This is a genomic window from Mesorhizobium tamadayense, from assembly GCF_003863365.1.
Lineage (GTDB): Bacteria > Pseudomonadota > Alphaproteobacteria > Rhizobiales > Rhizobiaceae > Mesorhizobium > Mesorhizobium tamadayense.
In genome coordinates, this window is record NZ_RQXT01000009.1 from 1 (window position 1) to 56,304 (window position 56,304).

A 56,304-nucleotide genomic window follows, 5' to 3' on the forward strand; every position below is an offset into this window, starting at 1 on the left:
GGATTCCTAGCATGACCGTAACGCCGCAGGCTGATGGCTACGTGATCATATTGCGTCCGGGTGACCATCAGAAAGTCACCCACCCAGACCGATACTTCGTTCCCTACGACAGTGTCATCCCGTCCGGCGACGACAACTTCCACATCTGCCTGCATCCGACAGAGGAGCACGAAAACTGCTTCTTCGCGCCGTCGGAGGCGATGTAGTTGAAAACTTGCGGCATGATTGCCCCACCACGCTCGGCCCAACAGCCGATCAGGGCGCCGACCGGCATCGCCACGCCTATTTCACCGAGCCCGCCGTCATGCCCATGATCAGGTAACGTTCGAGCGCGATGCCGATGATCGCCAGCGGCGCTATGGCCGCTGTGGCAAGAGCCGCCATCGACCACCAGTTGATGCCTTGAGAGCCGGTCTGGCTCGCCACCATCACGGGGATGGTCTTGGCATCGGTCGAGGTGAGCAGGGCGGCGAAGAAATACTCGTTCCAGCACAGCACCATCGCCAGGATGAAGGCGGCGACCATGCCGGGGAGCGCTATCGGCATGACGATACGGAAGAAGGCGCCCCAGATCGACAGGCCGTCGACAAGCGCTGCCTCCTCGAGCTCGACGGGAATAGAATTGAACTGGTCGCGCATGATCCAGATGACGATCGGCAGCACCATCAGCGTGTAGAGCAGCACGAGCCCGATGCGCGTGTCGAGCAACGCCACTTCCCGGTAGAGCACCAGGAAGGGCAGCGCCAGCACCACCGGCGGCAGGATGAGCTGCGATAGGAAGAAGAAGGAGATGTCCTCGTTCTTGAACCAGGCGAAGTGATAGCGATAGCGGGTGAGACCGTAGGCGGCGAGGCTGCCGATGATGATTGCCAGGCTCGACGCGCCGACCGAGGTGATGACCGAGTTCATGAAGCGTTTCAGGAACTCGTCGCGCACGGTCGAAGTCTGGGAAATCGAATCCGGCGACAGGCCGAGCGAGCGCCAGCCTTTCCAGTCGGGCTGGAAGTCGACGAAGGGGATAAGATGGCCCTGTGTGACGTCGACCGCCGATTTGAATGAGGTGGTGATCGTCCAATAGATCGGGAACAGGCAGACGAAGGACCAGAACACCAGCGCGCCATAGATGAAGACGCGGCTGCCGACGAAGGCCGCCGGCGAGCGGATTTCGGAAACGGTGTAGTCGGTGGTCTGGACACTCATGATACCGCTCAATTGACGTTGCGCACGAAGCGGTTGGCGAATTTCAGCAGCCAGGTGACGAACACGACGATGATGATCAGGTAGATCATGGCAAGCATGGTGCCGTAGCCGACATTCGAGCGGTCGCGATATTCCCGATAGATGAAGCTCGACACGGAATCTGTGGCGCCGCCGGGGCCGCCGGACGTCACCGTGATGATGATGTCGGCAAGCTTGAGCTTGAAGATGATGCGCAGGATCACCGCCGTCACCGACACCGGCAGCATCAGCGGGAAGGTGACCTGCCAGAAGGTCTGCCATGTCGTCGCGCCGTCGACGCGCGCCGCCTCGATCACCTCGCGCGACATCGCCTGCAGGCCGGCGAGCAGCATGATCATCATGAACGGAATGAAGGTCCAGGCGTCGAGCACCATGATCGAGATGCGGGCGGTGATCGGGTCGGAGAAGAAGGCGGGGTTGCCCCAGCCAAGATGGCGCGCCAGCGTCGCCGCCGGCCCAAAGCGGTATTCCATCAGCGACTTGCCGACCATCCACGACACCGCCACCGGCGATAGCATCAAGGGCAACAGGAAGACGACGCGGAAGAATTTTCGGGCGCGGATCTGCGCGTTGAGCAGCAGCGCCAGCGCAAAAGCAATGACGTATTCGACCAGCACCGCCAGCACATAGAGCACCATGTTGAACAGCGCGTTGCGGTAGTAGGGGTCGCCCAGCATCTGCCAGAAATTGTCGAGCCCGTTGAATTTCCGGCCCGCGAACGAGCTGAGGTTCCAGTCGGTCAGCGCGATGTAGAAGCCGAACAGCGTCGGGAAGATCACCATGGCGATGGTGAAGAGCAGGGCCGGCAGCAGGAACAGCGCGCGCTGGCCATCCTCGCCGCGCGTCAGCACCTGCCAGGCGCCGAGCGCCACGCCCCAAAGTACATAGGCATAGACCACCGGACGCCAGGTATAGAAGCCGATCGTGTCGACCTCGGTCTTGTAGAGGATCTGCATCACGATTGTCGCCAGCAGCACGAGCGTCCCGGCAATCATCAAGGCCCAGCCGAGGCGCTTGCGGCCGGGTGGAATCAGATCGGCCGGTGTGGAATTTGCCGGCCACGCATTCGCGGTCGAAGTCTGGTCAGCCACGGCTCTTGATCCTTCAGTCCAAGTGACCGGTTTGCTCAAGTGACCGGTTGGGGCCGGTCAAGGATGCGGCCCGGCGACGAGCGTCGCCGGGCCGCGACTTCTCCTGAGGCAGCCTACATGCCGAGCGAGGCTTTGTAGAGCTTGATCTGGTTCTCGCGGCCGATCTGGTCGGTCAGCTTCTCCCACGCGGCGGCGATCGCATCGGCGCCTTCCTGCGCCTTCATCTTGCCGGCGAAGGTGTTGGCCAGAATGTCCTCGGCGGCGCTGTAATACTGGAAGATGCCAGGGATACGTGGCTCGATAGCCGCATTCGGATGGTTGTAGCTGTCGGCTTCCGACTTGAGATATGAGGTGGTGAACGCCTCGTCGTAACCCGCCGCCACCCATTCCGGAATGTTGAAATGGCTGTTGCGGTAGGGCTGGAAGCCGGACGGATACGCCGCGCACCAGAGCGACAGATCCTTGCCGCCGAGATGGGCGGCGGCGGACCATGCCGCCTTCTTCTTCTTCTCGTCGCTGTCGACGCGGGCCATGACATAGACGCCCCAGCCGAGATAGGCGCAATTCGGCGCGTAGTTCGGTCCGCTGGCGAGCTTTTCCCACTTGCCGGTCTTGGAGTTATAGACATCGTCCGAGCCCGGCAGGATCGAGAAGCCGGTGACGTCGCCAACGACCGAGGAGTCGTTGGTTTTTACGTTGGAACCGACGTCGCCCCACCAGGCCACCATCGAACCCGTGCCGCCGAGAAACTGGCTGAACGCAGTCTGATTTGGGTCGGCGTTGATTTGATCTTGCGGCTCGGAAGGCAGTGCGTCGATCACGTCCTGGATTGCCCGCACCCAGGCCGGGTTATTGACGCGCGGCTTCATCGTATCCGGATCGAACAGCCAGGCCTTGTCGTCGGGGTGCTTGGCGTAGGCGCTGGCGCGGCTGCCAAGGAAGTAGAAGCCGAAGCCGCCCCAGGGCTTGGGCGCGTCGAGATAGCCGAAGACGTCCTGGCCCTTCATCTGCTTGCCCTTGAGGAACTTGGTCACGGCCTGCACCTGCTGCCAGGTCTTCGGCACACCCCATTCCGTCAGGCCTGCCTTGTCACCGCTATCGGCTTTCCAGGCTGCTGCCAGATCAGAGTCGGCGAACACGTCGGTGCGGTAGTTGAAGTTGTGCGTGTCGCCGTCAACGGTCACGCGATACTGCTTGCCGTTCCACGTGCCGACCGGAGGCTTCAGATAGGCCACCAGGTCATCCATATCGATCTGCTTCTTGACCCAGTCCGGCATTTCGGAAGTGAGGCCCTTGCCGCAGACGTCGCCTTCGAAGGGCGCACCCATCTCGATGATGTCGAAGTCGACGGTGCCGGTGGCAATCGCCTGCTGCAGACGCGGATTGTAGTCGGCCTGGGCAAGATCGATCCAGTTGATCTTGGCGCCGGTATAGGCTTCCCACGGCTTCAGGAAGCCGCGGAACAGCACGTTGTGCAGGTTCTGGTTGTTGAGGCCCATGAAGGTAAGCTCGACGCCGGCGAATTCACCTTCCTTGACGTTGGCCTTGGTCGCTTCCAGGCAGAGCTCGCCGACCTTCTGGAAGTCGGCATCCGTCGGCTGGCCCTTGCCGACGCCCGGAATCTGCAGAATTTTCGAGCGCAGGTCGTCGGCCGCTGCCGCCGGCTTCGTCAGCGCGCCGAGCCCGGCGCCGGACGCGGCGGCGAGCGCCGCCATGCTGGCAGCACCCTTCAGCAAATCGCGGCGGGTCGCCCCGGCGCGTACCAGTTTTTCGTAAAGATCGACTCTCATCTCAAGGTTCCTCCCAGAACTTCAGTCGTGAATTGGAATTGCCAATCTCTCGGACGTCGAAACGTCTGCGGTTCTCCTATACCATAGGGGGACGTGGGACCCCACCCTGCGCCGCTTGGAGATCCGATTTTCGGCACTAATGTCGACGGTCGGATTGGCATTCGACACTATTCGCGTAATCGATTACCTTGTCAACAAGGACGGCTTTTTATCTATAAGATACCGACTTGCCCTTGCCGTTGGCAATGGCTAGCTTCACCGAAAAAGATAGGGGAGACGATGGCTCAAGTCGCGATTGCCAATGTGGCCAAGGCTTTCGGAACCGTCAAGGTTCTGCATGAGGTCAGCGTCGATATCGCTGATGGTCAGTTCGTCGTTCTGGTCGGTCCTTCGGGCTGCGGCAAGTCCACGCTCTTAAGGATGGTGGCGGGGCTGGAAACGGTCTCCGGCGGAACGATCTCGATCGGCGATCGAGTCGTCAACAACCTGCCGCCCGCAAAGCGCGACATCGCCATGGTGTTCCAGAACTACGCGCTTTATCCGCACAAGACGGTGGAGCAGAACATGGCCTTCGCGCTGAAGCTGCGAGGCACCGATCCTGCCGTGGTCGCCGAAAGGGTGAAGCGCGCGGCCGACATCCTCGACCTCGCCCCCTATCTCAAGCGCTATCCGCGCCAGCTCTCGGGCGGCCAGCGCCAGCGTGTGGCCATGGGCCGCGCCATCGTGCGCAATCCGCAGGTGTTCCTGTTCGACGAGCCGCTCTCCAACCTCGACGCCAAGCTGCGTGTGCAGATGCGCACGGAGATCAAGGAACTGCACCAGCGGCTGAAGACCACAACCATCTACGTCACCCACGACCAGATCGAGGCCATGACCATGGCCGACAAGATCGTGGTGATGCGCGACGGCCGCATCGAGCAGGTCGGCGCGCCGCTGCAACTGTTCGACCGGCCGGCCAACCTGTTCGTCGCCGGCTTCATCGGCTCGCCGGCGATGAACCTGCTCAAGGGCACGGTGAAGAAGGGTGAGAAGTCCGTGGTCGACATCGCAGGGTCGGCGTTTCCGCTTCCTAGCGGCAGCTCCGCGCAAGACGGACAGGCCCTCGTCTATGGCGTGCGGCCGGAGCATCTGGAAATCCACCCCGATGGCATCGCCTCCACGATTTCGGTGGTCGAGCCGACAGGCTCGGAGACGCTGGTGTTCGTGCGCTTCGGCGAGGGCGAGATGGTGGCGCTTTTCCGCGAACGTCATGATTTCAAGCCGGGCGATACGCTGAAGCTCAGGCCGCGGCTCGACCACGTCCATCTCTTCGACGCAGGGACCGGCAAGCGTCTCTGACCGCAAACAGACTTTCCAAGAGGAAACCATGCTCAAAGGGATCAATCCGCTGCTCAATGCCGATGTGCTCCAGGCGCTGCGGGCGATGGGGCACGGCGACGACCTGATCGTCGCCGACACCAATTTCCCATCCGACTCCGTTGCGAAGCAGACCGTGCACGGCAAGCTGCTGCGCATCGATGCGCCGGCGGCCGAGGTGGTAAAGGCGGTGCTGTCGCTCTATCCGCTGGACAGCTTCGTCAACGACGCCGCCGCGCGCATGGAGATCGTCGGCAAGCCGAACGAGATCCCGCCGGTGCAGAAGGAGGTGCAGAAGGAGATCGACGCGGCCGAGGGCAAGGCCTGGCCGATGATCTCGATCGAGCGCTACGCCTTCTACGAGCGCGCCAAGAAGGCATACTGTGTCATCCAGACGGGCGAGCGTCGCTTCTATGGCTGCTTCGCCTTCCGCAAGGGCGTCGTTCCGCCGGACGCGGAGTGAGAAGATGGCCGCCGGCAAGCCCTTCGTCATGAAGCCTGTTGTGATCCTGGGTGTGTTCGTCGCCGACACGGCCTATCGCGCCGACCGCCAGCCGCGCATGGGCGAGACGCTCCTTGGCAATTCGTTCAAGCTCGGACCGGGCGGCAAGGGCTCGAACCAGGCGGTGGCGGCCGGCAAGCTCGGCGCCGACATCACCTTTCTGACGAGGCTCGGCGTCGATGCCTTCGCCGACATGGCCAAGCACACCTGGGAGGCGGCGAGCGTGAAAAGCGCGGTCATCGACACGCCGGACAGCTATACGGGCGCGGCCTACATCTTCGTGGAGGAGGGCACCGGCAACAACGCCATCATCGTCAGCCCAGGTGCTGCGATGCTGATCTCGCCCGCCGATATCGAGGCCCATGCCGGCCTGATCCGCTCGGCCGGCGTCTTCGTCACCCAACTCGAGCAGCCGATCGACGCCGCGCTGAAAGCGCTGGAGATCGCGCGCGCGGCCGGGGTGACGACCATCCTCAATCCGGCGCCCGCAGCCACCCTGCCGGATAGCATCTACGCGCTCTGCGACTACGTCACGCCCAACGAGTCCGAGGCCGAGGGATTGACCGGCATCACCGTCGCTTCGGTCGACGATGCCCGCCGCGCTGCCGACAGACTGCTGGCGAAGGGGGTGGGCGCTGTCATAGTGACGCTCGGCGAGAAGGGCGCGCTGCTGCACAGCAAGGGCCGGTCCGACCATGTCGGCGCGGTCAATGCCGGCCCGGTGGTCGAGACCACGGGGGCGGGCGACGCCTTCAATGGCGGCCTGGCCGCAGCGCTTGCCAAGGGCGTCGAGCCGCTGGAGGCCGTGCGCTTCGCCTGCGCCGTTGCCGGCATTTCGGTGACCCGTCCGGGCACAGCACCTTCCATGCCGACGCTCCAGGAAGTCGAGGCGCTACTGGCGAGGGCCTGAAGTCGCCAGCCTCGCGCGCGCCCTCACCGGCGCTACCAGCCTCGCGTCCGACGGGCGCCTGCCCTCATATTTCGGTATCTTGCGACCATGGTGGCATATTAGCCACGGTTAATATTATTCGGCGCCGACGCCTTGCGCCGACGACATAGGTGTTCCGTAATGGGTCACCATGTCTGGCATCGCAATTGCACTGTCAGCAATGCCGGGGTGGACTTGTGCCTCGGTAGCCGGGGGGCAAATTTGGGGGGCCCCGCCGCTTCGCGAATGGAGCGGCGGGCTCCTTGATGTTAAGTTGAGGGCCGCCTGAAACGCCAAAGCCTTGGGTGCCGTGCCGATGTATTTTCCTCAATTTCTGGTGGGCATGTTCGCGACGTCGTTCATCACGGCAATCTGGGCCGAGCTGGAGACCGGCTCCGTCTGGAAGGCGCTCGGCTGGGCCGTCCTTGCAATGATCATTCTTCAGGTCGGATACGTCGGACTGGTGGTCCGGCTGATCTACAGAGGGGGATCGCAAGCCACTGAGGTAGACTTGGTATCGGCAAATGCCACACCACCGGTCCATCGCGCGCGTCCACGCTAATCGGTTCGAGCGCAGTCGGGGCACGCGTGCCTAACCTGCCAGGTGCATATCGTTGCCGCAAACCGCTGCGCAGTTTTGGGCGACATGCTTACTCGCAATCCCGCGCGCCCACGACCGGCCGAATTCAGCCATCAACCCGCCCTTCGGAACGCAAGCGATGCGAGCGCGTTCACTGTCTTGACCAAACACCCTGGTTCCGGAACGGTGAGATGAAAAAGCCCTATCAGAAGCCAACGCTTGTAAAGCGCGAGAAGCTCACCGCGCGAACCGCCCAGATCGTCGCCTCGGGCGTCGTATTGGGCGAATGAATGCCGCTCTATCTTCTTTTTTAACGCAATTCCTGACAGGAAAACCGTTTCACACTTTTCCTGGAATTGCCCTAAAGGATTTTGCTGGTCAGCTCCAGCATCGTCGCGGCACCTTGCTCGCTGCCGGGCATGTGCACGACGCGCAAGAGGCCATATTCGATCCTTCGACCGGCATCGACACGCTTTCACCCACCCGCGGCAGCTCCTGGAAAGCGAGCTCGTCCACATCCTTGGCGTCGTCAATCGAAACGCGGCATTTCACAGTCATCTGTCTCTCCCATCTTTTGCCCCTGTGCGGAACGAGGCAGTTTACTGAATGGTTCCGAGGGATCGGGCGAGCACAAGGTTTGGCTGTGGTGGTCGGCGAGACAGGCACAGGCCATCGATCCGACGCGACGCCGCTGATCCAACGCGGCGCCGCTAGAGAGCCGGGCCCAGCCGAATGGCGCTTCCGTCAGAAAAGCGCGACAGGCGAAAGCGGGTCAGATCGTGCCCGATCTTGTTTCCCTGGATCATATCAGCCACGACCCGACCGATTCCCGGCCCGATGCCGAAGCCGTGACCGCTCATGCCTGTCGCGACGACGAGGCCGCTGATCGCCTGGACGCGATCCACCACGGGGACGACGTCGGGCATTGCATCTATCATGCCTGACCAGCTTGCCTTTATGCGGACCGACCCGAGCTGTGGGAACAGGCGCTTGAAGTTGCGTTCGATCGAACGGAGACCGGAACGTTCGGGAGCAGGATTGAGCACCCGCATTCTTTCGAAAGGACTTTGGGAATCCGGCGTCCAGTGACGCGGCGTCGACCAGCTGTCCGGGTAGCCAGCGGGTGCGGCCGGCGAATAGCGTGACCCGAACGGATTGGCCATGAGCGCGGGAAGGTATTTCATCGCGTGCCGAAATGCGTCAGGGCCAAGGTAGAGCAAATGACTGCCTCCCGGGGCGAGCGTGTATCCGCCATCCTGCCTGCGCCTGAAAGCGATATGCTCTGCTGCCGCGGCACCTGCATGGATTTCAGGCATTGGCTCCGTTGCCGCGGCGGTCGACCTGACGCTGAGCTGGGGAATGGAGACGCCATGTCTTCTGAGGAAAAGGGAAGACCAAGCGCCGCCCGCGAGCAGAACGCTGGACGTCTCGATGTGACCCGCCTCGGTCCACACACCGCTGACCCTGCCGGCCGAGATTTCCAGGGTTCGCGCCGCGCAATTCTCTACGATCTTGACGCCTTTGCGCGCTGCAAGCCGAGCTAGCGCGGGCACCGCCACCCAGGGCTCCGCCCGCATGTCGGAAGGTGTCGTCATCGCGCCCTTGAAACTGCGTGACATGCCTTTGATGAGACCCGCGGTTTCCTGCGCGTCCAGAAGGCGGGTGTCGATCTCATGGACGGCGGCGACCTTCATGAATTCTTCGTAGCCGGCCATTTCGCGATCCGAGTTTGCCAGGTAAGTCACACCTGTCTGGTTCAGGCCGATGTCTTCGCCACATTCCTCAGCCAGTTGCCGCCAGTGACGGGACGCCTCGATCACGATCGGCAGCTCATCCGCATCGCGTCCCTGCTTGCGGATCCATCCCCAATTGCGTGACGACTGTTCGGCCGCGATGCGTCCCTTTTCGACCAGCGTCACCGAGATGTTTCCCCGCGTAAGAAAAAGCGCTGTCGTGACGCCGATAATGCCGCCGCCGACAATCACCACGTCCGCACTTTTCGGTGGAGGACCGGGATATTGGATCGGGTCTGCTTCGGAGAATGGGAAAGTGGGCAAGGGATGTATCCTGGAGAAAAGCGAAGACAGCTATGGCCTATCGTTAGCCATCTTTTCTTGAGGCAGTTCGAGGGGAAGGTGGAGCACAGGCTGGCTAGCGAGCGGCGCCGGGTATTCGCCCGCGACAGATATATTCAAAAAGTTGAAACCGAGCCTCTTCCGATCTAAAGACCGGGCCAAAAGACTCTGCATTGCCAATGAGTTGGAAATGGCGCGAGTGACGGGGCTCGAACCCGCGACCTCCGGCGTGACAGGCCGGCACTCTAACCGACTGAGCTACACCCGCGCACAGACGAGCACCTGTCAGGCGTGTTCGTCGTTGGGCGCTGGATAAGGGGTTCGTTTGCGGGTGTCAAGCGCGGCATGTGAGCATAACAGCAATCGGCAGAAGGTTTTTTGACAAGTGCGCCGGCATTGGGGAAATCCGCCTGACAACGGGTGCGCCGGCTGTTCATTGGGCCTTGCGAACAGAACCCTAACTGCTTAAAGGTCCGGCCCGGAGCGGGCGATTAGCTCAGTTGGTAGAGCGCTTCGTTTACACCGAAGATGTCGGCGGTTCGAGCCCGTCATCGCCCACCAGTTTTCCTGCGGAATCGACAGTCACGGCGGCGTCAGGCGGAAATCCTGGCCCTCGGGCAGGAGCTGGCCGCCGTCGACGACGATGGTCGTGCCGGTGATGTAGCTGGCGTCGTCGGAGGCCAGGAACAGGAAGGCGTTGGCGACGTCGCGTGGCGTGCCGAGGCGACCGAGCGGCACGGCGTCCTCCATGCTCTTGATGAAGGCGGCATCGCGGTGCAACTTCATGCCCTCGGTCAGGATGTTGCCGGGCTCGACGCCGTTGACGGTGATGCCGTAGCCCGAAAATTCCAGGGCCGCGGCGCGGATGAAACCGTTGATGCCGGCTTTGCTTGCCGAATAGTGGCCGTGGCCCGGGCTGCTCACCTGCGGGCCGGTGATAGAGGAGGTGAAGAGCATGCGGCCGCTGTGCTGCGCCTTCATCGGCGCCAGCGCTGCGCGCGCGGCGTTGAAGCTGCCGCGAAGATTGACCGCCATGACGCGGTCCCAGTCCTCCGGGCTGGTGTTCTCGATGAGCTGCCAGGGATAGATACCGGCGTTCTGGACGATGATGTCGAGGCGGCCATGACGCTGCAGCGCCAATGCTACGACAGCTTCTGCGTCGGCCATCTTCGAGATATCGGTGTGGATGAAGGCGGCACCCAGTTCGTCGGCGCTCGCCTTGCCGGATGCGGCTTCGCTGTCGGCCAGCACCAGTTTTGCGCCTTCCTCGGCGAAGCGTTGGGCTATGCCCCTGCCGATGCCGCGCGCGGCGCCGACGATCGCCGCCACCTTGCCTTCTAGGCGTCCGGTCATCCGAGCCGTCCTCTCATGCGAGTTTTTGGCGAATGGTTTGCTTGAAAGCGTCGAGCAGCACGGCGGCCAGTACCAAGAGGCCATGGATGACCTGGGTGAAGTTGGCCGGCAGACCCATCAGGTTGATGGCGGTGTTGATGGCCGACAGAAGCAGCACTCCGGCATAGACGCCGGGCAGCGTGCCGACGCCGCCCTTGAGGCTGACGCCGCCGATGACGACGGCGGCGAAGGCATTGAAGAGCAGGCCGACCCCGAGATTGGCGGTGGCGCCGGACGTGCGGATGGCAAGCAGCCAGCCGGCGAGGCCGGCGATGGCGCCGGCAAGCACGAAGGCGATGACCAGGTTGCGGTTGACGCGGATGCCGGCGCGGAAGGTCGCGGTCTCGTTGCCGCCGATCATCACCAGATGCCGGCCGAACGGCGTCTTGGCCAGGATCAGCGAGAAGACCACGAAGCAGCCGATGGCGATCCAGGCGGTGAGCGGCAAGCCGGCGAGCCGCTGGATGCCGAACCAGCGGATGGCCGGCGCCAGATCCTGCGCCGACCGTCCGCCCGAGACGACGAGCACCAGGCCGCGCACCCAGATGTAGGAGGCCAGCGTGATGATGAAGGCGCTCATCCTCACCTTCACGATCAGGACGCCGTTGATGACGCCGATGATGGCGCCGACACCGAGCGCGATGGCGAGCGATACCGGCACCATCAGCCAGTTCGGATGGAGCTGCAGGCCAAGGCCGATGCCGGACGAGCAGAACATGATGCCGACCGCCATGGCGCTGAGCGCCGCGACCGATTCGACCGAGAGGTCCATGTGGCCGGCAATGATGACCAGCGCCAGGCCGATCGACATGACGCCGAGCACGCTGGAAGCCTCGACGATGTTGGCGAAGATGCCGAGCTGGAAGAAGTTGGGAATGAAGGCGGAGAACACCGCCAGCACGAAGACCAGCATGAACCAGACGAGATTGTCGAGCACGAGCTCGAGGATGCGGCGGGTGCGTGGGCTCATTGGCTTGTCCGGTTGGAGCTGATCCCGTTGGGGCCGATGCGGTTGACGTCGGGATAGATGCGCGGCCGCCAGGGCAGGGCACGAGGCTCCGGGCCGTTGGCCCGGAGCCCTGTCCGCGAAGTTTATTCGACCGATTTCACCGTATCCGTCGGCGGCTTCTGGTTGCCCCAGAAGGCGGGATTGTCGACGTTCTCCTTGGTGATCGCCGCACCCGGGATCTTGATGTTCGGGCCCCAGGCTTCCTTGGTCACCACCGACTTCAGGCCGAGCACGTCATAGTCGCCGGGCTTGATCTCCTGCTTGTTGACGACCTTGTCCATGAACATGGCGACCGCGGCGGCCTGCGCGTAGAGCGGCTGCTCGACCTCGACGTTCAACCAGCCCTTGCGGATCAGGTCGAGGCCGACCGGCGCGCCGTTCGAGCTCATCAGCATAACGTCGCCCGGCTTCTTGCCGGCGGCCTCGAGCGAGGCGACGGCGGCGACCGAGAGGTGAGCGGCATGGCTGAAGATCAGGTCGATATCCGGGTTCGCAAGGATCTGGTCGTTGACGATGGTCCCGGCTGCATCCGCCGCCCATTGCATGGCCGGCAGCGAGATGATCTTGACGTCCGGAAACGCCTTCATCTTCTCCTCGAAGCCCTTTTGGATATCGAGCGTGTAGGGATCGCCGGGGTCGCCGAGCACCTGCAGGATCTTGCCCTTGACCGAGCCGTTCTTGGCTTTCAGCAGTTTTTCGGCCTGGTCGGCCGCGATGTGGCCGATCTCGACCGTGCCGGCGACCGAGGTGAAGTCGGAAGGCGTGGCGGTGATCTGGCGGTCGAACTCGACCACCGGGATGCCGGCCGCGCGGGCGGATTCAACGGATGGCTTCAACGCGTTGAAATCGACCGCGGCGAGGATGATCGCCTTCGGCTTCAGCGCGATCACGTCGTTCATCTGCGATTGCTGGGCGTCGGTCTTGTTGTCGGCGTTCAGCGTCTTCATCTCGTAGCCGACCTGCTTCAGGAACAGTTCCAGCGCGCTCACCGAGCCGGTCTGGAATTCGTCGAGCAGTGTCGGCACCAGGTAATAGACGGTACCCTTGGACTGGGCGAATGCCGGCGTGAGCGTGGCAACGGCCAGGGCCAGGATACCGAAGACAGAAAGTAGCATTCGCTTCATGTCGTTCGCTCCTCTTTTGCGCCGGACCCCTCATTTGTCGTTCAGCCCGCCGGTCCGGCACCGGCGAGTGTCTCCCCGGTGATCATGTTGATCACCGCGTCGGGACTTGTCTTGTTGCGCGCAACATCGCCCGCCACGACGCCCTGGCGGATCACAACGATCCGGTCGGCGACCTGGAAGGCCTGCTGCATGATGTGGGTGATGATGACGACGCCGATGCCCTGGCTCGCCACCTGGCGGATCATGTCGAGGCCGCGGCGCGTCTGCTCGACGCCGAGCGCGGCGAAGGGCTCGTCGAGCAGCACCAGCTTGCCGCCCCAATGGACGAAGCGGTTGAGCTCGATCGCCTGCCGCTGGCCGCCGGAAAGATGCTCGACCTTGGTGCGCAGCGAGGGAATGCGCGTGCCCGCATTGGCGAGCGCCCTCGCCACCACCGCTTCCATGGCGCGCTCGTCGAGCACCGGAACGCCCAGCACCTTGCGCGTGATCTCGCGGCCCATGAAGAAGTTGGCCACCACGTCGACATTGGTGCACAGCGAGAGGTCCTGGTAGACCGTCTCGATGCCGGCGGCCTTGGCCTCGGCGGGAGATTTGGCGAGGAATTCCTTGCCCTCGAACAGCATGCGGCCGGAGGTCGGCTCGAGCCCGCCGGCGATGATCTTGACCAGTGTCGATTTGCCGGCGCCGTTGTCGCCGAGCAGCGCCACCACCTCGCCGCGCGCGATCGAAAAGCTGATGCCCCTCAGCGCGTGGATGGCGCCGTAGTTCTTGGTGATGTTGTCCAGGACCAGCAGGGGTTCGCTCATGCCGCGATATCTCCGCCTTTCAGAAGGTCGCCCTCGCTCTGCCGCTTGGCGGTGAAGATCTGGCCGAAGCGCGGTGAAAGCACGCCGGAAACGGCAAGTGCGGCGGCCCCGCGCAGCACCGTGTGCTGGCCGCCCTGCGCCACCACGATGCGAGATGTCCGTCGGTCCCTGCGGGCCGAGACCGAATTGTGGAGCGGCTCTGCCGATGCCGACAGCCGCTCGAGCAGGGCCGGCGAGGCCAATCCGCCGAGGACGATCGTCTCGGGGTCGAAGAGGTTTTCGATGGTGGCGATGGCGTTACGGAAGATCGGCGCGACGTCGGCCACCCAGTCGGCATCGTCGCCGCTCCAGCGTCCTCGCGCTTCCAGCGAGATATAGCGTTCCAGGCAGCCGCGGTTGCCGCAGGGACAGGGTTCGCCGCCCGGGACGACCGGGATATGGCCGATCTCGCCGGCATTGCCCCAGGCGCCGCGCAATGCGCTTCCGTCATGCAGCATGGTGCCGCCAAGGCCGAAGCCGAAATAGAGATAGTAATATTCTGAATGCTTCGCGCCGAGGCCGTAGAGGCGCTCGCCCATCGCGGCGGCCGCCATGTCGTTTTCGAAGAAGGCCGGCAGGCCGGTGACGGCGGTCAACCTTTCGCGCAGCGGAACGTCCTGCCAGCCGGCCATGGTGGTCGGGCCGACAAAGCTCATCGGCTCGACACCGAACGGTCCCGGAAGCGCCATGCCGATGCCGATGACGCGGCCACCCGAGCGGCGGCCGGTCAGTTCGGCAACCATGGCGCCGATCGCATCGAAGGCATCATCGGGCGTCGCGCTGGGCGCCTCGCGATGCGCGCTCTCGATCACGTCCCCGCTGAGATTGATCAGCGCGGCGTCGATACCGAGCGGGGTGAGGTGGATGCCGACGGCGAAACCACCTTCCGGATTGATGCGCAGCGTTGCGGGCGGCAGGCCGCGGCCCTTCGGCTCCTCGCGAACCGAAAGAATAAAGCCTTGCTCCTCCAATTCGCGAACGATGGTCGACACCGTCTGGACGGTGAGCCCGACATGCCGGGCGATCTCGCCGCGGGCGATGGGGCCGAACCGGCGGATGGACTCAAGCACGATGCGCCGGTTGTACGGCCGCCCGAATTCCTGATTGGTCCCCCGCAACGCCATGGCTTTCGCTCCCAGCTGACGCAAGGTTCGCAGAGAAGATTTATTCAGTCAAATGGAATTCAAAAATATTTTCGAGCTTGACCGCAAGGGACGCGGCCTAACCGGCAGGCTAGATTGTCGGAAGTCTCGTGTCGGACGGCGCGGCGTTCGCTCCGGCGAACGCGCGCTACAGGAACTGCGCGACCTTCTTGCCGACCGCGAGGAAGCGCAGCGGGTCGACCGCCTCGCCGCTGTGGCGCACTTCGTAATGGAGATGCGGGCCGGTCGAGCGGCCGCTGCTGCCCGTCTTGCCGATGACGTCGCCGGCGGCGAGCTTCTGGCCGACGGTGACGTCAATCTCGCTCAGATGACCATAGCGGGTGGAGAAACCGTTGCCGTGGTCGACCTCGACCATGCGTCCGTAGCCGCCGTTCCAACCCGCCTTGGTGACGACGCCGGCGGCCGTGACCTTGGCCCGCATCCCGATCGGCGCCCTGAAATCCATTCCCGTATGCAAGGCGGCCGTGCCGAGGATCGGGTCGGTACGCACGCCGAACGGACTGGTGACCGGGCGGCCAGGGGCAGGATTGGTGAGCGGCAGCTTGCGCGCGTCCTTCTTGACTTGATCAAGCGCATCAAGAGCTTCGTCCAGCTCCTTGACCTTGCTGTCGAAGATCATCGAGGAATCGAGTGGCACCAGCGGCCCGCCGACATCGTTCTTGTCGAGCTCTGTGTCTACCGGCAGGCCGGCGGCTTCGAGCGCCTGCGAAATTGCATCGGCGCTCCGGTAGGCATTGTCCGCAAGCCTGGCGATGCGGGAAAGCTGCTGGCTCTCGATGGCCTTGAGCGATGCGTTGATCGACACGAACAGCTTGTCGGCGCGATCGGCGGCCGTTTCGTTGTCGAGCGGATCGGAGCGGGTCGACCACAGCGAGAACGGCCTGGTGTCGCCGGCACCCAGACTGGCGACCGAGTAGGTCGGGGCCTGCGAAAGGCTGCCGGTCGCATCGGCATGCTCGTCGGGTTTCGTCGCGGTATCGGCCGGCATATCGCCGACCTCGCTTTCGGCGCGTTCGAGGATCGGTCCGAGCCGCCCATGGCGCTGGCTGAGCTGGGTCTGCCTGGCCAGCAGCTCGCTGACCTTGGTTTCCATAAGCTGCTGGTCGAGAAGCTGGCGGCTGGTGATGCGGTCGACCTGGGCGCGAAGCGCGGAGATGCGGTCCTCATAGGCCTGCTGCATGCGCGCCTGCCTGGCCGTGGTCGCGCCGATCAGATCGTCGCGTAGCACCAGATAGGAGGTGGCGAGCAGGTAGCCGATGGCGATCGCCGCCAGGGCGGACCCGATGAACGCGGCAAGCCAGGGACGGATGGTGAAATGCCTGATCTCGTTGCCCCGGGCGATAATGACCGTGTGGGGCTCCTTGCGCCTGCCGAAGACCGCTGACTGACCGTTTGGATTCACGGGACCAAGCTTTCGTTACGACTCCAACGACAGCCGGGATTACACATTATTAGGGTTAACAAAGCTTTGCCGGCCGCAACGCTCCCGTGACCAATTCACGCATTGCGGGTGGCGGGTTGCGGCCGGGAGAGGCCGGTCGGCGACGCCTCGAAAGCTTGGGTCCCTAGCTTCAGAGAGCGCGCACCGCCGCCAGCACCTCTTCGGCATGGCCCTTGACGCGTACCTGGCGCCAGATGCGGGCGATGCGCCCATCTTTGCCGATCAAAAAGGTCGCGCGCTCGACGCCCATATATTTGCGGCCATACATCGTCTTCTCGACCCACAGATGGTAGGCCTCGATCACCTTGCGCTCCTCGTCGGCGACCAGATCGACGGTCAGATCGTACTTCGCCTTGAATTTGTCGTGTTTCTTGACGCTATCGGGAGACAGCCCGATGACCACGGCGCCCGCCTTCTCGAATTCCGGCTTCAGCTGCGAGAAGCCGATCGCCTCATTGGTGCAGCTTGTGGTGTCGTCCTGCGGATAGAAGTAGAGTACGACAAGCTTTCCCCGCAATGCAGCGAGGCCGAGAGAGCCTCCGCCGTCGCGCGGAAGATCGAATTGCGGCGCAACGTCGCCCACTGCGAGATCAGTCATATCGATGCCCTTGTTGGCGGTTACGCGCGGGAAAGCATCGATATAACGTGAAGCGGGGATTCGTCCACGACGAGTTCGTTACAACGGAATATTGCGTGGATCAGGAGCAACCGCAGCACGAGAAGATCAGGTTCAGGCGTGACGAGATCACCGACCTGGGGGCGTTTCCGTCCGCGTGCAGCGTGCCGCCGCTCGGCCGTGCCGCGGCTCGCCGCCGCTTCCGCATCATCGGGCGGGTGTTCGCCGGACTCTGCGCGCTGGTGCTTCTGGCGGTAGCAGGCGTCTATGCGCTCGGCACGTCGGGCATCGGCACGGAGCGGCTTCGCGCCGAAGCCGAGGCGGCCATCGAGAAGCTCGCCGGCGTCGATGTCGACGTCACGGTCGGGCCGGCGCGGCTGACGCTTGACGGATCGAGCTTCGTCGCCCTGCAGGTGAGCGATGTCCACTTGAAGACGGCCGACGGCAAGCCGATGGCCGAAGTTGGGCGTGTCCGTTTCGGCATGCGTCTGCTGCCGCTGCTGTCCGGCGAGGTCCGGCTGACCAGCGCCAGGTTCTCCGATGCCCACATCATGGTCGCCGCGATGCCGTCCGGCAACGGCGACTGGACGGCGGGATTGCGTAACGAGGACGGTCTCGTCGATCCCGAGAAAATGTCGGCGGCGGTGTTTGCCGGCGTCAACGACGCGCTGGACGCGGTCCGCGAGGATTCGATGCGCCAGGTCGATCTGCGCAACGTCGAGTTCGAGCTGCCGGACACCGGATTGGTCAAGCGCGTGACTGTCACCGAAGCCACGGTCGAGCAGGCAGGCGCCGGCAGCATGCAACTCTCCTATGATGCCGATGTCGATGGCAGACACGCCACTCTAACCGCGTCCGCGACCCGCGATGCCTCGGCGCGACGGATTGCCTCGCTGGATGCGAGTCTCCAGATAGACAGCACGGACGCGGGGTCAAACGCCGAAAGCCTAGCTCCCGGAGCCGCCCCGGCTGCCGGCGCCGGCAAGCTTGGTTCGATTGCGCTGAAGCTTTCGGGCGCCGAAGCGTCCGGCGAAACGCCGTCGCGGCTGACGGCCTCCCTGTCGCTCGGCGGCTCGGTGCTCGATCTCGGCTCGCGCGGGCTGCTGCCGGCCGATGTCGACGCCGATGCCACGCTGACGGCGGGATCGAACAAGATCTCGGTCGACAGGCTGCTGATCCGGACCGGCCGCTCGACCTTCGATTTCGCCGGCTCGATCGGGCCGAAACCGGCGGCCGCGGGCGAGGAGCCATCCTATCGCTATGATCTCACCAGCGACGGCTCGACGCTCGCCCCTTCGGAATCGCCGGAGCCGGCGCTTCAGTTCCTCGCCCGCATCGCCGGCGTCTACCAGACCAAGAGCCGCATGCTCGTCGCCGAGCAGATCGGCGTCCGCTCCGGCGGTTCGAGCGAGGTGCTGGGCACGGCCTCGCTCGCCTTCATCGATAACGGCCCCCCTGGCGTATCGCTTTCGCTCAATATCCACGACATGCCGGTCTCGCATGTGAAGCAATTGTGGCCCTGGTTCTCCGCCCGCAATGCGCGCCTTTGGGCGCTGGACCATTTGTTCGGCGGCCGTGTGGTCGACGCCAACGTGCAGTTCCAGGTCGTGCCGGGGCGGCTCGGCAACGGCGTGCCGCTTTCCGGCGACGAGGTCTTCGGCCGCTTCCAGGTCGAGGGCTCGCGCTTCGACACGGCTGGCCGCATCCCGCCGATCCGCGACGCCGTCGGCGTCGTCGCCTTCCATGGAAACGACGTCGACGTCACGCTCTCCTCGGGCAGCGTCTACATGCCGAGCGGCCGCACCGTGGCGGCAAGCGGGGGCACACTGACGGTGAAGCAGGCGAACCGTTCACCGGTCATCGGCGCGCTCGACATCGACGTCGCCGGCGAAGCGCCGGCAATCGCGGAGCTCGCCTCCTACGAGCCGATCAACGCCATGCGCCATGTCGGGCTTGCGCCGGAGGATCTGAGCGGCACCGTCACCGGCCATGTGCGGGCCGACATTCCGTTGACCTCCGGCGTCGACACCTCGACGCTCGACTGGCTGGTGGCGCTGGACTACCAGGACCTTTCGCTCGCCAAGCCGTTCGAGGACCAAACGGTGACCGAGGCCGACGGGTCGATTACCGTCAGCCCCGACCGTGCGGTGATCTCGGCCAAAGCGAAGCTGAACGGCATTCCGGCGGGGCTCGACCTGGTCGAGCCGCTCGAGGACAATGGGCCGCCGCGCAGCCGCAAGGTGGCGCTGGTGATCGACGACAAGACACGCGACGCAACGATGCCGGGCCTCTCGCCGCTGCTCGCCGGAACCATCAAGGTGGCGATCGACAAGAGCGGAGAGGGCAGCCAGAACGTATCGGCCGACCTGACCAACGCAAGGCTCGACATCCCGTGGGCCGGGTGGAGCAAGGGCGCCGGCATTCCTGCCAAGGTCACCTTCACGATGGCGAAGTCCGGCAGCACCACCACGCTGTCCGACTTCGATCTCGACGGGAAGAGCTTTTCGATCGACGGCGACGTGACGCTGGTCAACGGGGCGCTGTCCTCGGCCCGCTTCAGCAAGGTCGCGTTGAACAGGGGCGATGATGTCGCCGTCTCGGTGAAGCGGTCGGGCAAGACCTACGCGGTCGACGTCAGCGGCGACTCCCTCGATGCCCGCTCGCTGATCAAGCAGTTCACCTCCGATGTCGACACAGCCACAAAAAGCGCCGGCGTCGGCGCGATCTCGGTCAGCGCCGACGTGAAGTCGCTCACCGGCTTTCACGACGAGGCGCTGTCGAACCTGAAGCTGAATTACAGTGCTGCCGGCTCCAGGGTGAATGGCCTCGATGTCAGCGCGACGGCGAGCTCCGGTGCCGCGATCACCGTCAGGAACACCACCGGCGCCGACGGCCGGTCGCTCAGGATGAAATCGGCCGATGCCGGGGCCATCCTGCGTTTCCTCAACGTCTACGAGCATATGGAGGGCGGGGCGATCACGCTGTCGCTCGCGGGCGCCGCCGACGGGCCGATGAAGGGCCAGGTCGACGCCAGCAATTTCTACGTCGTCAACGAGCCGAAGCTTGCCTCGATCGTGTCGACCAAGCCGGCCGGCGACACGCGCAGCCTGAACCAGGCTGTGAAGGCCGATATCGACACTTCCAGAGTGCAGTTCGAGCGCGGCTTCGCCGAGATCGACAAGGGCTCCGGCTATCTCAGGCTGGCAAACGGCCTGCTGCGCGGTCCGCGCATAGGCACCACCTTCCAGGGCACGCTCTACGACCGGGACAACAACATGGACATGACCGGCACCTTCATGCCGGTCTATGGGCTGAACCGCATTTTTGGCGAACTGCCGCTGTTGGGCCCGCTGCTCGGCAACGGCCGCGACCGCGGCCTGATCGGCGTCACCTACCGGCTGCGCGGCAACGCCAACAAGCCGAGCCTCGACATCAACCCGCTCTCGGTGATCGCGCCGGGCATATTCCGGTCGATCTTCGAGTACAGGTGAGGGCTGGCCGCGCATCGTATGGGCAGAGAGCTTGGGCTTGGCCTTGATGTCGCAGCAGTGGGCGATCACGGGCTTGGGACTTGCAAAAGCCGAACTTTGCCGTCAGCCTGAGCCGATGATGGCACGGCTGTCGCAAAAACATCTCATCGTCATGCTGCTCGCGGTCTTCCTGGCCGCCGGGTTCAGCTTGTCCGCGGCGCAAGCCGGCGTCATGTCGGCCAGCATGACGGCGATGACCGGCATGACCATGGCTGCCGATGCCGGCATGGCCGCCAATACCGGCCTGACTGGCGACTGCAAAGCTTGCCTCAAGGGCGGTGGCGACACCGGAAACCCGAAGCAATGTCCGCCTGTCTGCGTTGCGCCGGTGCTCGCGGTGCTGCCGCAAGACTTCGCCGTGACGACGGTGCCGCGCCTGCCGCATCCGCTGGCGCAGCCCACCCCGTTCCTGCACGGGCGAAGTTCCCCGCCCGATCCATTCCCTCCCAGACCCGTCGCCTGACGCCGTTTCAGCCGCAACACGGCTGATCTTCGGCGCCTGACCGCCCGCGCCGCGCATCGTTGCGCCGCGGGCGCGCACGCAATCCAGCTCGATGCCGAACCGCTTCGCCATCGATCGAGATCGCAAAGGGTTTGAAGGGTGAACCACGATTTCCGTTGCACTATGTCGCGCCGCGCGTTTCTTGCGGCCGTGGCGGGTGCCGCCGCATCGGCGTCGATGCGCGGCGCCCACGCCTCCGCCGTCGACGAACGCCAAATCAAGGTCGCGCCCGGCGAAGTCCGGTTGAACGGCGCGGGTGGTCCGTCCACCGCCGTCTGGACTTACAACGGCACCGTCCCCGGTCCGGCGTTGCGGCTAAGGCAAGGCCAGCCGGTCCGCGTCGCCGTCGAGAACGGGCTGGACGAGGACACCACCGTCCACTGGCACGGCATCCGCCTACCGAACGCCATGGACGGCGTGCCGGGGCTTACCCAGACGCCGATCAGGCCCGGCGAAAGCTTCTCCTACGAGTTCGCGCCGCCCGATGCCGGCACCTTCTGGTACCATCCGCATGCCGATAGCCTGGTGCAGATCGGCCGCGGGCTGGCCGGCCCGCTGATCGTCGAGGAGGCCGAGCCCGTCGCCTTCGACGGCGACCTCCTGTGGCTGCTGCAGGACTGGCGGCTTACTAAAGACGGCCAGATCGCCGGCGGCTTCGGCAGCATGATGGATGCCTCGATGTCCGGCCGCGTCGGCAATCTCGTCACCGTCAACGGGCAGGCGCAGCCCGATCAAAGCGTGCGGGCCGGCGAGCGCGTCAGGCTGCGGCTCGCCAATGCCTCGCTTGCCCGCATGATGGCGTTGCGCTTCGAAGGCCACCGGCCGGTCGTCCTGGCGATCGACGGCCAGCCCTGCGACCCGCATGAGCCTGAAGACGGCCGCCTCGTGCTGGCGCCGGCGATGCGCATTGACATCGCGCTCGACATGCAGGGCGACCCCGGCAGCCGGCATGACGTGATCGACGATTTTTACGACGGCCTCGCCTACCGCCTGACCACGCTCGTCTACGACAATGCGTCGCCGATCCGGCCGCATCCGCTCTCGGCACCCCTTGCACTTCCGCGCAATCCGCTGCCCGAGCTCGACTTCGCGAACGCCGTCCACCAGGAGATCGTGCTGCAGGGCGGCATGATGGGCGGCGGCAAGCTGAAAGGCGCCGGCGGCATGATGGGCATGACCATGCCCGGCATGAATGGCGGTGCTGCCTGGGCGATCAACGGCATGTCGATGACCGGTGACGGCCATGCCGGCATGGCGCCGCAGTTCATGCTCGAACGCGGCGCCACGTGCCTGCTCACCATGCGCAACGAGACCGCCTGGTGGCACCCCATGCATGTCCATGGCTTCAGCCTGTCAGTGCTTTCCCGCAATGGCGAGCCGGTGCCGCACCGGCAATGGCAGGACACGGTGCTGCTGGCGCCGAAGGATACGGTCGATTGCGCCTTCGTTGCCGACAATCCCGGCGACTGGATGCTGCATTGCCATGTCGCCGACCACCAGATGGCCGGCCTGATGACCGTTTTCCGAGTGAAATGAATTTGAACCGCGCTTACCCAAAGGAGAAATGCAATGAAACTGACCTACCGCCTTGCCGCCCTTGCTGCCCTGATCGCAACGCCACTGCCCGCTTTCGCGGCGACGATCAATGCCGTGATGTACAAGAACCCGCAATGCAGCTGCTGCGAATCCTATGCGAACTACCTTGAGCACAACGGCTTCAAGGTTGAGATCAAGCCCGTCAACAATCTTTCCCAGATCAGCAGCGATGCAGGTGTGCCCGCCGACCTCGAAGGCTGTCACACCCTGATGGTCGACGGCTATGTCGTCGACGGCCTGGTGCCGGTCGACATCGTCAAGAAGCTTCTCGCCGAACGTCCTGCCATCGCCGGCATCACGCTCGCCGGCATGCCGGCCGGCGCGCCCGGCATGGGTGGCGAGAAGGACGGAACCTGGACGATCTACGCCTTCACCAAGGACGGCAAGGCGCCGACCGTCTATGCGACGGAATGAGCGCCCATGACCGCAAGCAAACTGGCCGTGGCCCTATCGGCGATGCTGCTCGCGGCCTCGGTGCCCGCGGTAGCGGCGGAGGCGCCGCAGAACTTCGCCGTTCTCGACACGCCCGCCGCCGTGCCGGAGATCGGCTTCGCGGACGCCGCCGGCCAGCCGAGGACGCTCGCCGACTATTCCGGCAAGGTGGTGCTGCTCAACATCTGGGCGACGTGGTGCGCGCCATGCCGCAAGGAAATGCCGACACTCGACCGGCTGCAGGCGAAGCTCGGCGGGCCGGATTTCGAGGTCGTCGCGCTGTCGATGGACCGCAAGGGCCCCGACGCCGTGAAGAAATTCTTCGCCGAGACCGGCGTCACGCACCTTGCGCTGAACATCGATACCTCGGCCAAGGCGATGTTCACGCTTGGCGCCGTCGGCCTTCCGATGACCCTGCTGATCGACCGGCAAGGCAAGGAAATCGGCCGCCTGATCGGCCCGGCCGAATGGGACGCTCCGGACATGGTCGACTTCATCCGCGGCCGCATCGCCGCCAATCAGAAGGAGAAATGAACGATGCCTGTTCGGACACGGCATGAGCCGGCGGATCGTTGTCTCTCACCGAGTTGGACGCGCTTGCTCTGCGGCCTGATCGTGCTCGCGGCGCTGAGCGTCGGCTTCGCGCACACCTCCCGGGCGCATTCGCTGGACGACATAGACGCCATGCTGCAGAGCGACGAAAAATATTTCCAGCCGATCGACAAGCCGATGCCGGACTTCACGCTGCGCGGCGCCGAAGGGCGCATCGTGCGGCCGGCCGATCTCGCCGGCAAGGTCGTCGTGCTCCATTTCATCTACACCTCATGCCCGGACGTTTGCCCGCTGCATGCCGAAAAGGTCGCCGAGGTGCAGAAGATGGTGAACTCGACGCCGATGAAGGATCGGGTCGTCTTCATCAGCATAACCACCGACCCGAGGAAAGACACGCCCGATGTGCTCAAGGGCTACGGGCCGATGCATGGGCTCGACCCGGTCAACTGGCGGTTCCTGACCACGGCCCTGGACCAGCCGGAAGATACGACCCGCAAGCTAGCGGAGGCCTTCGGCCACAAGTTCACCCTCACCGACGACGGCTACCAGATGCACGGCATCGTCACCCATGTGATCGACCGGGAAGGCCGCTGGCGGGCGAATTTCCACGGGCTGAACTTCCAGCCCATCAACCTCGTCACCTTCGTCAACGCGCTCACCAACAATGTCGAGCGCCCGCACCACGAGCCGGACGAAGGCTGGCTGGCGAAGTTGAAGAATTTTCTTTGATCCATTCACTGGCGGCCCGCGGATGCAGGCCGCCTCAAGCTAGGGAGAGGCACATGATCATGGGAGCAAAACAGGTAAGCAGATATTGCGGCGGCATCGTCCGCATGCTGCTGCTTGCCGGCCTAACAGGGTGGTTCCTGCTCAATCCGGGCATTCTGGGCGCCGAAAGATCGGCGCTCGCGGCCGGCGAGATGTCCCAGGACCAGCTCGACCAGCGGATCCATGACTATATCCTGGCGCATCCGGAGGTTCTCGTGCAGGCGCTGCAGAGCCTGGACCAGCGCCAGCGCGAGGCGGATCTGGCCGAGGCCAGAAAGGTGCTCAAGGCGCGCGCGGACGACATCTTTCACGACAAGCAGAGCCCCGTCGGCGGCAATGTCCAAGGCAATGTCACGCTGGTCGAATTCTTCGACTACAATTGCCCCTATTGCCGTGTGATGGCGCCGATCATGGAACAGGCCGTGGCCGACGATCCGCAGCTAAGGATCGTCTACAAGGAATTTCCAATCCTCGGCCCGGATTCCGTGTTCGCGGCCAAGGCCGCGCTCGCCGCCGACAAGCAAGGCAAATACGCGGCGATTCACAAGGCGCTTTACGCGGCAAAGACAAGGGTGACCGAGGCGGCCGTGCTCAAGATCGCCGCCGAGGCCGGGCTGGACGTCGAGCGCATGAAGGCCGACATGCGGCAGCCCGACATCCAGGCATCGATAGACCGCAACGCGGAGCTGGCTCAGGCGCTGAGGATCACGGGGACGCCGGGCTTCGTCGCCGGCGACCAGATTTATCCCGGGGCAACCGATCTTGCGACGCTGAAGACATTCGTCAATCAAGCGAGGACCGGCAAATGACCAGCACCCCAAACCGGCGCACGATTGTTCTCGGCGTGCTCGGCGTCGCCGCGGCCGCAAGCCTTTTCGGGCGAACGGATTCGATCGCTGCCGAGGACACGGAATTGGCAAAGCGTTTCAAGGATCTCAGCGAGAACGGCAACAGCACCTGCTCGGCCAAGTTCACGGACTCGATCGCGACCATGCCGGCGATAGCTCGCATCAAGGGCTCGTGCTGCAGCCCGATGGAACTGAAGCGTTATGGCGAGCAGGTGAGGGGGCTTGCCAAGTACCGCGCCATCCCGATGATCCCCGGCGATCCCTACGACATAGCGGCGGCCACGGCGCAGCAGTTGTTGCCGTATTACGATCTGAAGCTCGCCGGCGACGAGCAGAAGGCTTACGACTATGCGATGGCCAATTCCGAGGAGAAAGGCCCCTGCTGCTGCCCCTGCTGGCGCTGGAAGGTTTATGGCGGACTGGCGAAATACCTGATCCACGAACACCGCTTCACCGGCGAGCAGATCGTCGATGTGTGGGACCTTTCCGACGGCTGCGGCGGCGGGATGTAAGGCTTGCCGGAGAAGTAACATTCCGCCCCGTTAGCCGCCGCTCGCCAACCGGAATCCCCGTCGCCTTGACTGGCCCGCGCCGCGACCTAGTTCACCCGCAATCGCCGATACGCGCCGGCGAGGCCGGTGCTCGCCACTCATGGAGGATGATCGCCATGATGATGGATGGTTCGGCTTGGATGATGGGCGGCATGGCGCTCATCTGGGTCCTGGTCTTCATCACGCTTTTGCTCGGCATAGCGGCGCTGGTCAAATACCTGCGAAGCTGACCGACGCCGCGCGTCCCGGCAAAGGTCGCGGCCGGTGGTAGGCGTGGCGGCGAATGGTCAGACGGCGCGCACCAGGACGTGCTTCTTCCGGCCGAGCGAGAGCTTTGCGACGTTGTCCGCGCTCAAATCCTGAAGCGTCACGACAAACCGATCATCCGACACCGGTTCGTCGTTCAACCGTACCGCGCCACCCTGGATGTGCCGCCGCGCCTCGCCGTTGGAGGCGGCAAGGCCGGCGGTAACGAACAGCGACAGGATGCCGATACCGGCCTCCAGGTCGGCCTTGGCCACCTCGACGCTCGGCAGCGTGTCGGCGAGCGCACCTTCTTCGAAGGTCTTGCGCGCGGTCTCGGCAGCCGTTTCGGCGGCTTCCCGGCCGTGCAGCATGGCGGTGATCTCGGTGGCGAGGACCTTCTTCGCCTCGTTGATTTCCGAGCCGCCGAGCTTTTCGAGCCGCGCGACCTCATCCAAGGGCAGCGTCGTATAGAGCTTCAGGAAGCGGCCGACATCGGCGTCCTCGGTGTTGCGCCAGTACTGCCAGAACTCGTAAGGCGACAGCATGTCGCCGTCGAGCCAGACCGCGCCCGAGGCCGACTTGCCCATCTTGGCGCCGGACGAGGTGGTGAGCAGCGGCGTGGTCACCGCATAGAGCTGCGCGCCTTCCGTGCGGTGGCCGAGGTCGATGCCGTTGACGATGTTGCCCCACTGGTCCGAGCCGCCCATCTGCAGCCGGCAGCCGAAGCGCTTGTAAAGCTCGACGAAGTCGTAGGCCTGCAGGATCATGTAGTTGAATTCGAGGAAGGACAGCGACTGCTCGCGGTCGAGCCTGAGCTTGACCGAATCGAAGGCGAGCATGCGGTTGACCGAGAAGTGCCGGCCGACATCGCGCAGGAAGTTGACGTAGTTGATCTCCATCAGCCAGTCGGCGTTGTTGACCATGATCGCGTCGCCGGCGCCGCTGCCGAATTTGAGGTAAGGCGCGAAATTGCGGCGGATGCCGGCGAGATTGTCCTCGATGTCCTGCGGCGTCAGCAGCTTGCGCGCCTCGTCCTTGAAGGAAGGGTCGCCGATCATCGAGGTGCCGCCGCCCATCAGCGCGATCGGCCGGTGGCCGGTCTGCTGCAGCCAGTGGAGCATCATGATCTGGATCAGCGATCCGGCATGCAGGCTCTTCGCCGTCGCGTCGAAGCCGATATAGGCGCTCACCGTCTCCCTGGCGAAAAGCTGGTCGAGGCCGGTCTCATCCGAAATCTGATGGATGAAGCCGCGCTCGCTCATGATGCGCAGGAAATCGGACTTGAAGGCGGACATTTTTTCTTCCCGGAGTTCGCCCGGCGCTTAGGCCAAGCGTGACGTGAAGGCGCGCGTTTAGCATCCAAGCGCGATCAGCAAAAGTGGTTTCCGGTTTTGCGAACGATCGCGCTTCAACTGACAAACAAGCGATCAGCAAACGTGGTTTCAGGTTTTGCGTCGTGCCTAGATGCTGCCGCGCATCCTTGCTTCACCCCTTTTGCTGGCGTAATGAGGCGCCCGCGCAAGGGCAGCGCGCCCAAGCGCCGCGACGGGGCCATCCCGCAATCTCAGATCGGACAAGCTCCCGCGATGAACAGGAACTACATCCTCCTCTTTCTGTTCAGCATCCTGATGACCGTCAGCGGGCTGGCAAGCCTGCCGCCGGTCGACCGCGATGAGGCCCGCTTCGTCCAGGCGACCAAGCAGATGGTCGAGACCGGCGACTATATCGACATCCGTCTGCAGGATGTGACGCGCTACAAGAAGCCGATCGGCATCTACTGGCTGCAATCGGCGGCCGTTGCCTTGAGCGGCGAGGGGGCCGAAGCGCCGATCTGGGTCTATCGACTGGTTTCCATGCTCGGCATCGCGTTCGCCGTCGTCGGCATCGGCTGGACGGGCACAAAACTCTTCGGCGCCAATGCCGGTCTGGCCGCCGGGCTGATGATGGCCGCGATCTTCGCCACCGCCTTCGAGGGACGGGACGCCAAGACCGACGCGATGCTTCTGGCCTGCTGCGTGGCAGCCCAAGGCGCGCTGGCGCAGGTTTATCTCGCCGCGCGTCGTAAGGAGCCGGTCGCCGGCCATCTGCCCTGGATATTCTGGATCGCGCAGGGGATCGGTATCCTCATCAAAGGACCTGTCGCGCCGCTTTTGTCGCTGCTGACGGCGGCCGCGCTATTCGCCTTCGAGCGCGACTGGCGCTGGCTCTTGAAGCTGAAGCCGGCGCGCGGTGTCGCAATCGTGCTCGTCATCGTGCTGCCCTGGATCGTCCTCATCAGTTGGAAGAGCGGCGGCGCTTTCTTCCAGGAGGCCCTCGGCAAGGACATGCTGAACAAGGTGGCGCAGGGCGAGGAATCGCACGGCCTGCCGCCCGGCTTCTACATGCTCACCTATTCGCTGTTCATGTGGCCGTTCGGCCTGATCGCGGTTGGTGCCGGGCTGCAGGCGATCAACCGTTTTTGGGACGACCCGCGCCTGCGCTTCTGCCTTGCCTGGTATATCCCGTTCTGGCTGGTGTTCGAGGCGATCCCGACCAAGCTGCCGCATTATGTCATGCCTGCCTATCCCGGCATGGCGTTGCTGGTCGGCTGGCTGCTCACCCTGCCGGCGGACAAGGCCAACGCGCCGCTGAAGCGCTGGCAGACCTGGCTCTGGTGGGCGACCGCCTTCGGCCTTGGCCTAGTGGCGGTCGGGCTGGCCGTGGTGTGCATCGCGGCGCCGATCTATTTCGCCAAGGCTTTTTCCTGGTGGAGCATTCCGGCGGCAATCGCCGCGCTCGTTACCGGATATCTCGCCTTTCCGCGCCAGTTACAGGTGCCGCTCGGGCGCATAGCGGCGATCGCCGTCGGCGCGGGATTAACCTTCAGCCTGCTGTTCGGCGTCATCGCGCCGTCCTTGAAGCCGATCTGGCTGGGCCCTGCGATCAAGGCGGCGGTCGTCGCCAACCGCCCTTGCGATACCACCGTCCTCGCGTCAGCGCCCTATCACGAGCCGAGCCTGGTGTTCCTGGTCGGTACCAACACAGTGCTGACCGATGTCGACGGCGTCGCAAAGCACCTGCTTGCCGATCCGGCCTGCGCGCTGGGCCTAGCCCCGGTCAAGGACGAGCAGAAGCTCAACGACCTGCTTGCCGGGCAGGGCAAGTCGGCGAAGCGGCTGACCGAGATCGACGGGCTCAACTATTCGTCAGGAGACAAGCTGGCGCTCGGCCTTTATCGGGTGGCTCCGTGAGGAATAGTGTCGGGGCTCGAATGCCCCTATAGGCTCAGCCATGTCCGCCGTCGCCCTCTACCGCCGCTCGCTCGGCAACTTCCACGACACGATTGCTATCGTGAAGCGGCGCTTTGCCGTGCGCCCGGCGCGCTACCCCGAGATTCCGTGGCTCGTCTGGATCTCTGCCTGGCTTCTGCTGGCTATAGCCGTCGGCCTCAGCCTGGACAGCGGCGCGGGTAGAATGCGCGGAGAATGGACGCCGGGCTTCGTCCATTTCACCGATTTCTTCACGGATTTCGGCCTGGGCGGCTGGTATCTCATCCCCGCGGCTCTCTGCCTTGTCGCTGCCAATCTGACGGACTGGCGAAGCCTTTCCCGGCGATCGCGCCTGCTCGTGTACAACTGGACGTGCTTTGCCTTCCTGGTACTTTGCGCGGTCGGCCTGTCCGGGCTGGCGGTCAATCTGTTGAAATACGGCATCGGCCGGGCGCGGCCGCTCTATTTCAACGACTTCGGAGTGCTGTCGCTGCATCCCTACGCCATGGATGCGCGCTTCGCCGGCTTTCCGTCCGGCCATGCCACGACGATGGGCGCCGTATTCGGCATCCTGCTGCTTCTGTTCCCAAAACGCTGGCACATCGCACTGGCGGTCACCGCCTGCATTGCCTCGACGCGCGTCTTCGTCGGCGCGCATTATCCGAGCGACACCGTGGCCGGCTTCGGGCTGGGGCTGGCCGTTGCGATTCTCTCAGGGCTGGTGTTCGCCAGGCTCGGTTTCATCTTCCGGCGGCCGTCTTCGACACGGCCGGTGCCGAAGCGCACCTTTCGACTGCTATGGTCCAGCGGGTCGAAGGGCGGCGGAACATCGCCGGCGAGCGAGAGCTGCGAGCAATTGTCGGCTGACCCTTAGAAGCAATTTGCGCTCAGGAGCGTCCGAGGTTCATCTCAGCCGCTTCGGCCGCGGGTCGGCGAGCTCGCCCGCCAGCCGCCGGTCGAGATAATCGGCGCATTCCTCGATCAACTGCTCGGCGTGGTTGGCGAAGAAATGGTTCGCGCCGGACAGCGTCTTCTGCGTGATGGTGATGCCCTTTTGCGTGTGCAGCTTGTCGACCAGCGTCTGCACGTCCTTCGGCGGCGCCACCTTGTCGGCATCGCCGTGGATGATGAGGCCGGACGACGGGCAGGGCGCGAGGAACGAGAAATCGTAGGTGTTGGGCTGCGGGGCGACCGAAATGAAGCCCTCGATCTCCGGCCGGCGCATCAGCAGCTGCATGCCGATCCACGCGCCGAAGGAATAGCCGGCCACCCAGCAGCTCTTGGAATCCGGATGCAGCGACTGCACCCAGTCGAGCGCGGCCGCCGCGTCCGACAGTTCGCCGGTGCCGTGGTCGAACTCGCCCTGGCTGCGGCCGATGCCGCGGAAATTGAAGCGAAGCGTGGTGAAATCGCGCTTCTGGAACATGTAGAAGAGGTCGTAGACGATCTTGTTGTTCATCGTGCCGCCGAATTGCGGGTGCGGGTGCAGCACAATGGCGATCGGCGCGCTCTTTTCCTTGGAAGGCTGGTAACGGCCCTCCAGGCGACCAGCCGGACCGGCGAAAATGACCTCAGGCATAAAATACTCCACATGGCATACGAAGGCGCAAGCCCGGAACTCTTCCTCTGGCCGACAGTCGCTCCGGCCTTGACGCAGGGCAAGCGTCTTCCTAGAAGCTAGTTTAGAATTGTTCAAAACTGACTGGCCGAAACGCCTCCCGCGCCGCAAGCCGGGTAAATAGGACGGCTGGCCTTGCAATTTCAAGGAAATAACGCGCTATCCTCGCGGAATGGCTGCTGACAGGACCGACTGAAGGAAAATGGCCGCAAACCGCGCCTATCTCGACCACAACGCCAGCGCACCTCTCGTTGCAGAGGCGCGGGCAGCGATGGTTGCCGCGCTCGATGCCGCCAATCCGTCGTCGGTCCACAGCGAGGGGCGCACGGCGCGCCGGCTGATCGAGGACGCCAGGCGCGATGTGGCAAGCCTGGTCAACGCCAGGCCCGAGCATGTCGTCTTCACGTCCAGCGCGACGGAGGCCGCATCGACGCTGCTTAGCCCCGACTGGCAGATGGGGCGCGGGTCCGTCCGCATGAGCCATCTCTACGTCTGCGAGGCCGACCATCCTTGCGTGCTCGGCGGCGGACGTTTTCCCGCCGCGCAGGTGACGCGGATCGGCGTCGATCGAAACGGCATTGCCGATCTCGAGGCGCTGACCAGGGCGCTCGCGGCGCATGACAAGGCCAATGGCCTGCCGCTGGTCGCTATCCATGCCGCCAACAACGAGACGGGCGTGATCCAGCCGATCGGCCGCATCGCCGAAGTCGTCAAGGAAGCGGGCGGCGTGCTCGTGGTTGACGCCGTGCAGGCGGCCGGGCGGATTCCGATCGACATGTCAGCCGGTTACGCCGATTATCTGATCCTGTCCTCGCACAAGATCGGCGGCCCGAAGGGCGTCGGCGCCATCGTCGCCGCGGCCGACCTGATGATGCCGAAGCCGCTGATCACCGGCGGTGGCCAGGAGAAGGGCCATCGCGCCGGCACCGAGAATCTTGCCGGCATTGCCGGTTTCGGCGCCGCGGCGCGGGCAGTGCTCGCCGGCCTGGATGAGATCGAAGCGGTCGCGCGCCGTCGCGACGAGATCGAGGCGATCGTCCGGGAGATCGCCCCTGACGCGGAAATCTTTGGAGCAGCGGCGCCAAGGCTTGCCAATACGACATTCTTCGCTATTCCCGGCATCAAGGCCGAGACGGCGCAGATCGCCTTCGATCTTGCCGGCGTGGCGCTGTCGGCCGGCTCTGCCTGCTCGTCGGGGAAAGTCGGGCCAAGCCATGTGCTGAAGGCGATGGGGCGTGGCGACAGCCTCGGCGCCTTGCGCGTCTCGATCGGCCGCGCGACCCGCGCCGAGGAGATCGCGGCGTTTCGGGCAGCCCTTGCGGGCATAGCCGCGCGCCGGGCTGGGAAAGAAAAAGCTGCCTGACGGCGGCAAGAGCATCGGACAAGAGGTCGCGCGCGGCTCTCGAATCCGGTTCTTCGAATGAAATTCAGGCCATCCGGCCTGGTAGAGCCGTGCGTTTCGTCCTGGATGGGTGAATTCCCGGCGGAAACGCACTATATGGAGCTTACTCCGCTGTCAGTTCCCTCGGGGACTGATCCCAGCGGTGCCATAGTTTGAAAACTGCCGGGCCTTGACCCCGGCGTGGATGGAGAACGCTTATGCCTGCTGTGCAGGAGACGATCGATCGAGTCCGAAAGATCGACGTCGACCAGTATAAATACGGATTCCAGACAGAGATCGAGATGGACAAGGCCCCCAAGGGCCTGAGCGAAGAGATTATTCGCTTCATCTCGGCGAAGAAGGGTGAGCCGGACTGGATGCTGGAATGGCGTCTGGGGGCCTATCGGCGCTGGCTGACGCTGGAAGAGCCGACCTGGGCGCGCGTCCACTATCCGAAGATCGACTTCCAGGACATCCACTACTACGCGGCGCCGAAGAGCACGCCCGGTCCGAAGTCGCTGAGTGAGGTCGATCCTGAACTGCTCAAGGTCTACGAGAAGCTCGGCATCCCGCTGAAGGAACAGGAAATCCTCGCGGGCGTGCAGAAGACTGAAGAGTCCGAGCTGGAGGAAGCCAACGACAACGTCTACAAGTCGGGCCGGGTCGCGGTCGACGCGGTGTTCGATTCGGTCTCGGTCGTCACAACCTTCAAGAAGGAGCTGGCCGAGGCCGGCGTCATCTTCTGCTCGATCTCGGAAGCGATCCGCGAGCATCCGGAGCTGGTGCAGAAATATCTGGGTTCCGTCGTGCCGACCTCGGACAATTTCTATGCAACGCTGAATTCGGCCGTGTTCACGGACGGCTCGTTCGTGTTCGTGCCGAAGGGCGTGCGTTGCCCGATGGAGCTCTCGACCTATTTCCGCATCAACGAGAAGAACACCGGCCAGTTCGAGCGCACGCTGATCATCGCCGAGGAGGGGGCTTATGTTTCCTACCTCGAAGGCTGCACGGCGCCGCAGCGTGACGAGAACCAGCTGCATGCCGCGGTGGTCGAGCTGATCGCGCTCGACGATGCCGAGATCAAATATTCGACGGTGCAGAACTGGTACCCCGGCGACGCCGAGGGCAAAGGCGGTATCTACAATTTCGTCACCAAGCGCGGCGACTGCCGCGGCGACCGCTCGAAGATCTCGTGGACGCAGGTCGAGACCGGCTCGGCCATCACCTGGAAATATCCGAGCTGCATCCTGCGCGGCGACGATTCCAGCGGCGAGTTCTATTCGATCGCCGTGTCGAACGGCTACCAGCAGGTGGATAGCGGCACCAAGATGATCCATCTCGGCAAGAACACGTCGAGCCGCATCATCTCCAAGGGCATCGCCGCCGGCTATTCGCAGAACACCTATCGCGGCCAGGTCTCGGCGCACCGCAAGGCGACCAACGCGCGCAACTTCACCAACTGCGACTCGCTGCTGATCGGCGACCAGTGCGGCGCGCATACCGTGCCCTACATGGAAGCCAAGAACGCGACGGCGCAGTTCGAGCACGAGGCGACGACGTCGAAGATTTCCGAGGACCAGAAATTCTACGTCATGCAGCGCGGCATCCCGGAGGAAGAGGCGATCGCGCTGATCGTCAACGGCTTCGTCAAGGACGTCATCCAGCAGCTGCCGATGGAGTTCGCCGTCGAGGCGCAGAAGCTGATCGGCATCAGCCTAGAGGGTTCGGTCGGCTGACCGCGAAAGATATTCAGGAAAAAAATATGCTTGAGATCAAGAATTTGCATGCCCGCATCGTCGACGACGGCACCGAGATTATTCGCGGCCTGGACCTGACGGTCAAAGCCGGTGAGGTCGCCGCCATCATGGGCCCGAACGGCTCGGGCAAATCGACGCTGTCCTACATTCTTGCCGGCCGCGAGGACTATGAAGTCACCGAAGGCGACATCCTTTATAACGGCCAGTCGATCCTCGAAATGGATCCGGCCGAACGCGCCACCGCCGGCATCTTCCTCGCCTTCCAGTATCCGATGGAGATACCGGGCGTCGCGACCATGGAATTCCTGAAAGTGGCGATGAACGAGCAGCGCAAGGCGCGCGGCGAGGAGCCGCTGAAGATCCCGGAATTCCTGAAGCGCGTGAAGGACGCCGCCGGCTTGCTCAACATGGACATGAACATGCTGAAGCGGCCGCTCAATGTCGGCTTCTCCGGCGGCGAGAAGAAGCGCGCCGAAATCCTGCAGATGAAGCTCCTGGAGCCGAAACTCTGCGTGCTCGACGAAACCGATTCCGGGCTCGACATCGACGCGCTCAAGATCGTCGCCGATGGCGTCAATGCGCTGCGCTCACCGGACCGCGCCATCGTCGTCATCACCCACTACCAGCGACTGCTCGAGCACATCGTGCCGGACAGCGTGCACGTGCTCTACAAGGGCCAGGTCATCAAGTCGGGCGACAAGTCGCTGGCGCTCGATCTCGAAACCAACGGTTATGCCGGCGTGATCGGGCAAGCCGCGTGAGACGGGGCCAAGTGAGGCGAGAGCAATGAACATGCATGCACAGCCCCAGCGGACACTGGCCGAGACGGCGCTTATCGATGCCTTCGGCGAGCGGCTGTCGCTGCTGCCCGGCGATGGCGCGGTGATGGTCAAGCGCGACGACGCGATCGAGGCGATCAAGCACGGCCTGCCGACGCGGCGCGTCGAATCCTGGCACTACACGGACCTGCGCCGGCTGCTGACCTCGGTGCCGGCCTTCGAGACCGACGGCATCGCAAAGGCGCTCGATCCGGTCCTCGACAGTTCCGCCGTGCTGCCAGTGCTGAACGGGGTCTCTAACAGCAAGCTGCCCGAAATCGATGGCGTCACGGTGCAGCGTCTATCGGAAAAGCTGACCGACGGCAGCGTCGCGCCCGGGCTCGATCGCTATGGCGCCGACGACGCGATCGGCGCGCTGAACACGGCCTTCGTCGCCGACGGCTATTTCGTCGATATCGCCGACGGCACCCAACTGGAAAAGCCGATCGAGCTGCAGAACCTGCAGTCCGGCGGCCAGGCGCATGTGCGGCTGCTGACGCGCGTCGGCGCCGGCGCCAAGGCGATCATCGTCGAGCGCCAGGCGGGCGAGGGCAGCGATGCCCTCATCAGCTCGGTGAGCCAACTCGTCCTCGACGAAGGCGCCGAGGTGACCTGGCTGATCGTGCAGGAGCAGCCGGACACGGCCACGCATCTCGCCCAGTTCAAGGCGCATATCGGCAAGGATGCGAAACTCACGCTGTTCATCATGAATGCCGGCGGCAAGCTGGTGCGCCAGGAAGTCGTGGTCAGGACCACGGGTGAAGGCGCGGATTTCAAGCTGCGCGGCATCAACCTTCTGGCCGGCGACACGCATACCGACACCACCATGGTGCTCGATCACGCGGTGCCGCATACGACGTCCACCGAAGTGATGCGCAACGTGGTGACCGGCAAGGCGCGCGGCGTCTTCCAGGGGCGCATCAACGTCCATCAATACGCGCAGAAGACCAACGCCAAGATGGCCTGCAACACGCTGCTTCTGTCGGACGACGGCGAGTTCTCGACCAAGCCGGAGCTGGAAATCTTCGCCGACGACGTCGTCTGCGGCCATGGCGCGACCGTCACCGAGATCGACCACGACCATCTGTTCTACCTGATGGCGCGCGGCATCAACGAGAAGACCGCGCGTGGCCTGCTGGTGAAGGCCTTCGTGGCGGAAGTCATCGAGGAATTGGACGACGAGGCGCTGGTCGAGGCGTTGGAAGCGCGGCTCGACGGCTGGTTTTTGACGCACGGGTGAAGCGGTCGAGGCGCGGCCTCGACCGCACCCCTCATCCGTCTTGGCGCTTACGCGCCAATCCACCTTCTCCCACAAGGGGAGAAGGCAAAGTGCTAGACCTTCTCCCCTTGTGGGAGAAGGTGGCCGAGCGAAACTCGGTCGGATGAGGGGTGTTGGAAGGATCTCGGCCTTGGCCGGCAAGGACTTCGAAATGGACCAGAAGATCGAAACCGCTCCCTATGACGTCGAGGCGATCCGCCGCGATTTCCCGATCCTGTCGCGTCAGGTCTACGGCAAGCCGCTTGTCTATCTCGACAACGGCGCCTCGGCGCAAAAGCCGCAAGTGGTCCTCGACACCATCCAGCACGCCTATTCCCAGGAATACGCCAACGTCCATCGCGGCCTGCATTTCCTGTCGAACGCCGCGACCGACGCTTATGAGAAAGCCCGCGAGACCATGCGGCGCTTCCTCAATGCGCCAAGCACGGACAACATCGTCTTCACCTCCAACACCACCTCGGCGATCAACACGGTCGCCTACGGCTACGGCATGCCGAGGATCGGCGAGGGCGACGAGATCGTGATCTCGATCATGGAGCATCACTCCAACATCGTGCCGTGGCATTTCATCCGCGAGCGGCAGGGCGCGAAGCTCGTCTGGGTGCCGGTCGACGATCTCGGCGCCTTCCACATCGAGGAATTCGAGAAGCGGCTGACCTCTCGCACAAAGCTTGTCGCCATCACCCATATGTCCAACGCGCTGGGCACGGTGACGCCGATCAAGGAGATCGTGCGCATCGCGCATTCGCGCGGCATCCCGGTGCTCGTCGACGGCAGCCAGAGCGCGGTGCATATGCCGATCGACGTGCAGGATCTCGACTGCGACTTCTTCGTCTTCACCGGCCACAAGGTCTACGGCCCGTCGGGCATCGGCGTGCTCTACGGCAAGAAGCACATGCTGGAAGAGATGCGCCCCTTCATGGGCGGCGGCGAGATGATCGAGGAGGTGACGCAAGACATCGTCACCTACAACGAGCCGCCGCACCGTTTCGAGGCCGGCACGCCGCCGATCGTGCAGGCGATCGGGCTGGGCGCGGCGTTGGAGTACATGGAAAAGGTCGGCCGCGAGCGCATCGCTGCGCACGAGGCGGACCTCAAGACTTATGCGCATGAACGGCTGCGGGCGATCAACTCGCTGCGCATCTTCGGCGATGCGCCTGACAAGGGCGCCATCATCTCGTTTGAATTGCAAGGTATCCATGCCCACGACGTGTCGATGGTGATTGATAGGCAGGGCGTGGCTGTCCGCGCGGGCACCCATTGTGCCCAGCCGCTGTTGAAACGCTTTGGTGTCACCTCCACATGCAGGGCATCGTTCGGCATGTACAACACCAAGGCCGAAGTCGACGCTTTGGCCGATGCGCTGGAAAAGGCGCGAAAGTTCTTCGGATGACGACCATGGAAGATGCGAGCACCACCGCAGAGACCGCACCGGAAACGGCCGGAAACGGCGTCGTCTCGGCCTCGGCTATCCCCGCCGACGAACTGGCGCGGCTGACCGACGATATCGTCTCGGCGCTGAAGACGGTCTATGATCCGGAAATCCCGGCCGACATCTACGAGCTCGGCCTCGTCTACAGGATCGACGTCGAGGACGACCGCACGGTAAAGATCGACATGACGCTGACCGCGCCAGGCTGCCCGGTGGCCGGCGAGATGCCGGGCTGGGTCGAGAATGCCGTTGGCGCCGTCGAGGGCGTTTCAGGCGTCGAGGTCAACATGGTGTTCGATCCGCCGTGGACGCCGGACCGCATGTCTGAAGAGGCTCAGGTCGCGGTCGGATGGTATTAGTTGTCTTGACGCAATTCCGGACGGAAAACCGCTACGCACTTTTCCTGGAATTGCTCTGGCAAAGGCACGAGAAGATCGGCTGACTTGCAGCGAAGGTGAAATTTCACCATCTTAAAGGCAGACTCATTCCGCGGGCCTTGAACCCGCGCGAACGTGGAGAATGACATGGGACGCTTCGCCGTCATCACGATGACCGACAAGGCCGCCGACCGGGTACGCGAGATCGTCGCCACGCGCGACAACGCGCATGGCATCCGCCTCGGTATCAAGAAGGGCGGCTGCGCCGGCATGGAGTACACGATCGATCTGGTCACCGAGCCGAATTCCAAGGACGACCATGTCGAGCGCGACGGCGCGCATGTCTATGTGGCGCCGGAAGCCGCGCTTTTCCTGCTCGGCACCGAGATGGATTTCGAGCAGACGACGCTGCGCACCGGCTTCACCTTCAAGAATCCGAACCAGAGTTCGGCCTGCGGCTGCGGCGAATCCGTCGAGCTGAAGCCGGCTGATCTGAAGGCGCTGGCGGACGCGCGCGCTTCGGCCTGAAAAGCTAATCCAACCACATGCCTGTCCGCTTGTGCCAGTCGGCGATCGATTCCTCGGGATAGACGTCGAACACCTTGTCGTTCTTGCCGATCTCGGGCTCCACCCAGTTGGCCTTGTATTTCAGCATCAGATGGACCTTTTCCGGCGGCTTGGGCAGATCGCTGTCGATCGCCGAGGCGAAGGGGTGGACGAGGTCCGGCCAGGTCGGGTCGTAGAGCCAAAGTGCTGCCCCGCACTTGCGGCAGAAATTGCGCTCGCCGGTCGAGACCTCGCAATGCGGGTGCTCGTCGTCCTCGATCTGGGCGCGGTAGACGCCGAGGCTGCGTTTGCCCGTGATGTTCAGCGTCTCGTAGTCGGCGCCGAGATTGATCGCGAAACCGCCGCCGCCCTGCTGCTTGCGGCAGATCGAGCAGTAGCAGAGCATGAACGGCACCGGCGTGTGGCTTTCCACCTCGAAGCGGACGGCGCCGCAGCGGCAGGAGCCTTTGAGCAGGACGGGCATGGCGGCAACTCCGATTTCGGATCTCAACCTGTCAGCATGCTTTTGGTTGCGGCGATGACAAGGGCCCATGCCGAATGAGATGATTGCGCATGGACGATGCACGCCTTGAAGAGTTGTTCGAAAGCCTGGGGCCGATCAGCATCCGCAAACTGTTCGGCGGCAAGGGCATCTATTGCGACGGCGTGATCGTCGCCGTCGTCGTGCGCGGCGAGCTTATGCTGAAAGCCGACGAGGAGACGATCCCGGATTTCGAAGCGGCCGGCTGCAGCCAGTGGACCTATACCGGCTCGCGGCACGGCAAGGAGGTGGCGATGCCCTACTGGAGCGTGCCGGACAGCGCCTTCGACGATCCAGATGAAATGGCGGTGTGGGCGCGGCGCGCTTATGAGGCTGGACGGCGCGCGGGGAGATAAAGCCTACAGCGCCTTCGCGATCTCCGCCGCCAGCCGCGCATTGTTCTCGACCAGCGCTATGTTGGTTTTCAGGCTGCGGCCGCCGGTGAGCTCCAAAATCTTCGACAGCAGGAAGGGCGTCACCGCCTTGCCGGTGACATTCTGCGCCTCGGCGGCCTTCTGCGCGGCCTGTATATAGCCGTCCATCTCGGCGGCCGGGATTTCCTCGTTTTCCGGAACCGGATTGGCAACCAGAACGCCGCCGCTCAAGCCCAGCGCCTGCCGTGTCCGGTAGAAATGCGCGATGTCTTGCGGCGCATGCAGCGTCAGCGGCGCGCGGAACGGCGAATGCCTGGACCAGAAGGCCGGCATAGTCTCGCAGCCATGGCCGATAACCGGCACGCCACGCGTTTCCAACACTTCCAGCGTCTTCTCGATGTCGAGGATGGCCTTGGCGCCGGCCGAGACGACGATAACCGGCGTGCGCGCCAGCTCGTCGAGGTCGGCCGAGATATCAAAGCTCTTTTCGGCGCCCTTGTGGACGCCGCCGATGCCGCCGGTGGCGAACACTTTTATCCCGGCCATTTGGGCCGCGATCATGGTGGCGGCAACCGTGGTGCCGCCGGTGCGCTTTTGAGCGACGGCGAAGCCGATGTCGGCGCGCGACAGCTTCATGGCGTCGCCGGTCATGGCGAGCGATTCGCGCTCGCCGTCGGAAAGGCCGATCTTGATGCGGCCGTCGACCACCGCGATCGTCGCCGGCACCGCGCCGCCGTCGATAATGATCTGCTCGACCTTGGCCGCCATCGCGCCATTATCGGGGTAGGGCATGCCATGGGTGATGATGGTGCTTTCCAGCGCCACCACCGGTCGCCCGGCGGCAAGCGCCTCGGCCACAGGCGGGTGGGTGTCGATGAAGGGGCGGGCGGTTTCCGGCGTCATGTCTGTCTCCGATCGAAGCGCCTAACGCTTCGGCAAGGTGATCTGGTGGCCCTATGCCACCTCCCGCGCCTCCGGCACAAGGGCCAGCGCTTGGCCGAAACTGGCGGCGGTGAATGACGGGACAGCCTCGGCGCTTTCGATGGCGAGCATTGCCGCCGCAACGCCTTCGCGCAGCGCTGCCCGCAAAGGCAGGCCGCGCAGCAGCGCGGCAACCGTGGCCCCTGTCAGCGCGTCGCCGGCCCCGGTCACGTCGGCGACACGTCGCGGCGCGGGCGGGTCGATGGAAAAGACGCCAGCCTCGTCGAAGCCCAGCACCGGAGCGCTGCCGGCCGTCACCACACCCGCCGCCAGCCCCGCGCGCCTGAGCGCATCGACAAGATCCTGCCCGGACATATCCGCGCCGGTGAGCGCCCCGGCCTCGCGGCGGTTCATGAACAGCAGCGCCAGACTGCCGAGCAGCGGCGCCAGCCGCACGACCTTGGCCGGCGAGATGGCGATGGCGAAGACAGGCCTGCCGCCGGCTTGCGTCATCAATCGCTCGAGCGCCGCCGTCGGCAGGTTCGCGTCGCACAGGATCGCGTCCGCCTCGGCGATCGCCTCGCGCAGCTTGGCGCGGCGGATCTGCTTGGGGAAGGCGAGATCGTAGAGGCCCATATCGGCAAAGCCGACGATAAGCTCGCCCTCGCTGTCGATCAGCGCCGTATAGCTCGGCGTCGTGCGGTCGAGAAACACCACCGAAAGATCGTCGATGCCGGCGCCGGCGATCGCCGATGCGACGGTCTCGGCCGCCGCATCGCCGCCGCGCACCGAAAGCAGCGAGGCCGACACGCCGCGCTTCACCACGCTGCGCAGCGCGTTGAAGACGCCGCCGCCGACCTCCTCGCGCATGATGCCGGGGTTGGAGGCGGCGGGCACATAGGCGCCCGACACCTGGCCGCGCCTGTCGATATGGGCGCCGCCCAGCGCCAGGATTCTTGGGGATGTCGGCATGCCGCGGAGGTAACCTTCGTTGATTGTTCGCGTGCGCACACTAGGTTTCTGCGCATCGCCCCGCAATCGGCGTCGCGATTCGGGTCGGCTGGATATCGAAGTCTCTTTTTTTGGGCCAGCAGCGCTGGCCGCTCTCGATTTAGTGAGACAGAAATAGAACAAATCAGGATATTGATTATTTTTCAGTTGGTTGCTGCCCCTTGCCAAATGAGAACAAAAAAGGTACAAAACAGCAGGGATCACGGATTGTCCGGCCTTCATTGACGACCAAGGGGTGATGTATCATGGCTCAGAATACTTTGCGGCTTGTAGAGGATAAGGCAGTGGACAAATCAAAGGCTCTGGATGCGGCGCTGTCGCAAATCGAGCGCGCCTTCGGCAAGGGCTCGATCATGCGCCTCGGCGCCAACGAGCAGGTTGTCGAGATCGAAACCGTGCCGACGGGATCGCTCGGCCTCGACATCGCGCTCGGCGTCGGCGGGCTGCCGCGCGGCCGCATCATCGAAATCTACGGGCCGGAAAGCTCGGGCAAGACGACGCTGGCGCTGCACACGGTTGCGGAAGCCCAGAAGAAGGGCGGCATCTGCGCCTTCGTCGATGCCGAGCATGCGCTCGATCCGGTCTATGCCCGCAAGCTCGGCGTCGACCTCGAGAACCTCCTGATCTCGCAGCCCGACACCGGCGAGCAGGCGCTGGAGATCTGCGACACGCTGGTGCGCTCCGGCGCCATCGACGTGCTGGTGGTCGATTCGGTGGCGGCACTGACGCCGCGCGCCGAAATCGAGGGTGAGATGGGCGATTCCCTGCCCGGCCTACAGGCTCGCCTGATGAGCCAGGCGCTGCGCAAGCTGACCGCCTCGATCTCGCGCTCCAACACCATGGTCATCTTCATCAACCAGATCCGCATGAAGATCGGCGTCATGTTCGGCTCGCCGGAGACGACGACCGGCGGCAACGCGCTGAAGTTCTATGCCTCGGTGCGGCTCGACATCCGCCGCATCGGCTCGGTCAAGGATCGCGACGAGGTGGTCGGCAACCAGACCCGCGTCAAGGTGGTGAAGAACAAGCTGGCCCCGCCCTTCAAGGTGGTCGAGTTCGACATCATGTATGGCGAGGGCGTGTCGAAGACCGGCGAGCTCGTCGATCTCGGGGTCAAGGCCGGCGTGGTCGAGAAGTCGGGCGCCTGGTTCTCCTACAATTCGCAGCGTCTCGGCCAGGGTCGCGAGAACGCCAAGCTTTTCCTGCGCGACAATCCCGACACGGCACGCGAGATCGAGCTGGCGCTGAGGCAGAATGCCGGACTGATCGCCGAGAAATTCCTCGAAAACGGCGGCTCCGAAGGCGGCGACGACGGTTTCGAGGACGAAGCCGGCGCCATGTAGGACCGAGCAATTCCAGGAAAGTGTTGAGCGTTTTCCGTCTGGAATTGCGTAAAACCAAGCGGTTGGCCGGAGTTTGGCCACAATCCCTGTATATTGAGTTATGCTTATGTAAGCGAGTCCTTTAGTAATGCGTTCCGAACCGCCGGCCTTCGTGCCGGCGGTTTGCGTTTGGGGGGAGGATAGACCCTGCGCGGCCTGCGGACTGGTCCAATTCCGTGTTTCTGGACAGGGTCAAGAGCTGCGGCTAAAAGGCCAATCTATCTTCTGAAACACGAAAGCCCATTTGCCGCCGGCCGGGCCGGCGGTTCCCGCGAAAAAGGCAGTATCCATGAGTGGCGTGAACGAGATCCGGTCGACATTCCTCGACTACTTCCGCAAGGAGGGTCACGAGATCGTCGCATCGAGCCCGCTGGTGCCGCGCAACGATCCGACGCTGATGTTCACCAACGCCGGCATGGTGCAGTTCAAGAACGTCTTCACCGGCCTGGAGAAGCGTCCTTATTCGCGCGCGGCGACGGCGCAGAAGAGCGTGCGCGCCGGCGGCAAGCACAATGACCTCGACAATGTCGGCTACACCGCGCGCCATCTCACCTTCTTCGAGATGCTCGGCAATTTCTCGTTCGGCGATTACTTCAAGGAACGCGCGATCGAGCTTGCCTGGAACCTGATCACCCGGGAGTTCGGGCTTAAGAAGGACAAGCTGCTGGTCACCGTCTATCACACCGATGACGAGGCGGCCGGCCACTGGAAGAAGATCGCCGGCTTTTCCGACGACCGCATCATCCGCATCCCGACCTCCGACAATTTCTGGGCGATGGGCGACACCGGACCTTGCGGGCCGTGCTCGGAAATCTTCATCGACCGCGGCGAGCACATCTGGGGCGGTCCTCCCGGCACCCCGGAAGAGGACGGCGACCGGTTCCTCGAATTCTGGAACCTGGTGTTCATGCAGTACGAGCAGGTAACGAAGGACGAACGCATCGACCTGCCGCGACCGTCGATCGACACTGGCATGGGCCTGGAGCGCATGGCGTCCATCCTGCAAGGGGTGGAGAGCGTCTTCGAGACGGATTTGTTCCGGCATCTGATCGACGTCGCGTCCTCCGCGCTCGGCCACGGTCCAAGCCAGGAGAATGTAGGATCGTTCCGCGTGATCGCGGATCATCTGCGCTCGTCCTCATTCCTGGTGGCCGACGGCGTGCTGCCGTCCAATGAAGGCCGCGGCTATGTGCTGCGCCGCATCATGCGCCGCGCCATGCGCCATGCCCAGCTGCTCGGCGCCAAAGAGCCGCTGATGTGGCAGCTGGTGCCGGCGCTGGTGCGCGAGATGGGCCAAGCCTATCCGGAACTGGTGCGTGGCGAAGCGTTGATCACCGAAACGCTGAAGCTCGAGGAGACGCGCTTCCGTAAGACGCTGGTGCGTGGCCTCGGCCTGCTTTCGGAAGCCACCGAGACCTTGCATACCGGAGACATGCTGGATGGCGAGACGGCGTTCAAGCTCTACGACACTTACGGCTTTCCGCTCGACCTGACGCAGGATGCGCTGCGCCAGCGCAACATTTCGGTCGACATCGCCGGCTTCACCGACGCGATGGAGCGGCAGAAGGCGGAGGCGCGCGCACACTGGGCGGGCTCCGGCGAGGCCGCGACCGAGACGGTCTGGTTCCCGGTGCGCGAGAAAAACGGCGCCACCGATTTCCTCGGCTACGAGACGGAAGAGGCGGAAGGTCTGATCCAGGCGCTTGTCAAGGACGGCAAGACCGTCGACAGCGCCGGGCAGGGCGAAGCGGTCGCCGTCGTCGTCAACCAGACGCCGTTCTATGGCGAATCCGGCGGCCAGATGGGCGACACCGGCGTGATCTTAGGCGACGGCTTCTCGATAGAGGTTTCCGACACGCAGAAGAAGGCCGACGGCCTGTTCGTGCATGTCGGCAAGGTGACGAGCGGCACGGTCAAGACAGGTGCGGCGGTCGAGTTGAAGGTCGACCATGCGCGCCGCTCGAAGCTGCGCGCCAACCATTCCGCGACGCATCTCGTCCACGAGGCGCTGCGCGAGGTGCTGGGCACGCATGTCGCGCAGAAGGGCTCGCTAGTCGCGCCGGATCGGCTGCGCTTCGACATCTCGCACAACAAGCCGATCTCGCCCAACGAGTTGGAGGAGGTCGAGCGCATGGCGAACGAGATCGTGGTGCAGAACAGCCCGGTGACGACGCGCCTGATGTCGGTCGACGATGCGATTGCCGAAGGCGCCATGGCGTTGTTCGGCGAGAAGTACGGCGACGAGGTGCGCGTGGTTTCGATGGGCACCGGGCTGCATGGCGCCAGGGCCAACCGCCCCTATTCGGTCGAGCTCTGCGGCGGCACGCATGTCAGGTCGACGGGCGATATCGGCCTGGTGCGCATCCTGTCGGACAGCGCTGTGGCCGCCGGCGTGCGCCGCATAGAGGCGTTGACCGGCGAGGCGGCGCGCAGGCATCTCGACGAGCAGGACAGGCGCCTCAAGGCCGCCGCGGCAACCTTGAAGATCGCGCCGGCCGAGGTGCCGGCTCGCGTTGCGGCGCTGCTCGAGGAGCGCAAGAAGCTCGAGAAGGAATTGAGCGAGGCGCGCAAGAAGCTGGCGCTTGGCGACCGCTCGCCCGCCGGCGCGCCGGCCGAGAACGAGACCATCGCCGGCGTCGGTTTCCTCGGCAAGGCGGTCTCGGGCGTATCGCCCAAGGACCTGAAGCCGCTTGCCGATGCAGGCAAGAAGACGCTTGGGTCCGGCGTCGTCGTCTTCGTCGGCGCCGGCGAGGATAACAAGGCAAGCGTGGTGGTCGCCGTCACCGACGACCTGACCGGCCGCTTCAGCGCCATCGACCTCGTTCGCGTCGCCTCGGCGGCACTCGGCGGGCAGGGCGGCGGCGGGCGTCCCGACATGGCCCAGGCCGGCGGCCCCGATGCCTCCAAGGCCGATGACGCGATCGCGGCGGTGAGAGCAGCGCTGGAAGCCGCCTGAGCCAGCGGATGAAGGTCCTCGTCCTTGGCGGCTACGGACTGATCGGAGAAGCCGTCCTCGGACGCTTGATCGAGGACGGCCACGACCTCGTGGGGCTCGGTCGTGACGTCCGCGAGGCGCGGCGGCGCAAGCCGGGCGTAGAGTGGATTTTGGCGGACATGTCGCGACTGCTCGCGGCGGCCGACTGGGGCCCCTTGCTTGCCGGCGTGGAGGCGGTTGTGAATGCCTCCGGTGCCTTGCAGGACGGTCCGCGCGATCATCTGGACGCCATCCACTGGCTGTCGGTCGCTGCTCTCGTCACCGCTTGCGAACAGGCCGGTGCGCGCCGACTGGTGCAGATTCCGGCGATCGGCGCCGACCTCGATTCCGACAACGCCTTCTTTCGGACCAAGGCCGAAGGCGACCGGGCTGTCGCGTCGTCCTCCCTGGAATGGACGATCTTGCGGCCCGGCCTGGTCATAGCGCCCGCCGCCTATGGCGGAACGGCTTTGTTGCGCGCGCTGGCCGCATTTCCATCGTTCATCCCAGCCGTGCTTGCGGACCGACCGATCCAGACGGTATCCGTCATGGATGTCGCCGAGGCGGTATCGCGCGCCGTCGGCGGGTCTCTGGCGCGCGGGCAGATCATCGATCTCGTCGAGGAACGCGCCAGACCTCTTGGCGCCGTCCTCCTCGAATTCCGGGCCTGGCTCGGCTTGCCAAAGGCGCCGGTCGTGGCTGTGCCGGCGATTGTCGGCCGGCTCGCCGGCACAGCCGCCGATGGGCTCGGCCTTCTTGGGTGGCGATCTCCCTTGCGCAGCGCGGCGCTTGCCGCGCTCGAGAAGGGCGCGTTACCGGCAACCCGAAACCCTGGGCCGAAATCACTGATCGCCCACCGCAACCTTTGGAAGCAACGCTGGCGGCTATGCCGGCGCAGGTTCAGGAGCGGTGGTTCGCGCGCCTTTGGCTGCTGAAGCCGATCGTGTTTGCCGTCTTGTCCGCGTTCTGGCTGGTTTCGGGCATTGTCGGGCTTGTCCGGCAGGATGCGGCCGCCGACATTCTTATCTCGCGTGGCCTGCCGGGAGCCCTGGCGTCCGGTATGGTTCTCGCCGGAAGCGTTGCGGACATCGTTGTCGGCGCCGCGGTTGTCGTTCGACCTTTCGCACGATTGGCGCTGATAGCGATGGTTGCCGTCACATTACTCTACCTTGCCGCCGCAACGGGGCTTGCTCCCGATCTGTGGCTCGATCCTCTCGGGCCATCGTAAAGGCCGTGCCGATGCTTTGCCTCGTCTTGGTGGCTCTGGCGATTTTGGAAGAGCGATGAGCATCTGGGCCGACTTGCTGCGATGGCTGCATGTGATTGGCGCCACGATGCTGTTCGGCACCGGCGCCGGTATTGCGTTCTTCATGCTCATGGCGCAGCGAACGGGCCGGCCCGAGATCGTCGCCCACGTCGCCGGGACGGTCGTCATCGCCGACGCCATCTTCACGGCAACGGCTGTTGTCGTCCAGCCGATCAGCGGCGCGTTGCTGGCGCGCGAGATGGGATGGCCGCTCAGCCAAGGCTGGATCGTGCTTTCGCTGCTGCTTTATGCGGTTGCCGGCGCCTTCTGGCTGCCGGTCGTCTGGATCCAGATGCGCATGCGCGATCTGGCACGACAAGCAGCCCGTGAACAGGCACCGTTGCCGGATGCGCAAAAGCGCCTGTTTCGCATCTGGTTTGTCTGCGGCTTTCCAGCCTTTGGCGCGGTGCTTGCAATCCTCTGGCTGATGGCGACCCGGCCGGATATAGGATTCTAGCAGGCAGCCCTGGTGGCCTTTACCCGCTGCAAGCCGACGCCGGCCGCTTCAGCCGGCTTTCTGCGTCCTAGCGAAACTCGAACGGGCGGTGATGCGCGCATACCAATTCTGGATATCCGCAAACCGCGCCAGCAGGTTGCGCCCTTCGGCAACCTTGACGAAATAGGCGATGATGGGTGCTGCGTGCAGGTCGGCCAGCGTCAGCTGGTCGCCCAGCAGCCATGGTCCTTCTGCCTTTAGCGACGTCAGCACCTTGAGCACCGTTCCCGCTTGCCTGAGCCCGCCGGCGATCAGCTCCTCGTCGGCTGGCGCCTTCTCCAGCCGCTCCACCGCGACATCCCAGACCATAGCGCGGTAGCCATAGGCGTCGAGCATGCAGGCGATCTGGCCCATCCGCGCGCGGCCGCGCGGATCCATCGGCTGCAGGGCCGGGCCGTCGAAGGCTTCGTCGACATAGCGCGCGATCGCGCCGGTCTCGAAGAGACGAAACCCGTCATGCTCGAAGGCCGGGATGCGGCCGAATGGGTGATGCTCAAGATACCAGGCAGGAATGCCGTCGGCGGCAAAGATGTCGAGAGGGACGAGCTCGTAGTCGACGCCCTTTTCCTCCAGCGCCATCCGCGCGATGCGGACATAGACGCTGTAATCGGCGCCGTAGAGGATCGGCTTGGTCACGCTGTTCCCTCGCTAAGCTGAAGCCAAATGCGCAAATTCCCGATCGGCTCGAAGCCGGCTATGCGCGCTGCCCGCAGCGCGTCATCATGCTCATATCCCACGAGCGGAAGATCGTTGGCGTAGGTAAAAGTTGCACTCGTGGCATCTTGATAGACGGTTTCAACGTCTTTGCCTTTCGCAAAGACATTCGATAGGCCCACCACCTCTAGCGAGCGGTTCACGATGCAGCCGGCATCAAAACCATCGGTGGCCGCGCGCCCCAAAAATGCAACGTCAGGATTGTCGAGTATTGCTGGCGGGAAGACGCGTTGGTCAGTTGGGTTGTCGGAGGCCCATGCATTTTCCCAGGCGCGGAGCGCATCGGCATCGCAGATGCGCTGCCACCCAGCTGCCATGCGACCACCGGTGTTATCGATTGCACGGTCGGGATCGGCCCAAATCCAGCTTGCGTCGAAAAGAAGCTTGAACCCGACGTCGCCCAGGTCGAGCCGACAAAACCCGTCCTTGACTGCAAATGGGCCTTCAAGCACCGAACTTAACTGTTTGACCGCTTTGAGCTGAGGCTCGATGGCGTCGGGATCCAGAGTCGTCAGATTGGAGTAGAAAGGCGGAGCCGGCGACTCGCTCCACCACATGAACGGGTTTCGGTGCTCCCTCAGTCCGAGAGCCCGAAACACTGCTTCGTAAAGATCGGCGTTGTTTGCCGCACAGATACGGACCTTGTCAGCCAAGGTCCGCATCGTCACCCCATCGCCTTCTGGAGGTTCTCGTCGATCTTGTCGAGGAAGCCGGTGGTCGACAGCCAGGGCTGGTCGGGACCGATCAGCAGCGACAGGTCCTTGGTCATGAAGCCGGACTCGACGGTCTGGATGCAGACCTTCTCCAGCGTCTCGGCGAAGCGCTTCAGCTCGGCATTGTCGTCGAGCTTGGCGCGATGGGCGAGGCCGCGCGTCCAGGCGAAGATCGAGGCGATCGAATTGGTCGAGGTTTCCTCGCCCTTCTGGTGCTGGCGGTAGTGGCGGGTGACGGTGCCGTGCGCTGCTTCCGCTTCCACCGTTTTGCCGTCCGGCGTCATCAGCACCGAGGTCATCAGGCCGAGCGAGCCGAAGCCCTGCGCCACTGTGTCGGACTGCACATCGCCGTCATAGTTCTTGCAGGCCCAGACATAGCCGCCCGACCATTTCAGGCTGGAAGCCACCATGTCGTCGATCAGCCGGTGCTCGTACCAGAGCTTTCTCGCCTTGAACTCGGCCTCGAACTCCTTCTCGTAGACCTCCTGGAAGATGTCCTTGAAGCGGCCGTCATAGGCCTTGAGGATGGTGTTCTTGGTCGAGAGGTAGACCGGGTAGTTGCGCAGCAGGCCGTAGTTCAACGAGGCGCGGGCAAACTCGCGGATCGATTCGTCGAGATTGTACATGGCCATGGCGACGCCAGCCGCCGGCGCGTCGAAGACGTCGTGCTCGATCACCGTGCCGTCCTCGCCGACGAACTTGATCGTCAGCTTGCCCTTGCCGGGATAGCGGAAGTCGGTGGCGCGATACTGGTCGCCGAAGGCGTGGCGGCCGACGATGATCGGCTTGGTCCAGCCCGGCACCAGGCGCGGCACGTTCTTCATGATGATCGGCTCGCGGAAGATTGTGCCGCCGAGGATGTTGCGGATGGTGCCGTTCGGCGACTTCCACATCTTCTTCAGCTTGAATTCCTCGACGCGCTGCTCGTCGGGCGTGATCGTCGCGCATTTAACGCCAACGCCGTGTTTCTTGATGGCGTTGGCCGAGTCGATCGTCACCTGGTCGTTGGTGGCGTCGCGGTGCTCTATGCTGAGGTCGTAATAATCCAGTTTGAGGTCGAGATAGGGGTGGATCAGCTTGTCCTTGATGAACTGCCAGATGATGCGGGTCATCTCGTCGCCGTCGAGCTCGACGACCGGGTTCGCCACCTTGATCTTCGCCATGGAAAGAATGCCTCGTTGCTGGGGGATCTGAACGGCCTTGCCCGCATGGTTTCAGGCCGGGGTTGCGGAGCGTATATCAAAGCCTCTCTGAGCGCGCAAACCGCGATCCGCAGCACTTACGACGGGTGCCGTTCCTGTGAATGCTTCATTTTCCGGGCCGGATGTGGCAGGGACGCCGAAACGCCGCAAACCCTGGTTACCGAGAACCCATGCCAACCGCAAAAGACCCCGCCAAGACCGCCGGACCGGCGATCATCCTTGTCGAGCCGCAGCTCGGCGAGAATATCGGCATGGTCGCGCGCGCCATGGCGAATTTCGGCCTTTCGGAACTGCGCCTGGTCAACCCGCGCGACGGCTGGCCGAGCGAGAAGGCGCGCGCGGCCGCCAGCCGCGCCGACCACGTCATCGATGCAACGAAAGTGTTCGACGACCTTGCCTCGGCAGTCGCCGACCTCAACTTCGTCTTCGCCACCACGGCGCGCGAGCGTGACGGCTTCAAGCCGGTGCGCGGCCCGGTGGAAGCGGGCAGGGCGCTGCGGGCCCATGACCAGGCCGGACTGCGCACGGGCGTCCTCTTCGGCCGCGAGCGCTTCGGCCTTTACAATGACGAGGTCGGTCTCGCCGACGAGATCGTCACCTTTCCGGTCGATCCCAGCTTCTCCTCGCTCAACATAGCGCAGGCGGTGCTTTTGATGTCCTATGAATGGATGAAGTCCGGCCTTGCCGAGGAGACGGCGACCAACTTCTCCGGACCGGAGCTCGTTCCGGCAACGAAGGACCAGCTGCACAGCCTGTTCACGTATCTCGAAGGCGCTCTCGAGGCGCGTGGCTACTTCCGTCCGGAAGAGAAGAAGCCGAAGATGGTCGACAATCTGCGCGCCGTGCTGACGCGGGCCGGCTTCGCCGAGCCGGAACTCAAGGTGCTGCGCGGCATCATCTCGTCGCTCGACAGGTTTTCCCCGGCAATGCCGCGCGGCGACGGCTCGCCGGGAGACGATCCGAGGCGGTTGCCGGCGGCGCGGAAGCGGGCAGCGGACAAAGAAAGTTAAGATCTGTAAGCTCCGATCGTTCAAAGTAACCGAATATTATGCGGTTTTGATCCATCGTTATTGAAACGGTGGGGCAGCAAATGTTCACGTCCAATATTGGCCGTCTGCGTTTCTTCTTCTATTCGCTGGGCCTGTTCATAGCGGAGGCGGTGGCTATCGTGCTCTGCATTGCCGGAACGATCGGCTTCGCGGGACTGATCAATTCGATGCCGGGGCCTTCACGGCAAGGCTTGGCCGGCGCCGCGCCAATTGTGTCGCTCGTCTTCGTTGCGCTGCGCGGCAACATCGCCTGGCGCCGCAGCCGCGACGCCAACGGTTCGGACTGGATCCTGTGTCCTATATCGTCTTTTCCGGCATTTACGCCTTCCTGCAGGCGGGCACGCTTCTGGTCATCGATTTCGGCAATCCCGAGAGCGCGCCTGGCGGCCTGAACCTGCTCGGCCTTGCCATATTCGGCCTCTGGTGCACGATCCTGTGGGCAAAGCCCGTCGCCGGCAGCAATATCGATGAATTGACCGAGGTTTTCGATTTCGACGGTCTCGTACCGGCGCCAACGCGCGTTGACCGGACGGCCACCAGCGCAGCCGCACCGGCCGCCCGCAGCGCTGCGCCAACCGCGCGTCCGGCACCGGCGCCGCAGCCGTTTGGCCGGCCGCGGCCCGCCGGTTTCGGCAAGCGTGGGGTCTGAGCTGTTGAAGACTGCGCAAAAGCTGCCGGCATTTGCCACTTCAAGACCATGATCGTGCAGGATAGAAACGCCGTTGGCCAAACCACGGGCCAACTCCTTCCTGTGATCGGATGACAATGAACGATCGATCAAGCCAGCGCCCGATCCTGATGTTCGATTCCGGCGTCGGCGGACTGACTGTGCTGCGCGAGGCGCGCGTGCTGATGCCGGACCGCCGCTTCGTCTATGTCGCAGACGACGCGGCGTTCCCCTACGGCGCATGGGAGGAACCAGCGCTCAAGGAACACATACTGGCGCTGTTCGGCAAATTGCTCGACCGCCTTCAGCCGGCGATTTCGGTGATCGGCTGCAACACCGCCTCGACCCTAGTGATCGATGCGCTGCGCGAAAAATTCCCTGGACATCCTTTCGTCGGCACCGTGCCGGCGATCAAGCCGGCGGCGGAGCGCACGCGGTCCGGCCTTGTCTCGGTGCTGGCGACGCCCGGCACGGTGAAGCGCCAATACACGCGCGACCTAATCAGCAAATGGGCGCAGAAGTGCCATGTCCGGCTGGTCGGCAGCGACAGGCTTGCCGGACTGGCCGAGATCTACATGCGCCAGGGCTTTGTCGACGAGGAGGCTGTGCGCGCCGAGATCGCACCGTGCTTCATCGAGCGCGACGGGCAGCGCACCGACATCGTCGTGCTTGCCTGCACGCATTATCCGTTCCTCGCCAACCGCATGCGCAAGACGGCGCCCTGGCCGGTCGACTGGATCGATCCGGCGGAAGCCATCGCGCGGCGGGCCATGTCGCTGCTCGAACCTGTCGGCAAGTCGTCCGGGGAAAGCGAGGCCGACGTCGCCCTCTTCACCTCCGGCAAGGTGGATTTCGCCACGAAACGACTCATCCAAGGCTTTGGATTGACCGCGCGCTAGCGCTGGAACTGGGGTAGCAGCGGAGCGTTTCTCCTGACAGCAAAGGAGAACTCACCATGCCTGCGACATCTCAAGCTCAGCAAAAGGCAGCCGGCGCGGCACTTGCGGCCAAGCGCGGGGAGATCAAGAAGAGCGAGCTCAAGGGCGCTTCGCGCGAAATGTATGAATCGATGAGCGAGGAACAGCTCGAGGAATTCGCCGAAACCAAGCGCAAGGGCCTGCCCGGCAAGAAGTCATGAATTCCTATTGCGGGCTGCCGGACCGCGGGTCGGGCATCCGGATAGAAAAGCCCGCGGGATGAACCGCGGGCTTCGCCCTGCTTGGCTCATGCCGTCGGCGTCCACCACATCCGGCACCGCATGCAACGCAGGATAGTATAGAGTCGCCCGTTGCGTCGCCAGTCAGAAGCTTGACACCGGTTAAATCTCTGTTTAACAGGCCTCCAACACCGGGTGGCGACGCCCGGTGGTTTCTTTTGCATGGGCAAGACCTCTCCGGCATGCCGGCGGTCTCGCTCGAACTGACGTGTCCCGTGGGTTTTCCGTCGCGTAGCGTGGAAAACCCTGTCAGGTCTCGAAAACGGAGGCCAGAGGAGGGCGCGTTTCCTTCACCCGGAGCCATGGGGTTTCGGGTATTTCGTTTTGAAAGGGAATGCGATGAGCAAGCGCGAATCCGCGAAATACAAGATCGACCGCCGTCTCGGCGAAAACATCTGGGGCCGCCCGAAGTCCCCAGTCAACAAGCGTGAATACGGCCCCGGCCAGCATGGCCAGCGCCGCAAGGGCAAGCTTTCCGACTTCGGCCTGCAGCTGCGCGCCAAGCAGAAGCTGAAGGGTCACTATGGCGACGTTTCGGAAAAGCAGTTCCGCAAGGTCTATGAAGAGGCCAACCGCCGCAAGGGCGACACCTCCGAGAACCTGATCGGCCTGCTCGAGTCGCGTCTCGACGCGGTCGTCTATCGCGCCAAGTTCGTGCCGACGATCTTCGCCGCCCGTCAGTTCGTCAACCACGGCCACGTCAACGTCAACGGCAAGCGCACCAACATCGGTTCGTACCGCTGCAAGCCGGGCGACGTCATCGAGGTGCGCGAGAAGTCGAAGCAACTCGTCATCGTCCTGGAATCGGTCGGCCTGGCCGAGCGCGACGTGCCGGACTACATCGAAGCCGACCACAACAAGATGACCGCGACCTTTGCCCGCGTTCCCGGCCTGGCGGACGTTCCGTTCGCCGTGCAGATGGAACCGAACCTGGTCGTCGAATTCTATTCGCGCTGACCCGACCCTATCAGCGAGACGATCGAAGGCCGCCCATCGAGGCGGCCTTTTCTTTGTCGGCCCCGTCCGCTAAGCCGAGCGACAAGAAAGAACGTGGGGCACCAGCGCCATGAACATGCTGCCAGACGCCAAATCCCTAGAAGCGATCGCCGACGATAGCGAAGGCGGCTTTCATCCGCTGTTTCGCGACGTGCCGTCCTCTGTCGAGTTCAACAAGCTGCGCAAGCGGCTCTTGAGGCTCACGCGCCAGGCGATCGAGGATTTCGCCATGGTCAAGCCCGGCGAGCGCTGGCTGGTGGCGCTCTCCGGCGGCAAGGATTCCTACGGCCTGCTTGCCATGCTGCTCGACCTCAAATGGCGTGGCCTGCTGCCGGTCGAACTGCTCGCCTGCAACCTCGACCAGGGCCAGCCGAATTTTCCAAAACACATCCTGCCGGACTATCTCAACGCCAACGGCATCCCGCATCGGATCGAGTACCAGGACACCTATTCGGTGGTCACCGACAAGCTGCCCGAGGGCAGCACCTATTGCTCGCTCTGCTCGCGGCTGCGCCGCGGCCATCTCTACCGCATCGCGCGCGAGGAGGGATGCTCGGCGCTGGTGCTCGGCCACCACCGCGAGGACATCCTCGAAACCTTCTTCATGAACCTCTTCCATGGCGGGCGTCTCGCGGCCATGCCGCCCAAGCTTCTCAACGACGAGGGAGACGTCATGGTGCTGCGCCCGCTCGCCTATTGCGCCGAGGTGGATTTGGAGAAATTCGCCGGCGCCATGAAGTTCCCGATCATCCCGTGCGACCTCTGCGGCAGCCAGGAAGGGCTGCAGCGCAACGCCATGAAGGCGATGCTCGACGACATCGAGAAGCGCATGCCCGGCCGCAAGGACACGATGATCCGCGCCATGACCAATGTGCGGCCCTCGCACCTGCTTGACCGGAAACTGTTCGATTTCGCCGCGCTCGATGCGCGCCTCACCACAGGACAAGACATTTCCGATGACATTTGACGACCGTGCGATCGACTGGCTGGCCGACCTTCTCGCCGATGCAGCCAGGGCCGAAATCATGCCGCGCTTCCGCCGGCTGGGCGAAGGCGATGTCCGCCAGAAGACCTCGGCCGCCGATCTCGTGACCGAAGCGGACGTAAACGCAGAAAGGCTGATCACCGCCAGGCTGCGCGAGCGTTATCCCTCGGCGATGATCGTCGGCGAGGAGGCCTGCTCCGACAATCCGGCCTTGCTCGCCGGTCTGGGCGAAGCCGATCTCGCCTTCGTCATCGATCCGGTCGACGGCACCTTCAACTTCGCCTCCGGTGTGCCGCTCTTCGGCGTCATGGCGGGCGTCGTCGTCAAGGGCGAGACCGTTGCCGGCATCATCCACGATCCGGTCGGCAAGGACTGGCTGATCGGCGCCAAAGCGGCCGGCAGCCATATCCGCCACGCGCATGGCGCGCTGGAGAAGGTCCGGGTCGCCGAGCCGGCGCCGATCTCTCAGATGACGGGCGCGGTCTCCTGGCAATATCTGAAGGAACCGGATCGCTCGCGGCTGGCGCGCAACCAGACCAAGGCGCTGTCCCAGTTCGCCTATCGCTGCGCCGCGCACGAATACAGGCTGCTTGCCAGCGGCCATGCGCATTTCATCGTCTACAACAAGCTGATGCCGTGGGATCACCTCGCGGGCGTGCTGATCCATCAGGAAGCCGGCGGCCACGCCGCGCGGATCGACGGCGATCCCTATCTGCCGTCGCATGTCGATGGCGGGCTGCTCGTCGCGCCGGACAGGGATAGCTGGCAGGAACTGCGGCGAGAGCTCTGGGCGGAATAGCTCGAACGGTCTTTGCTTCAAACCGGCGGGTTGTGCGGCTGGAACATCCGCCCGCGTTCGGCGAGCAGGATCGCCAGAAGCGCCGCGACGGACACGCTGCAGAAGCCAGCGGCCAAGGGCGTGACCGTGCCGTTGTAGGCCTGGCCGATCAGCGTGCCGAGGAGGCCGCCGAGAAAGGTCTGCATGAAGCCGAGGATGGAGGACGCCGTGCCGGCAAGCTCGCCAAGCGGCTCCATCGCAAGCGCGTTGAAATTCGCGCCGAGGCAGCCGAACGGCACCATCGCGCCGGCAAAGAAGGCGATGAACAGCCAGAGCGGCATCTCAAT

General features: G+C 64.0%; 55 protein-coding genes, 2 tRNA genes and 1 pseudogene (1 of these 58 only partly in view). 36 read left to right on the forward strand and 22 right to left on the reverse strand.

Annotated features, from left to right (window positions below; all coding sequences use genetic code 11):
- A pseudogene (locus EH240_RS09585) lies at positions 1–206 on the forward strand (hypothetical protein); the annotation flags it as partial.
- 76 nt (positions 207–282) lie between these two features.
- Here EH240_RS09585 and EH240_RS09590 read toward each other — a convergent pair.
- The 3 genes from EH240_RS09590 to EH240_RS09600 form a co-directional block, all read right to left on the reverse strand.
- Positions 283–1,200, reverse strand: coding sequence for a carbohydrate ABC transporter permease (locus EH240_RS09590; protein ID WP_124997532.1), 918 nt, complete (start codon positions 1,198–1,200; stop codon positions 283–285).
- Positions 1,201–1,208: 8 nt separating this feature from the next.
- On the reverse strand, positions 1,209–2,330 hold the full coding sequence (locus tag EH240_RS09595; protein WP_124997534.1) for a carbohydrate ABC transporter permease: 1,122 nt from the start codon (positions 2,328–2,330) through the stop codon (positions 1,209–1,211).
- A gap of 113 nt (positions 2,331–2,443) precedes the next feature.
- Positions 2,444–4,120: an ABC transporter substrate-binding protein gene (locus EH240_RS09600; RefSeq protein ID WP_124997535.1), complete on the reverse strand. Its 1,677-nt coding sequence runs from the start codon at positions 4,118–4,120 to the stop codon at positions 2,444–2,446.
- Positions 4,121–4,399: 279 nt separating this feature from the next.
- Between EH240_RS09600 and EH240_RS09605 the strand changes: the two genes are divergently transcribed.
- From EH240_RS09605 to EH240_RS38445, 5 genes are all read left to right on the forward strand, one after another.
- Positions 4,400–5,458, forward strand: a complete 1,059-nt coding sequence (locus EH240_RS09605) for an ABC transporter ATP-binding protein (RefSeq protein WP_124997537.1) — start codon at positions 4,400–4,402, stop codon at positions 5,456–5,458.
- A 28-nt stretch (positions 5,459–5,486) separates the two neighbouring features.
- Positions 5,487–5,939 (forward strand): RbsD/FucU family protein, encoded by a 453-nt coding sequence (locus tag EH240_RS09610; RefSeq protein WP_124997539.1) that lies wholly within the window; start codon positions 5,487–5,489, stop codon positions 5,937–5,939.
- A gap of 4 nt (positions 5,940–5,943) precedes the next feature.
- Entirely contained in the window at positions 5,944–6,888 is a 945-nt protein-coding gene (gene rbsK / locus EH240_RS09615; protein ID WP_124997541.1) for a ribokinase, read from the forward strand.
- 328 nt (positions 6,889–7,216) lie between these two features.
- Positions 7,217–7,468, forward strand: a complete 252-nt coding sequence (locus EH240_RS09620; protein ID WP_245435906.1) for a hypothetical protein — start codon at positions 7,217–7,219, stop codon at positions 7,466–7,468.
- A 209-nt stretch (positions 7,469–7,677) separates the two neighbouring features.
- Entirely contained in the window at positions 7,678–7,776 is a 99-nt protein-coding gene (locus EH240_RS38445; protein ID WP_206075243.1) for a putative RiPP precursor, read from the forward strand.
- 420 nt (positions 7,777–8,196) lie between these two features.
- Here EH240_RS38445 and EH240_RS09630 read toward each other — a convergent pair whose 3' ends face one another.
- Both EH240_RS09630 and EH240_RS09635 read right to left on the reverse strand, forming a co-directional pair.
- Positions 8,197–9,543, reverse strand: coding sequence for an NAD(P)/FAD-dependent oxidoreductase (locus EH240_RS09630; RefSeq protein ID WP_124997543.1), 1,347 nt, complete (start codon positions 9,541–9,543; stop codon positions 8,197–8,199).
- Positions 9,544–9,752: 209 nt separating this feature from the next.
- Positions 9,753–9,829: transfer RNA gene (locus EH240_RS09635), tRNA-Asp, on the reverse strand.
- Positions 9,830–10,046: 217 nt separating this feature from the next.
- Between EH240_RS09635 and EH240_RS09640 the strand changes: the two genes are divergently transcribed.
- A tRNA-Val gene (locus EH240_RS09640) sits at positions 10,047–10,122 on the forward strand.
- A 21-nt stretch (positions 10,123–10,143) separates the two neighbouring features.
- Here the strand turns inward: EH240_RS09640 and EH240_RS09645 are convergent.
- From EH240_RS09645 to EH240_RS09675, 7 genes are all read right to left on the reverse strand, one after another.
- Positions 10,144–10,914 carry an SDR family NAD(P)-dependent oxidoreductase gene (locus EH240_RS09645; RefSeq protein WP_124997545.1) on the reverse strand — a complete coding sequence of 257 codons (771 nt, stop codon included), beginning with the start codon at positions 10,912–10,914 and terminating at the stop codon, positions 10,144–10,146.
- 13 nt (positions 10,915–10,927) lie between these two features.
- Positions 10,928–11,923 carry an ABC transporter permease gene (locus tag EH240_RS09650; RefSeq protein ID WP_124997547.1) on the reverse strand — a complete coding sequence of 332 codons (996 nt, stop codon included), beginning with the start codon at positions 11,921–11,923 and terminating at the stop codon, positions 10,928–10,930.
- A 122-nt stretch (positions 11,924–12,045) separates the two neighbouring features.
- Positions 12,046–13,086, reverse strand: a complete 1,041-nt coding sequence (locus tag EH240_RS09655) for a sugar ABC transporter substrate-binding protein (RefSeq protein WP_124997549.1) — start codon at positions 13,084–13,086, stop codon at positions 12,046–12,048.
- A 41-nt stretch (positions 13,087–13,127) separates the two neighbouring features.
- Positions 13,128–13,892 (reverse strand): ATP-binding cassette domain-containing protein, encoded by a 765-nt coding sequence (locus EH240_RS09660; protein WP_124997551.1) that lies wholly within the window; start codon positions 13,890–13,892, stop codon positions 13,128–13,130.
- Entirely contained in the window at positions 13,889–15,055 is a 1,167-nt protein-coding gene (locus EH240_RS09665) for an ROK family transcriptional regulator (RefSeq protein WP_124997553.1), read from the reverse strand. Before EH240_RS09665 ends, EH240_RS09660 begins: the two co-directional genes overlap by 4 nt.
- A 166-nt stretch (positions 15,056–15,221) precedes the next feature.
- Positions 15,222–16,496 carry a M23 family metallopeptidase gene (locus tag EH240_RS09670; protein ID WP_124997555.1) on the reverse strand — a complete coding sequence of 425 codons (1,275 nt, stop codon included), beginning with the start codon at positions 16,494–16,496 and terminating at the stop codon, positions 15,222–15,224.
- A 169-nt stretch (positions 16,497–16,665) separates the two neighbouring features.
- Positions 16,666–17,133: a peroxiredoxin gene (locus EH240_RS09675; protein ID WP_124997557.1), complete on the reverse strand. Its 468-nt coding sequence runs from the start codon at positions 17,131–17,133 to the stop codon at positions 16,666–16,668.
- A gap of 95 nt (positions 17,134–17,228) precedes the next feature.
- On the opposite strand from EH240_RS09675, the gene EH240_RS09680 reads away from it, so the two are divergent.
- The 8 genes from EH240_RS09680 (at position 17,229) to EH240_RS09715 (ending at position 25,891) form a co-directional block, all read left to right on the forward strand.
- Entirely contained in the window at positions 17,229–20,642 is a 3,414-nt protein-coding gene (locus EH240_RS09680; RefSeq protein WP_124997559.1) for a DUF3971 domain-containing protein, read from the forward strand.
- A gap of 73 nt (positions 20,643–20,715) precedes the next feature.
- The gene (locus EH240_RS09685; RefSeq protein ID WP_245435894.1) at positions 20,716–21,144 is read left to right on the forward strand and encodes a hypothetical protein; all 429 of its coding nucleotides are present in this window, start codon (positions 20,716–20,718) and stop codon (positions 21,142–21,144) included.
- A 138-nt stretch (positions 21,145–21,282) separates the two neighbouring features.
- On the forward strand, positions 21,283–22,719 hold the full coding sequence (locus tag EH240_RS09690) for a multicopper oxidase family protein (RefSeq protein WP_245435896.1): 1,437 nt from the start codon (positions 21,283–21,285) through the stop codon (positions 22,717–22,719).
- A 33-nt stretch (positions 22,720–22,752) separates the two neighbouring features.
- Positions 22,753–23,193: a DUF411 domain-containing protein gene (locus tag EH240_RS09695; RefSeq protein WP_124997561.1), complete on the forward strand. Its 441-nt coding sequence runs from the start codon at positions 22,753–22,755 to the stop codon at positions 23,191–23,193.
- Positions 23,194–23,199: 6 nt separating this feature from the next.
- Entirely contained in the window at positions 23,200–23,745 is a 546-nt protein-coding gene (locus EH240_RS09700) for a TlpA disulfide reductase family protein (protein WP_124997563.1), read from the forward strand.
- Positions 23,746–23,748: 3 nt separating this feature from the next.
- Entirely contained in the window at positions 23,749–24,492 is a 744-nt protein-coding gene (locus EH240_RS09705) for an SCO family protein (protein WP_124997565.1), read from the forward strand.
- A 53-nt stretch (positions 24,493–24,545) separates the two neighbouring features.
- The gene (locus tag EH240_RS09710; RefSeq protein WP_124997566.1) at positions 24,546–25,340 is read left to right on the forward strand and encodes a DsbA family protein; all 795 of its coding nucleotides are present in this window, start codon (positions 24,546–24,548) and stop codon (positions 25,338–25,340) included.
- Positions 25,337–25,891, forward strand: coding sequence for a hypothetical protein (locus EH240_RS09715; RefSeq protein ID WP_124997568.1), 555 nt, complete (start codon positions 25,337–25,339; stop codon positions 25,889–25,891). Before EH240_RS09710 ends, EH240_RS09715 begins: the two co-directional genes overlap by 4 nt.
- Before the next feature lie 326 nt (positions 25,892–26,217).
- Here the strand turns inward: EH240_RS09715 and tyrS are convergent, their stop codons facing one another.
- Positions 26,218–27,471 (reverse strand): tyrosine--tRNA ligase, encoded by a 1,254-nt coding sequence (tyrS, locus tag EH240_RS09720; RefSeq protein ID WP_124997570.1) that lies wholly within the window; start codon positions 27,469–27,471, stop codon positions 26,218–26,220.
- 291 nt (positions 27,472–27,762) lie between these two features.
- On the opposite strand from tyrS, the gene EH240_RS09725 reads away from it, so the two are divergent.
- Positions 27,763–29,406 carry an ArnT family glycosyltransferase gene (locus EH240_RS09725; protein WP_124997572.1) on the forward strand — a complete coding sequence of 548 codons (1,644 nt, stop codon included), beginning with the start codon at positions 27,763–27,765 and terminating at the stop codon, positions 29,404–29,406.
- Positions 29,407–29,446: 40 nt separating this feature from the next.
- Positions 29,447–30,298 (forward strand): phosphatase PAP2 family protein, encoded by an 852-nt coding sequence (locus tag EH240_RS09730; protein ID WP_124997574.1) that lies wholly within the window; start codon positions 29,447–29,449, stop codon positions 30,296–30,298.
- A gap of 30 nt (positions 30,299–30,328) precedes the next feature.
- On the opposite strand, the gene EH240_RS09735 is transcribed toward EH240_RS09730, so the two are convergent.
- Positions 30,329–31,003 carry an alpha/beta hydrolase gene (locus EH240_RS09735; RefSeq protein ID WP_124997576.1) on the reverse strand — a complete coding sequence of 225 codons (675 nt, stop codon included), beginning with the start codon at positions 31,001–31,003 and terminating at the stop codon, positions 30,329–30,331.
- A gap of 241 nt (positions 31,004–31,244) precedes the next feature.
- On the opposite strand from EH240_RS09735, the gene EH240_RS09740 reads away from it, so the two are divergent.
- The 7 genes from EH240_RS09740 (at position 31,245) to sufA (ending at position 38,614) form a co-directional block, all read left to right on the forward strand.
- Entirely contained in the window at positions 31,245–32,405 is a 1,161-nt protein-coding gene (locus EH240_RS09740; protein WP_124997578.1) for a cysteine desulfurase family protein, read from the forward strand.
- A 236-nt stretch (positions 32,406–32,641) separates the two neighbouring features.
- On the forward strand, positions 32,642–34,159 hold the full coding sequence (gene sufB / locus EH240_RS09745; protein ID WP_124997580.1) for a Fe-S cluster assembly protein SufB: 1,518 nt from the start codon (positions 32,642–32,644) through the stop codon (positions 34,157–34,159).
- Positions 34,160–34,185: 26 nt separating this feature from the next.
- Positions 34,186–34,941, forward strand: coding sequence for a Fe-S cluster assembly ATPase SufC (sufC, locus tag EH240_RS09750; protein ID WP_124997582.1), 756 nt, complete (start codon positions 34,186–34,188; stop codon positions 34,939–34,941).
- A gap of 25 nt (positions 34,942–34,966) precedes the next feature.
- A complete protein-coding gene (sufD, locus tag EH240_RS09755; protein ID WP_124997584.1) occupies positions 34,967–36,238 on the forward strand; it encodes a Fe-S cluster assembly protein SufD in 1,272 nt (423 codons plus the stop codon).
- Positions 36,239–36,428: 190 nt separating this feature from the next.
- Positions 36,429–37,670: a cysteine desulfurase gene (locus tag EH240_RS09760; RefSeq protein ID WP_124997843.1), complete on the forward strand. Its 1,242-nt coding sequence runs from the start codon at positions 36,429–36,431 to the stop codon at positions 37,668–37,670.
- Between the two features lie 5 nt (positions 37,671–37,675).
- A complete protein-coding gene (locus tag EH240_RS09765) occupies positions 37,676–38,068 on the forward strand; it encodes an SUF system Fe-S cluster assembly protein (RefSeq protein ID WP_124997586.1) in 393 nt (130 codons plus the stop codon).
- Positions 38,069–38,233: 165 nt separating this feature from the next.
- Positions 38,234–38,614, forward strand: coding sequence for a Fe-S cluster assembly scaffold SufA (gene sufA, locus EH240_RS09770; RefSeq protein ID WP_124997588.1), 381 nt, complete (start codon positions 38,234–38,236; stop codon positions 38,612–38,614).
- 4 nt (positions 38,615–38,618) lie between these two features.
- On the opposite strand, the gene EH240_RS09775 is transcribed toward sufA, so the two are convergent.
- Positions 38,619–39,116, reverse strand: a complete 498-nt coding sequence (locus EH240_RS09775; RefSeq protein ID WP_124997590.1) for a GFA family protein — start codon at positions 39,114–39,116, stop codon at positions 38,619–38,621.
- 89 nt (positions 39,117–39,205) lie between these two features.
- Between EH240_RS09775 and EH240_RS09780 the strand changes: the two genes are divergently transcribed.
- A complete protein-coding gene (locus EH240_RS09780; protein WP_124997592.1) occupies positions 39,206–39,529 on the forward strand; it encodes a TfoX/Sxy family protein in 324 nt (107 codons plus the stop codon).
- A 3-nt stretch (positions 39,530–39,532) separates the two neighbouring features.
- On the opposite strand, the gene EH240_RS09785 is transcribed toward EH240_RS09780, so the two are convergent.
- Positions 39,533–40,450: a pseudouridine-5'-phosphate glycosidase gene (locus EH240_RS09785; protein WP_124997594.1), complete on the reverse strand. Its 918-nt coding sequence runs from the start codon at positions 40,448–40,450 to the stop codon at positions 39,533–39,535.
- Positions 40,451–40,501: 51 nt separating this feature from the next.
- Positions 40,502–41,440, reverse strand: coding sequence for a carbohydrate kinase family protein (locus tag EH240_RS09790; protein WP_124997596.1), 939 nt, complete (start codon positions 41,438–41,440; stop codon positions 40,502–40,504).
- A gap of 284 nt (positions 41,441–41,724) precedes the next feature.
- Here EH240_RS09790 and recA point away from each other — a divergent pair, with 284 nt between their 5' ends.
- The 5 genes from recA to EH240_RS09810 all read left to right on the forward strand — a co-directional run bounded on the left by recA (position 41,725) and on the right by EH240_RS09810 (position 47,598).
- Complete coding sequence (gene recA / locus EH240_RS09795; RefSeq protein WP_027028105.1) at positions 41,725–42,822, forward strand: recombinase RecA; 1,098 nt, start codon at positions 41,725–41,727, stop codon at positions 42,820–42,822.
- A 328-nt stretch (positions 42,823–43,150) separates the two neighbouring features.
- A complete protein-coding gene (gene alaS, locus EH240_RS09800) occupies positions 43,151–45,817 on the forward strand; it encodes an alanine--tRNA ligase (RefSeq protein WP_124997598.1) in 2,667 nt (888 codons plus the stop codon).
- 65 nt (positions 45,818–45,882) lie between these two features.
- Positions 45,883–46,770, forward strand: a complete 888-nt coding sequence (locus tag EH240_RS09805) for an NAD(P)H-binding protein (protein ID WP_245435898.1) — start codon at positions 45,883–45,885, stop codon at positions 46,768–46,770.
- 8 nt (positions 46,771–46,778) lie between these two features.
- Positions 46,779–47,063 carry a DoxX-like family protein gene (locus EH240_RS38810; protein ID WP_245435900.1) on the forward strand — a complete coding sequence of 95 codons (285 nt, stop codon included), beginning with the start codon at positions 46,779–46,781 and terminating at the stop codon, positions 47,061–47,063.
- 55 nt (positions 47,064–47,118) lie between these two features.
- Entirely contained in the window at positions 47,119–47,598 is a 480-nt protein-coding gene (locus EH240_RS09810) for a DUF2269 family protein (RefSeq protein ID WP_124997599.1), read from the forward strand.
- A gap of 48 nt (positions 47,599–47,646) precedes the next feature.
- Here the strand turns inward: EH240_RS09810 and EH240_RS09815 are convergent, their stop codons facing one another.
- From EH240_RS09815 to EH240_RS09825, 3 genes are read right to left on the reverse strand one after another with little or no spacing between them, the layout of a single operon-like run.
- Positions 47,647–48,273 (reverse strand): glutathione S-transferase family protein, encoded by a 627-nt coding sequence (locus tag EH240_RS09815; protein WP_124997600.1) that lies wholly within the window; start codon positions 48,271–48,273, stop codon positions 47,647–47,649.
- Positions 48,270–49,013 carry a hypothetical protein gene (locus EH240_RS09820; RefSeq protein WP_124997845.1) on the reverse strand — a complete coding sequence of 248 codons (744 nt, stop codon included), beginning with the start codon at positions 49,011–49,013 and terminating at the stop codon, positions 48,270–48,272. The genes EH240_RS09815 and EH240_RS09820 overlap by 4 nt, the downstream gene beginning before the upstream one ends.
- Positions 49,014–49,015: 2 nt before the next feature.
- Positions 49,016–50,227 (reverse strand): NADP-dependent isocitrate dehydrogenase, encoded by a 1,212-nt coding sequence (locus EH240_RS09825; RefSeq protein ID WP_124997602.1) that lies wholly within the window; start codon positions 50,225–50,227, stop codon positions 49,016–49,018.
- A 209-nt stretch (positions 50,228–50,436) separates the two neighbouring features.
- Between EH240_RS09825 and EH240_RS09830 the strand changes: the two genes are divergently transcribed.
- Entirely contained in the window at positions 50,437–51,276 is an 840-nt protein-coding gene (locus tag EH240_RS09830; protein ID WP_124997604.1) for an RNA methyltransferase, read from the forward strand.
- Between the two features lie 118 nt (positions 51,277–51,394).
- Here EH240_RS09830 and EH240_RS09835 read toward each other — a convergent pair whose 3' ends face one another.
- Positions 51,395–52,096: a hypothetical protein gene (locus EH240_RS09835; protein ID WP_124997606.1), complete on the reverse strand. Its 702-nt coding sequence runs from the start codon at positions 52,094–52,096 to the stop codon at positions 51,395–51,397.
- Here EH240_RS09835 and murI point away from each other — a divergent pair.
- The 5 genes from murI (at position 52,081) to EH240_RS09860 (ending at position 55,978) form a co-directional block, all read left to right on the forward strand.
- Positions 52,081–52,881 (forward strand): glutamate racemase, encoded by an 801-nt coding sequence (gene murI / locus EH240_RS09840; RefSeq protein WP_124997608.1) that lies wholly within the window; start codon positions 52,081–52,083, stop codon positions 52,879–52,881. The genes EH240_RS09835 and murI overlap by 16 nt on opposite strands.
- A 56-nt stretch (positions 52,882–52,937) precedes the next feature.
- Positions 52,938–53,120 carry a DUF3008 family protein gene (locus EH240_RS09845; protein ID WP_040969548.1) on the forward strand — a complete coding sequence of 61 codons (183 nt, stop codon included), beginning with the start codon at positions 52,938–52,940 and terminating at the stop codon, positions 53,118–53,120.
- A 417-nt stretch (positions 53,121–53,537) separates the two neighbouring features.
- Positions 53,538–54,155, forward strand: a complete 618-nt coding sequence (gene rpsD, locus EH240_RS09850) for a 30S ribosomal protein S4 (protein ID WP_124997610.1) — start codon at positions 53,538–53,540, stop codon at positions 54,153–54,155.
- Between the two features lie 109 nt (positions 54,156–54,264).
- Positions 54,265–55,161, forward strand: coding sequence for a tRNA 2-thiocytidine(32) synthetase TtcA (gene ttcA, locus EH240_RS09855; protein WP_124997612.1), 897 nt, complete (start codon positions 54,265–54,267; stop codon positions 55,159–55,161).
- Positions 55,151–55,978, forward strand: a complete 828-nt coding sequence (locus EH240_RS09860; RefSeq protein ID WP_124997614.1) for an inositol monophosphatase family protein — start codon at positions 55,151–55,153, stop codon at positions 55,976–55,978. Before ttcA ends, EH240_RS09860 begins: the two co-directional genes overlap by 11 nt.
- Positions 55,979–55,995: 17 nt before the next feature.
- On the opposite strand, the gene EH240_RS09865 is transcribed toward EH240_RS09860, so the two are convergent.
- On the reverse strand, positions 55,996–56,304 hold the 3' end of the coding sequence (locus EH240_RS09865) for a multidrug effflux MFS transporter (protein WP_425374782.1). Its footprint extends 852 nt past the window's final position; 309 of the gene's 1,161 nt are visible here — the last part of the coding sequence; the start codon falls outside the window, past its right edge — the gene reads right to left on this strand; it ends in the stop codon at positions 55,996–55,998.

What these genes read in the sequence shown, in the direction of transcription:
- EH240_RS09590 (WP_124997532.1), bottom strand. Translation starts at nt 1,200, where the DNA reads ATGAGTGTCCAGACCACCGACTACACCGTTTCCGAAATCCGCTCGCCG.
- EH240_RS09600 (WP_124997535.1), bottom strand. Translation starts at nt 4,120, where the DNA reads ATGAGAGTCGATCTTTACGAAAAACTGGTACGCGCCGGGGCGACCCGC.
- EH240_RS09605 (WP_124997537.1), top strand. Translation starts at nt 4,400, where the DNA reads ATGGCTCAAGTCGCGATTGCCAATGTGGCCAAGGCTTTCGGAACCGTC.
- EH240_RS09610 (WP_124997539.1), top strand. Translation starts at nt 5,487, where the DNA reads ATGCTCAAAGGGATCAATCCGCTGCTCAATGCCGATGTGCTCCAGGCG.
- rbsK (WP_124997541.1), top strand. Translation starts at nt 5,944, where the DNA reads ATGGCCGCCGGCAAGCCCTTCGTCATGAAGCCTGTTGTGATCCTGGGT.
- EH240_RS38445 (WP_206075243.1), top strand. Translation starts at nt 7,678, where the DNA reads ATGAAAAAGCCCTATCAGAAGCCAACGCTTGTAAAGCGCGAGAAGCTC.
- EH240_RS09645 (WP_124997545.1), bottom strand. Translation starts at nt 10,914, where the DNA reads ATGACCGGACGCCTAGAAGGCAAGGTGGCGGCGATCGTCGGCGCCGCG.
- EH240_RS09650 (WP_124997547.1), bottom strand. Translation starts at nt 11,923, where the DNA reads ATGAGCCCACGCACCCGCCGCATCCTCGAGCTCGTGCTCGACAATCTC.
- EH240_RS09655 (WP_124997549.1), bottom strand. Translation starts at nt 13,086, where the DNA reads ATGAAGCGAATGCTACTTTCTGTCTTCGGTATCCTGGCCCTGGCCGTT.
- EH240_RS09660 (WP_124997551.1), bottom strand. Translation starts at nt 13,892, where the DNA reads ATGAGCGAACCCCTGCTGGTCCTGGACAACATCACCAAGAACTACGGC.
- EH240_RS09665 (WP_124997553.1), bottom strand. Translation starts at nt 15,055, where the DNA reads ATGGCGTTGCGGGGGACCAATCAGGAATTCGGGCGGCCGTACAACCGG.
- EH240_RS09675 (WP_124997557.1), bottom strand. Translation starts at nt 17,133, where the DNA reads ATGACTGATCTCGCAGTGGGCGACGTTGCGCCGCAATTCGATCTTCCG.
- EH240_RS09695 (WP_124997561.1), top strand. Translation starts at nt 22,753, where the DNA reads ATGAAACTGACCTACCGCCTTGCCGCCCTTGCTGCCCTGATCGCAACG.
- EH240_RS09700 (WP_124997563.1), top strand. Translation starts at nt 23,200, where the DNA reads ATGACCGCAAGCAAACTGGCCGTGGCCCTATCGGCGATGCTGCTCGCG.
- EH240_RS09705 (WP_124997565.1), top strand. Translation starts at nt 23,749, where the DNA reads ATGCCTGTTCGGACACGGCATGAGCCGGCGGATCGTTGTCTCTCACCG.
- EH240_RS09710 (WP_124997566.1), top strand. Translation starts at nt 24,546, where the DNA reads ATGATCATGGGAGCAAAACAGGTAAGCAGATATTGCGGCGGCATCGTC.
- EH240_RS09715 (WP_124997568.1), top strand. Translation starts at nt 25,337, where the DNA reads ATGACCAGCACCCCAAACCGGCGCACGATTGTTCTCGGCGTGCTCGGC.
- tyrS (WP_124997570.1), bottom strand. Translation starts at nt 27,471, where the DNA reads ATGTCCGCCTTCAAGTCCGATTTCCTGCGCATCATGAGCGAGCGCGGC.
- EH240_RS09725 (WP_124997572.1), top strand. Translation starts at nt 27,763, where the DNA reads ATGAACAGGAACTACATCCTCCTCTTTCTGTTCAGCATCCTGATGACC.
- EH240_RS09730 (WP_124997574.1), top strand. Translation starts at nt 29,447, where the DNA reads ATGTCCGCCGTCGCCCTCTACCGCCGCTCGCTCGGCAACTTCCACGAC.
- EH240_RS09735 (WP_124997576.1), bottom strand. Translation starts at nt 31,003, where the DNA reads ATGCCTGAGGTCATTTTCGCCGGTCCGGCTGGTCGCCTGGAGGGCCGT.
- EH240_RS09740 (WP_124997578.1), top strand. Translation starts at nt 31,245, where the DNA reads ATGGCCGCAAACCGCGCCTATCTCGACCACAACGCCAGCGCACCTCTC.
- sufB (WP_124997580.1), top strand. Translation starts at nt 32,642, where the DNA reads ATGCCTGCTGTGCAGGAGACGATCGATCGAGTCCGAAAGATCGACGTC.
- sufC (WP_124997582.1), top strand. Translation starts at nt 34,186, where the DNA reads ATGCTTGAGATCAAGAATTTGCATGCCCGCATCGTCGACGACGGCACC.
- sufD (WP_124997584.1), top strand. Translation starts at nt 34,967, where the DNA reads ATGAACATGCATGCACAGCCCCAGCGGACACTGGCCGAGACGGCGCTT.
- EH240_RS09760 (WP_124997843.1), top strand. Translation starts at nt 36,429, where the DNA reads ATGGACCAGAAGATCGAAACCGCTCCCTATGACGTCGAGGCGATCCGC.
- EH240_RS09765 (WP_124997586.1), top strand. Translation starts at nt 37,676, where the DNA reads ATGGAAGATGCGAGCACCACCGCAGAGACCGCACCGGAAACGGCCGGA.
- sufA (WP_124997588.1), top strand. Translation starts at nt 38,234, where the DNA reads ATGGGACGCTTCGCCGTCATCACGATGACCGACAAGGCCGCCGACCGG.
- EH240_RS09775 (WP_124997590.1), bottom strand. Translation starts at nt 39,116, where the DNA reads ATGCCCGTCCTGCTCAAAGGCTCCTGCCGCTGCGGCGCCGTCCGCTTC.
- EH240_RS09780 (WP_124997592.1), top strand. Translation starts at nt 39,206, where the DNA reads ATGGACGATGCACGCCTTGAAGAGTTGTTCGAAAGCCTGGGGCCGATC.
- EH240_RS09785 (WP_124997594.1), bottom strand. Translation starts at nt 40,450, where the DNA reads ATGACGCCGGAAACCGCCCGCCCCTTCATCGACACCCACCCGCCTGTG.
- EH240_RS09790 (WP_124997596.1), bottom strand. Translation starts at nt 41,440, where the DNA reads ATGCCGACATCCCCAAGAATCCTGGCGCTGGGCGGCGCCCATATCGAC.
- recA (WP_027028105.1), top strand. Translation starts at nt 41,725, where the DNA reads ATGGCTCAGAATACTTTGCGGCTTGTAGAGGATAAGGCAGTGGACAAA.
- alaS (WP_124997598.1), top strand. Translation starts at nt 43,151, where the DNA reads ATGAGTGGCGTGAACGAGATCCGGTCGACATTCCTCGACTACTTCCGC.
- EH240_RS09810 (WP_124997599.1), top strand. Translation starts at nt 47,119, where the DNA reads ATGAGCATCTGGGCCGACTTGCTGCGATGGCTGCATGTGATTGGCGCC.
- EH240_RS09820 (WP_124997845.1), bottom strand. Translation starts at nt 49,013, where the DNA reads ATGCGGACCTTGGCTGACAAGGTCCGTATCTGTGCGGCAAACAACGCC.
- EH240_RS09825 (WP_124997602.1), bottom strand. Translation starts at nt 50,227, where the DNA reads ATGGCGAAGATCAAGGTGGCGAACCCGGTCGTCGAGCTCGACGGCGAC.
- EH240_RS09830 (WP_124997604.1), top strand. Translation starts at nt 50,437, where the DNA reads ATGCCAACCGCAAAAGACCCCGCCAAGACCGCCGGACCGGCGATCATC.
- murI (WP_124997608.1), top strand. Translation starts at nt 52,081, where the DNA reads ATGAACGATCGATCAAGCCAGCGCCCGATCCTGATGTTCGATTCCGGC.
- EH240_RS09845 (WP_040969548.1), top strand. Translation starts at nt 52,938, where the DNA reads ATGCCTGCGACATCTCAAGCTCAGCAAAAGGCAGCCGGCGCGGCACTT.
- rpsD (WP_124997610.1), top strand. Translation starts at nt 53,538, where the DNA reads ATGAGCAAGCGCGAATCCGCGAAATACAAGATCGACCGCCGTCTCGGC.
- ttcA (WP_124997612.1), top strand. Translation starts at nt 54,265, where the DNA reads ATGAACATGCTGCCAGACGCCAAATCCCTAGAAGCGATCGCCGACGAT.
- EH240_RS09860 (WP_124997614.1), top strand. Translation starts at nt 55,151, where the DNA reads ATGACATTTGACGACCGTGCGATCGACTGGCTGGCCGACCTTCTCGCC.